Raw genomic sequence first — 57,671 nt, forward strand, 5'->3', positions numbered from 1 at the left:
CCCGAGCAGGAGGCCACTATCAGGCTCCCACCAGGCAACCAGCCGAAGGAGCCGACGTGATCGAGGAAGTCACCGGGATCAAGAAGATCCGCATGCTGTACCTGCAGCTGCTCTACCGCTGCAACTTCACGTGCCTGCACTGCTTCCACGGCAAACGGCTGCAGTACGCCGACGCCTTCACCGTCGACGAAGCCGCGGATCTCCTCACCCTGATGCGGGACCAGTACGGCACCGAAGCCGTGACCCTGCTCGGCGGAGAGCCCTTCGTCCACCGGGACCTCGCGCAGGTCGTCCGCCACGCCAAGGAGGAATTGGGCCTGCGCGTCGAGATCTGCACCAACGGGTACCGGATCGAGCGCCGTCTGACCGAGATCGCCCCCTACCTGGACCTGCTCAGGGTTTCGCTGGAGGGTGTCGGGTCGACCAACGACGGCATCCGAAAGCAGGGCAGCTACAAGAGCGCCCTGGAGGCGCTCGGTCTGGCTCGGGATCTCGGCGTTCCGACCGGTGCGACCATGACCGTCACCTCGCGGAACATCGCCGAAGTCCTGCCCTTCGTAAGCGCCTTGGCGGAACTCGGGGTCCGGCAGCTCAAGCTCCACCACCTGCGGCCGGTCGGCAACGCCGCCGACCATCCCGAGCTGCTGGTCACCTCCCCTTCCGCCTACGGCCGGCTCCGGGAAGAGCTGGCGTCAGCCGATCTGCCCTTGGAGGTGATCGTCGACGAGGACCTCTCCGAGGACGGCGCCCCGCAGGTGTGCGCCCCCTCCGGCGGTCCTCGCGAAATCGACCGTATCGAGGTCGACCCGCGCGGTGCGCTGACCATGTCCTGCAAGGCCGTGGGCAAGGACGCGCACGCCTTCTGGTACGAGAAGGCGGCAGGACGCATCGTCCACAAGCCCTCGTCCGTCGACGAGCTCACCCTCGCGGTGCCGGACGTGGTGTACGGCCGTGCCTGATCGCCCGCGCTTCGAGAGTCTGGAGGGGTTACGCGGCACCGGAAAATCCACCCTGGCCCCCATGCTCGCCGCCGCCCGGCAGGCCGTCCTCGTCGCTACCGTCCCACTGCCCTACCAGCCACTCAGGCAGGCGCTGGACGAGCGGACGAACGTAGAAGCACGGATGTGCTTCTACCTATCGGGCCTGTTCACCGCGGCCGAGGAGATCCAGCACCACCTCGACGCCGGCGTCCCGGTCGTCGTCGAGAGCTACTTCGCCCGGTGCCTCACCACTCACCGGGCCCTGGGGGCACAACTCGGCATCACCCTGCCGAGCTGGCTGCCGACACCCGCTACCTACCACCTCGTCTGCGACGACGACGAGAGACAACGCCGACTCGCTGGACGGAACAAGCCGGTCTCGCGGTGGGACTCACTGATCGAGACCGCTACGGACCGGGTGACGGACGCCTACGCATCGTTCCCGATGCATCGCGTCGACACCACGGGCCGCAGCCCCGACGAGGTCCTCCGAGTGATCATGGATACCGAGATGCAAGGAGCGCACCCCCATGCAGACTCAGAGCCTGTGGGAGCACACCCTCACGTTCTTCCCGCAGTTCCTCGCCACGCTGCGGGAACGTGTCGCCCCTGACGCCACCGTCGCCGTGGTCGGCGCGAGCGACGGCAAGTTCGTCCTGCCCCTCGCCGCCGCCGGCTACCGCGTCGTCGCCATCGAACGTGACGCGGTCGCCCTCCATGGGGGCGACGTCCACCTCCCGGGTGACAGCCAGGCCCACGCGCTGGGACTGATCGATCGACTGAAGCTCGAAGAACTCCACGAACACGTAGAGGTCGTTGAGGACGACTTCCTGGACGGCGAGCCCCTGGACCTGCAGTGCGACGCGGTCTGGACGAGCTGCTCGTGGCACTACAGTGCCAACCACCACCGCCCGCTCGGCGAGTTCGTCGACCGCATGCAGTGCCTGGTCCGCCCGGGCGGCGTGTTCGGCGCGGAGTTCATGATGCCCGTCGAAAGACGCCACCACATGATCGAGCACTACACCTCCCCGGAACGCCTTCACCCCCACTTCATCGGCGACTGGGAAGTCCTGCTCACCCTGCGGACCACCGAGTTCACCGAGCGGGCCCACGTCGGCCAGCTGCACGACCACACCCACCGCATGGGCCTCCTGCTCGCGGCCCGGACGTCCACCCTCACCGACCACTTCTGAGAGAAGGCCCCATGAAGCACGAGTACGAGGCGAAGTTCCTGGCCGTGGACGTCGCCGACCTCCAGACCAAGCTGAGCGCCCTCGGTGCCGTCCAGGCGTTCCCCCGCACGCTCCTCACCCGCAAGATCTTCGAGAACGACTCCCTCGACGGCGGGGCCTGGATTCGGCTGCGGGACGAGGGCACCCGCTCAACGCTCACGCTCAAGCAGGTCACCGACGCCACGACGATCGACGGCACCAAGGAGATCGAGACCGAGGTCACCGACCTGCACGCCATGGCCGACATCCTGCGCCGGGTCGGCCTCACCGAGGTCCGGTACCAGGAGAACTACCGCGAGGAATGGCGCCTGGGCGAGGTCGCCTTCGACTTCGACACCTGGCCCGACCTTCCCACCTTCCTGGAGATCGAAGGACCCGACGAGGCGTCGGTACGCCAGGCCGCCGCGCTGCTGGACCTCGACTACTCCGAGGCCCGGTTCGGCAGCGTCGACGAGATCTACAAGAGCGAAGCCGGCCGCGACATCCTCGCCGAACCCACGCTCCTGTTCTCCGAAGCCGAGAAGCAGAAGGACGCTTCTCCTACGGTCCAGGACCGTTGATCACGGAGGGAGACGAGCGGTGCTGACGGAAGTCGCCCTACAGCACAGGGTGATCCCCGGGATCGCCGAGTTCGCCCGAGGAGGACTGCCCTCACCGGCGGCCACCGACGACGGCAACGAGTGGGTTGACGGACCCTGCTGGCTCTACTGCGGACAGCGGTGGACGCGCGTCCTGTGGATCGGCCCCGCCAGAGTCGCCGGGGCCCAGGCCCCGATGTACGCGTGCGGCGCCTGCATCGGCGCGCTGCAGGAACGGGTCTGGCAATCCTTCTTCAACGAGAACCGCCCGGCCCGCTCCACCCGGCCGAGCGAATCCGCCGAGGTGGGGCAGTCGGCCTCCGGCAGGAGAACCGGCAGGCATCGGGGCCAGAGCAGGCTCTTCCGCCGTAGTTGAGCCCCCGCCCCGGTCACGCTGGCGCCCGCTGTCCCCCGCAGCGAGAGCCCGTGGCCGGGGCGGGTCATTGGCGTGCGCGCCTTCGGCGGAAGCCCCGAGACGAACGGCTGACAACACAGCGACCGTTTCACGTCCACCGATACGGTCTTCCCACCCATCCTGGGCCTCTTGGAGGAGCAGTCGTGAAGCAGCAGACCACGGACGAGCGGCCGGGCATCGCCGCCGCCATCGTCGTTCACGAGGACCGCGTGCTCATGGTCCGCCGCCGGGTGAGCGAGGGGCAGCTCTCCTGGCAGTTCCCCGCCGGGGAGGTCGAGCCCGGCGAGGAACGTGAGGCCGCCGCCGTACGGGAGACCCGGGAAGAGGCAGGGCTGACCGTGGAGGCGGTCAAGCTGCTCGGCGAGCGCGTTCACCCCAAGACGGGCCGCCTCATGTCCTACACCGCCTGCCAGATCCTGGGCGGCACGGCTCACGTCGCCGATACCGAGGAGCTTGCCGAGCTTGCCTGGGTTACCCTCGGCGACATCCCGGAGTACGTGCCGTACGGGCTGTTCGAGCCGGTGCAGGACTACCTCGACGGGACCTTGTCCGCGTAGACCGCTCCAAGCTCCGGCGGGGAACTGCGGGCGAGCACCAAAGCTCCACGACTGACTGGGTCTTGCCTGGATGCGGGGCTCCGTGCCAACGAACACCTCCCCCATTCACAGACGTGGGCGGTGCTTCTGTTCCGCCGGAACCGCCGACCGTGCGGGCTCAGCCACACCGGCCGATAGCGCGGTCGCGGACAGTCGCATGGTCGTAGTCCTGCGGGCGGCTTCGGCTCGGAGGTTGGGTGCGGGGTTGCGGCTGGTGTGCTGGATGCGGGTGATCAGGACGCGGGCGGGCTGGCGAGCGGTGGTGAGTTCGCGCTGAGCGGCGGCTTCCTTGAGGAGCTGGTGGGGTTTGTGGCCGCCTGCTTCGGCGTCGGCGAGGACGGTGGCGAGGGCCGGCCAGGCGGGGTCGGTGAGGATGCGGTCGGCGTGGTGGGGGACGGCGGCCCGGACGTCGTGGGCCAGGGTTCGGCTGGCCTGGTCGCTCGGCTGACGAGCGGCGAGGTTGTCGATGACCGGGGCGAGGGCGTGGTCTGCGGCGTTGTGTAGGTGGTGGAGGGCCTGACGGGCGGCTTTGGCCTGGTGGGCGTGGTTCTTCTCCTCGTGCCAGCGGGCGGCGATGACCGTGGCCCAGATAAGGGCGGCGAGCAGGGCTGCGAAGGCGCTGCCGTCGGGGCCGGTTGCGGTGTGGGCGATGTCGCGGGCCGCACGGCGCAGGGTATGGGCGGCCTGGTGCTCGGCTCGGATCTGGGAGCGCTGGGCGCGGGCGAATGTCCTTGATGCGGCGCGTAGTTCGGCTCGGGAGGGGTCAGGGGCTTTCTGTGCGGTGGCCTCGATGAGTTCGCCGAGCGCCGTGATGTGGGCCTGGGCGTGGGTGTCGTCGGTCATGCCCTGGTGGAGGGTGTCGAGGGCGTCGGTGGCCTGGTGCCAGGGGGTGGTGGGGCGCTGTCGGCGTGCGGTGGGGTGTTCTTGGGGTGCGGTGGTTTCGAGGCGGGCCTTGAGCCTGGGGAGGGTGAGGTCGGGGGCGATCGTTCCGCCGGGGTGGAAGATCTGATTCCCGTCCTTGTTGAGGTCGCCGGGGCGGCCGGCGGCGTAGCCGAGGAGGTCTCCGGAAGGTCCGCGGCGGGGTTTGATCGCGATGCCGTCGGCTTCGAGGTAGGCGAGGAGTTCCTCGGCGTTGCTGGCGTGGGGGATGGCGGCGCGGATGCGGTCCTGGAGCCAGTCACCGCTGGTCTGCCCCCAGCCGAGGCGTTGGGCCTTGTGCATCTCTGCCTGCGTGGGGCGCTTTCCGGCGGTGCGGTCGCCCTTCTTCAGTTGGCGCAGGCCGTAGTCGGTCTCGATCTGGCGGCAGGCGTCGCCGACGCGGATGCCGCTGCCGTGGAGTTTGGGGCGGCGGCCGTCTTCGCGGACGGTGGTGGCGAGGATGTGGATGTGGTCGTCCGCGTGGCGTACGGCGATCCAGCGGCAGCCGAGGTCGTCGCCGGGCGGGGCGATGCCTGCGGCTTCGACGATGCGCTGGGCGATGTCGGCCCACTCGGTATCGGAGAGGTGCCGGTCCTCGGGGGCCGCGCGGACGGGGCAGTGCCAGACGTGGTCGGTGATCTTCTTCCCGAACTCGCTGTTCCGGAGATGCACGGGTTCGTCCAGGTGGTGGGCGAGCTGGGTGAGGGTGGCGTCCGGGTTTCGTCCGGGGTCGGGCATACCGAGCATGGCGAAGCCCGCGACGATGTGCGGGTCGAGGTGTTCGTCGTGGCGGCCGGGGCCGTAGAGGTAGGCGAGCAGACCACGGGTGTTGGACCCGGCCGGTTTGATCGCAGCTATCACGCGGCCTGCTCCTTCCCCGATGTGGTCGGTTCGCGCAGGGCCTGGGCGAGCAGGTCCAGCAGGTGGTGCAGCTCGTCGAGACGGTGACGTACGTCGGGTGGGGTGAGGTCGCTGTTGAGGGCGCGGGCGATCTGGTTGACGTTGACGCCGATCCGGTTGAGTTCGCGCAGTACCTGGGCGCGGAACATGTGGGTGCGGCGGCGGTCCTCGGACAGCGGCAGGTTCGCGGTGAACCGGCCGGTGATGAAGGCGAGGGCGATGTCCGCGGTGAAGCCGGATTCCCCTTTGTAGCCGTGCTCGGCTGCGGCCTCCTGGAGCGCGGCGTGCTCGTCGCCGGTGAAGCGCAGCGGTCCGACACGGACGGACCGCTTCGTGCCGGTGAAGCGGCGGATCGCCGGCTGCACACTCTGCACCGCACGCTCACCGGCTGTCGGTTCGACGGTGGGTGCGGGGCTAAGGATCTGCTGCTGGACGGCATGGAGCTCGTCCTGGTCGGGGCCGCCCTCGGCCCCGACCTCCCGGCCCAGCGCCCCCTGGCGCTGGGCCGACTCCGCCACCCCCGGGGCGGAAATCCCCGAAGACCGGCCTTGAGTCGGACTCGGGGTACTACTGGCTCCGCCCGGGGCCGTCCGCCCAAATGCCCGACGCAGTCGGGACAGCAGCGTACGGGGCTGTCCCGAGGCCGGCGGCTCAGCGGAGGTGTCGTCAGGTAGTTGCTGGCTGCGCTGCATGGAAGATGCTCCAGATGCGGCTCGGCGGACAGGATCACGGCGACCCGGTGGCGCGAGCCATCGCGTTGTCACGGGTGTGGGGATCTACGGGGCGACCGGCGTGTGCTCGGGTGACCGGAAGGGTTCCGGTCACCCGAGCACGCGAGGCGTCAGCCTCCGGAGACCTTGATGCCAGCGGCTTCGAGTTCCGGCCGGAGCGACTCCATGACTTCGGTCTGCCGCGCGCTTCCGATCGTCAAGTTCCGTTCCTTCACGGCAGCTCGCAGCAGGCCACGCGTGAGTTTGCCGTGCTGGCGACCGGCGGCCCGGCCGATGGACTTCAGTTCCGCGATGGTCGCCTTCGGAGGACGGCCGCCAACTGGTTTGGCCTTCGGCACCGGGGACGTGGATTCCGTCCGTTCCTCACCAGAAGCTTGCGGAACCTCGGTGGCAGCGTCCTGCCGTCGACCCTCGCCGTGCTCACTGACCGGCTGGTTCCGCACAGCTACGGAGCCGATACCGGATAGGACATCGGTTGGTGCCACAAGCTGGTGGATCTGTCGCATTAGCACGCCGAACGCCACCATCGCGGCGGCCGGAGGGACGGCAGCGACCACGTAGTCGAGGAGCGGAACGCTGCGCTCGCTGTCTGCGGCGCTGACCCCAGCGACGTTCAGTGCAATAGAGCCGACCGATCCGGCAGCGGTCACGGCGACCGCCCAGAGGTCGGTCGTACGCCGGAGCGCAGCCCGCAGCATGAGCAGTTCACCGGCGACGATGAACGCGTCCAGGGTGGCGGGCCAGGCCCATCGGCGGATGGGGGATGCACCCAGCCCGTGCTGGCCTGCGACATCGGCGAGGTGCGCGTAGGACAGCCAGAACGCTCCGGCTGTCAGAACCACGATGACGGTGCCGGCCGCGCCGAGCACGAGCCGCTCTGCGTCGGCACTCTTCGGGCGCTGCCCTTCGGCTGGGACGTCATCTCGTGTCTGCGGTGATGACGTGGTGAGGTGCGGGGCGGTCAAGCGGGAATCTCCTTGGAGGTAGTGGGTGAGGGGCGTCTTTGCCGTCTTGTGCGTTGCACGTGCAGGTCAGCGCGGTACGGCAGCGCGCCTGACGTGCCGTCTTGGCGGGAAGCTCTGGCGTCTTGTCCCGACTCGGGACAGGGATGAGGCGGATCCGCCCCGGCTCCTGTCCGGGCGCCTGCATCCGCTGGGACGGCCGGTCGCGGCAGCCGTCCCAGCGAGCAGGACTGTGACCTGCTGCGATACGGCGAAGACGCCCGGGACGGGGCAAGACGGATCTGGACGCCGTACCCCTGCTGGCTGCACGTGCTCAGGCGCGTGCGCTGCCGTCTTGCCCTCGGCTGCCGTCTTGCTGATGTGGGCCCTGACCTGCACGATCACGGCAGGGACGGCAAGTACGGCAACCAGGGAGGTGGGGGTCAGCTTTCGCCGCGACGAGCGTCGACCGGGTGGACGGTCGGGCAGTAGCGCCGCCAGGCGTCCAGGAACTTGTTGCGCGTGTAGCCCTTGCGCTGAGTCCGGTCGGCCATGCGCACGTTGCCGGGCCGAATGTCGTAGTCGCGCAGCATCCCGCTGAGCTCCCGGGAGGTCAGGCCGTAGCGTCCACGCTCTCCCCACGGGGCTTCGGCGTCCGCGTTCAGGTGGTGCAGAAGGTCTTCGGTGGAGAGGCTGTCCGCCTCCCGCTGCGCGAAGAAGACCCGTCGGATGTCAGCGAGGATGCGCGCCCCACTCGGGTGGTCCTCCTCGGCCGCCACCTCGGCCGCGACCATCCGTGCGCACGCGATCCGCGCGAGCCGTGGCCAGCGGCCGCCGGCCAGGTCCGCAACGATCACAAGAGGCTCCCAGGTGTCGGCGGCTCGATCCTCGACCGGCATCTCCGGTTCCAGGCTCGCAGCGTCCTCCAGTAGCGGGAGGGCCCAGGCGCGGATACGGTCGCGCAGTTCGTGCAGAGCGGGGATGTCGCGTCGCGAGCGGAAGGGTTTGACCTTCTCGCCCTCGGCCCTGCGGCGCATGCGGATGACGACGGATCGATCCATGACGGTGTCCGGCAGGTCACCGATGCCCGCGATGGCCGCCATGGCGAAGGTGGCGAACTTGTGCGGGGTGTGGTCGTTGCCAACGACCCGGGTGACGTACCGGCCGCGCTGGTGGCCGGCGTTGAGGAGGCCGCGTGTCTCCTCGTTCTTCTCCGCGACCTTGGGGCCGAAGATGGTGTCGGCCTCGTCCACCAGCAGCGTCGGCGGCTCCTCCTCGTTGATCGAGCGGAAGATGGCCGCTGGTGTGGTGTTGATGGTGAGCATCGGCTCGTGGACCGTTTCGGTCAGCACGTCCAGGAGCCGAGACTTCCCGCACCGCTTCGCAGGTCCCACCACTGCCAGCCGCGGGGCGTGCTGCCAGGCGGGCTGGAGCTGCGTCGCCGCCACCCAGAGGGTGGTTGCGTCCAGCGCCTCGGGAGAGGGCGGAATCACGAACTGGGCTACCTGGGAGCGCAGTTCGTCCAGCAGATCCGAACCTGGCGTCGGCTCCGCGTCGGGAATGGTCTCCAGGCTCCTTGCCGGGTCCGCCTCGTTGCCGTCAGCCGGGCCATCGTGCATCTCCGCTGTGGCATAGGCGGCCTGGGCCGGACCCAGATGAGCGCCGGGCCGGCCGGGGATGGCTGTGGTGGGCCAGGCCACTCGGGCGGGGGAGGAATAGGAGTCGGAGTTCTCGGGTTGCACTGGGCGGCTCCTCGTCTGGCGGCTGCGGGCTTGCACGCCCTTGCCGCCGGGTCGGATCTCACGGGATTGCTGGGGAGTCCTGGAGCCTCCGGCGTTGCACCGCCGGAGGCTCTCCCTCTTCTCGCGGGGGTCTCGGTACCGCGAGCGACCACGGACAGTACGTCCACGCCGTGTCACAGTCCAGCGTTTCTGTGTCAGCTCAGCGCAGAAGCGCCTACGGCGCATCAGGCGCCTCATGCGGCCAGCCCCAGCAGGGCCAACAGGTCTGCGGTCACCACCCGGTAGGCGTTCCCGAGCCTGAGCACCTTGCACGGGTACTGGCCGCGCTTGGCCAACTCGTAGCCCTTGCTCCGGCCGAGCCCCAGCGCGCGGTTACCCGTCTCCAGGTCAACGGCCGCCGGGAGCCCCAGAAGCTCCTCGCGACTCATCCACTTCGCCCCTCCGGCGTCTTCGTTCTGGCGCATGCGCACTCCATCCATGATTGAGCCCACGGCGAACGCGACCTCCGCGCCCGTCTCCAGGTCGTGGAATCAACGCTAAGCGAGCTAATGTGTCTGCATGACACAACGCCGGAGTCACCATGGATCGAGCAATGCCGACGACGAGGACGACGTCCCGGAGTGGGTGGACCAGGTCATGGCCACCGTGGCCGCCGAGGTCCGCAGACGACGGAAGGAATTGGGTTGGAGCGCACAGGACTTGGCCGACAGATGCGCGGAGATCGGCCATCCGATCCCGCGCAACGTCATCGCCAACATGGAGTCCGGACGCCGCTCCAACCTGCCCTTGGTCGACGTCATGGTGCTGGCCGAAGCACTCAACACCCCACCCATCTGCCTCCTCTATCCCGTGGGCTACATCGAGGACGTGCAGCGGCTCCCGCTCCAGGACTCCACTTCCACTCTGGATGCGCTGCGCTGGTTCACGGGGGAGGAGACCGATCTCGGCGCGGACGACGACATGCTCCGCTACTTCCGAGCCCATCACGCCGCCCAGGAGCGGCTGCGAAGTGCGCGACGCGACGAGGAGTACGCGCGCTACCACGCCCAGACCGCCCCGAATGCCGACCGGAAGGCCGAGGCCCTCCGCTCCCAGGCCCGCGCCGCCGAGACGGCCGACGACGCCGAAGACCGCCTGCGCAGAGTTCGCGCCTTCATCGAGGAAGAGGGCGTCACGCCCCCGTTCCTGTGGCCCGACCTGGCCGACGTAATCGAGTCATCAGAGAGCCATCCCGAAACCAGCGAGGAGAATGATCTTTGAAGGGCTCCACCTACCGCCGCTGCTCCTGCCGCGACCCGAAGACCGGCAAGGAACTCGGCACCTCCTGCCCCAAGCGCAACAGGAGGAACCACTGCACCTACTCCGTCCGCCAGGAGCTCTCACCCCGCGAGGACGGCAGCCGCCGCTCCTTCGCCCGTGGCGGGTACGCGAGTCTCAAGGCCGCCCAGGCTGACCTCGACCACGTACGCGCCTTGCTCGGGCTCGCCGACTCGGACGACCCCGAGGGCACCGAACTCATCGCCGAGATGCTGGCCGAGGTCAGTCGCGAGCGGTCACCTCTGCCCGAGGTCGAGGAGACGCGGCGGCGCCTCAACTCCGGTCAGGACCTCATAGGCAGCCTGACCGTCGCCGAATGGCTCGACCGGTGGTTGGCCGGCAAGCGCATACGCAAGTCCGGTCTCAACCGCTACGAGACCGATATCCGCGTCCACCTGAAGCCGCGCATCGGCAGCCGGCGCCTGGACCGGCTGCGCGTCAGCCACCTCAGCGAAATGTTCACCGACATTCGCGAGGCGAACGCCCAGATCCTGGAGGACAACGCCCAGCGGCGAGCCGCTCTCGACGAGCTGGCGACGGTGCCGTGGAAGGGCGTCGGGAACCGGGCTCGTCGCAAGGCCATGAAGGCCGCGATCGACGAGATGCCGCCCTTTCGGCGCGTCACCGGCCCTGCCACACGGCTGCACCTCAAGGCCACCCTCCGGGCGGCCCTGAACGACGCGATCGGGCAGCAGATCATCACGTTCAACCCGGCTGCCCATGTCGAGATCGACCCCGTGCGCAAGCCGAAGGCGCTCGTGTGGACGGACGAGCGGGTCGCCAAGTGGGAGCAGACGGGCGAGAAGCCGTCGCCCGTGATGGTCTGGACGCCGGAACAGACCGGTGCCTTCCTCGACTTCGTCGCCGAGGACCGGCTGTACGCGATGTGGCACCTGATCGCGTTCCGCGGCCTGCGCCGAGGCGAGGCGTGCGGCCAGCCGTGGTCGGAGACGAACCTCGACACCCACTTCCTCACCGTCTCCTCTCAACTCGTCCAGGACGGCTGGGAGGTGGAAGCGTCCGACCCCAAGACCGACAGCGGCTCCCGCGTGGTCGCCCTCGACGACGACACCGTCGACGTCCTGAAGCACCACCGCAAACGGCAGGAAACGGCCCGCGAAGAATGGGGTACAGCCTGGGTCGAGACCGGCCACGTCTTCACCCAGGAAGACGGCTCCTGGCTCCACCCCGGCAAGGTGACCGACCTCTTCGAACGCCTCGTCGCCGCCTCCGGCCTCCCACCGATCCGCCTGCACGATCTGCGCCACGGCGCGGCCACCCTCATGCTCGCCGCCGGCATCGACATCAAGATCGTGTCGGACACCCTCGGGCACAGCGACACCCGCATCACGCGGGACATCTACCAGAGCGTCCTCCCCCACGTCGGCAAGAGCGCCGCCGAGGCCACCGCGAAGCTCGTCCCCCTCCAGCGAAAGGCCGAGGCCGAGAAGGCCGCGCGCAAGGCCGCGAAGAAGGAGAAGGCCAGGAAGGCTGCGGCCAAGGCGGCCGACGTCGGCAAGGGCAACAAGGGCGGCGGCAAGCCGAAGCGGGACAAGGCGAAAGCCCAGGCCAAGGCAGCCAAGAAGGCCACACGCCGCAAGCCCGCAAAGTAGGTCCCGAGCGGCTTCGCTCACGCACCGCTCACGCAGGCAACATCACAGCACCTCAGCCGTGTGACCCACCATGCCCGGAGCAACAGAAAACCCCAGGTCACGGGCTATGTGACCTGGGGTTCTTCTGAGCCGCCTTCGGGATTCGAACCCGAGACCTACGCATTACGAGTGCGTTGCTCTGGCCAACTGAGCTAAGGCGGCGCGCCCTGTCACACCATGGTGCGATCAGCGGCGGAGCCAAGTCTACACAGTTTCCGGGAGTGCTCCGCACCGGGCGTCCCTGGAGCCGTTTGGGCGGGTCAGGGCTGGTCAGTGGGTCAGGTGCACTCCTTGCCGTCGGTGGGCGGGGTGCCCTCCAGGAGGTACGTGTTGATCGCCGTGTCGATGCAGTCGCTGCCCCGGCCGTACGCCGTGTGGCCGTCGCCGTCGTAGGTGAGCAGGGTGCCGGAGGAGAGCTGCTCGGCGAGGGACCGGGACCACTTGTACGGGGTGGCCGGGTCGCGGGTGGTGCCGACCACGACGATGGGGTCGGCGCCCTTCGCCTCGGTGGGGTGCGGGGTGCCCGTGGCCTCGGTGGGCCAGTAGGCGCAGTTCAGGGAGGCCCAGGCGAAGCCGCGCCCGAAGACCGGGGACGCCTTTTCGAAGTCCGGGACCGCCTTCCGGACCGCGTCGGGACCGTCGAAGGCGGGCGGCAGGTCGAGGCAGTTCACGGCGGCGTTGGCGAACATCAGGTTCGCGTACTCCCCGTTCGGCTCGCGCTCGTAGTAGCTGTCGGCCAGGGACAGCAGCCCGGAGCCGTCGCTCCGCTGGGCGCCGGTCAGCGCCTCGCGGAGCTGCGGCCAGGCCGCCTCGTCGTACATGGCCGCGATCACCCCGGTGGTGGCCAGGGACTCGCCCAGCTCGCGGTCGTCGCCGGTCGGGATCGGCTTCGCGTCCAGGTCCTTGAGGAGCTGTTTCAGCGCGGTCGCCGCGTCGGCGGTGGACGTGGTGCCGAGCGGGCAGTCCGGCTGCTTGACGCAGTCGGCGGCGAAGGACTGGAAGGCCCCCTCGAAGCCCGCCGTCTGGTCGCGGTTCATGTCGATGGCCTTCAGGGAGGGATTCATCGCCCCGTCCAGGACGAGGCGGCCGGCTCGCTCCGGGAAGAGGTCCGCGTAGGTGGCGCCCAGGAAGGTCCCGTACGAAGCGCCGACGTACGTCAGCTTGTCGTCGCCGAGCAGGGCGCGCAGGACGTCCATGTCGCGGGCGGTGTCCACGGTGGAGACGTACGGGAGGATCTCACCGCTCCGTTTCTCGCAGCCCGCCGCGAACTTCTCGAAGGACGCGCTCAGCTTCCGGACCTCCGCCTCGTCGTCGGGCGTCTGGTCGACCTGGGTGTAGGCGTCCATCTCCTTGCCCGCGAGGCACTCGACGGGCTCGCTGCGGGCGACGCCGCGCGGGTCGATGGCCACCATGTCGTAGCGGGCCCTCACCGGGGCCGGATAGCCGAGCGCCGCGTACCCCTGGAGATAGCCGATCGCGGAGCCGCCGGGGCCGCCCGGATTGACCAGGAGGGAACCGATCCGCTTGCCCGGGCCGGTGGCCTTCTTGCGGGAGACCGCGAGGTCGATGTCCCCGTCATCCGGCCGGTCGTAGTCCTTCGGCGCCTTCATCGTCGTGCACTCGAACCCCTCCACCCCGCAGTCGCGCCAGCTCAGCTTCTGCGCGTAGTACGCCGACAGCCCCTCGGGAGCGGCGGTGCCGGTGGCCGAAGCGTTCGGCGACGAGCCGCTGCTGCTGCAGCCGGAGATGAGGAGGCCGGCAGTGCCGATCCCGAGGGCGAAGGTGCGGAGCAGGCGCCTGGTTTCCATTCAGGGAGCGTATCCGCCGGGTGACGAGTCGCCCGATTCCCTGCTCATTCGGGTGAACAGGGACTCGCCGAGGAGGCCCTCAGCCCGATCGCAGCGCCATCGTCATCGCCTCCACCGCGAGCAGCGGCGCCACATTGCGGTCCATCGCCTCCCGGCAGGCGATCACCGACTCGATCCTGCGCAGGGTCTGCGCGGGTGTGGAGGACTCCGCGATCCGGTCGAGGGAGTCCTGCACGTCGGCGTTGGCTATGGCGATACGGGAACCGAGCTGGAGCGCCAGCACATCGCGGTAGAACCCGGTGAGCTCGGTGAGCGCCAGATCGAGGCTGTCCCGCTGCGTACGCGTCTTGCGGCGCTTCTGCCGGTCCTCCAGCTCCTTCATCGCCCCCGCCGTACCGCGCGGCATCCGGCCTCCGGCCACTCCGCCGAGCGCCGCCTTGAGGTCCTCGGTCTCCTTGACGTCGACCTCCTCCGCCATCTGCTTGGCGTCGTCGGTGGCCGTGTCGATCAGCTCCTGGGCCGCCTTGAGGCAGCCGCCGACGTCGGCGATCCGCAGCGGAACCTTCAGCACCGCCGCCCGCCGCGCCCGCGCCCGCTCGTCCGTGGCGAGCCGGCGGGCCCGGCCGATGTGTCCCTGGGTGGCGCGCGCCGCGGAGTGCGCCCGCTCGGGGTCGACGCCGTCGCGGCGGATCAGGACGTCGGCCACGGCCTCCACCGGCGGGGTGCTCAGGGTCAGGTGCCGGCAGCGGGAACGGATCGTGGGCAGGACGTCTTCGAGCGAGGGGGCGCACAGCATCCAGACCGTACGCGGAGCGGGCTCCTCCACCGCCTTCAGCAGGACGTTGCCCGCGCCCTCGGTGAGGCGGTCGGCGTCCTCCATGACGATGACCTGCCACCGCCCGACGGCCGGGGACAGCTGGGCGCGCCGGACGAGGTCGCGGGTCTCCTTCACGCCGATGGAGAGCAGGTCCGTGCGGATGATCTGGACGTCGGCGTGCGTGCCGATCAGGCTGGTGTGGCAGCCGTCGCAGAATCCGCAGCCCGGTACGCCGCCCCCGCCCAGCGCCCGGTCCGGGCTCGTGCACTGGAGCGCGGCGGCGAAAGCCCGCGCCGCCGTGGACCGGCCCGAGCCGGGCGGCCCGGTGAACAGCCAGGCGTGCGTCATCTTCGAGCCCTGGTCCAGCGGCTCACCGTCGGACACGGCGGTGACCAGCGCATCGGCGTCCTTGGCGGCAGCGGCGAGCTGTTCCTGCACTCGGTCCTGGCCGACCAGGTCGTCCCATACGGTCATGGGTCACCGCCCTTCCGGTGGTGTCGTGCCCTGCTGCGGTGCGGCGGTGGCTTCGGCGTCATGGGGTCGCACGGCGCTGTCCGTCCCGTCGCTCTCCATTGTGGGGGACGCCACTGACAGTCCGGCCCGCCCGCCCCCGGAGGGACGGACGGGCCGGGAGTCCGCCGTCAGCGGTGGGGGCGGGGCGTCAGCCGCGCGGGCGGCGTCCCCGGCCCGCGGGGCCTTCGTCCTCCTGGCCCCCGAGCAGTTCGTCCGCCAGGGTAGGCAGATCGTCCAGCGGGGTCTCCTCCGCCCAGTCCGGGCGGGGGCGGTTGCGGCGGCCCTGCTGCTGCCGGCCGGCAGCCTCCCCGGCCTGCGGGTCCTCGACCTGGGGCAGCTCACGGGTGCGCTCGTTCTCGCTCTCCGCCGGAGCGACCGCGGGGCTCTCGTCCCGGAAGAAGCCCCGGGGGACCCGGTCGGAGGGCTGATCGGCGGGCACCGGCGGCAGCACGGCCGTCTCGTCCCCGTCCCGGATGTCCCTGGCGGGCCGCCGGTCCGCAGACTGCTGATCCGCAGGCCGCCGGTCCGCAGGCCGGTCCGAGAAGCGCGGCAGCATCGCCGTCTCGTCCTCCCCGGGCGCGGACCCCGAACGCGCACCCGTGCCCGTACCCGTACCGGATCCGGAAGGACGGTCGTCCTCCGGCCGGACGGCCGGGACCGGCTGCGTGATCTCGTTCGGGTTCACGATCGGCGTGGGCACCGTGAGCTCGTTCTCCGAAACGGACGGACCCTCCGACCACGAGGACGACGACGGCGCCTGCGAGGACGTCTCCGTACGAGGTGCACGGGACTCCCGTGCCGCCTCCGCCCGATCAGCCTCGGCCCGCGCCGCCTCCGTACGGGCGGCGGCCTCGGCCTCGGCCCGGCGGCGGGCCTCCTCGGCGCGCATCAGGGCCTCTTCGGCCTTGCGCTGCTTCTCCAGGCGCTGTGCCTCGGCCTCCTTGCGGAGCCGGGCCTCCTCCTCGGCCTGCTTGCGCAGCCGTTCCTGCTCGGCCTCGCGGACCCGCTCCTCGGCCTCCAGCCGGAGCCGGTCCTCCTCGGCGCGGCGGCGGGCCTCCTCGGCGCGCTGCCGGGCCTCCTCCGCCTGGCGTTCGGCCTCGCGGCGGCGGGCCTCTTCCAGCTCGCGCTGCTTGCGCTCCTCCTCCTCGGCGCGCAGCCGGGCGAGCTGCTCCTGGCGCTCCTTCTCCAGGCGCTCCTCCTCGGCCTTGCGGGCGGCCTCTTCCTCCGCCTTGCGCCGGGCCTCCTCCTCGGCCTTGCGCCGGGCCTCCTCGATGGCCGCGATCTCGGCCTCGGAGAGCGGAAGGAGCTGGTCGAGCCGGTGGCGTACGACGGCGGTGATCGACTCCGGCTCCTGGCCGGCGTCCACCACCAGATAACGCGTGGGGTCGGCGGCGGCCAGGGTCAGGAACCCGGACCGCACGCGCTCGTGGAACTCCGCCGGCTCCGACTCCAGCCGGTCCGGCGCCTCGGTGAACCTCTCGCGCGCGGTCGTCGGGTCCACGTCCAGCAGCACCGTCAGATGCGGTACGAGGCCGCTCGTCGCCCACCGCGAGATCCGGGCGATCTCGGTCGGGGCCAGGTCCCGGCCCGCGCCCTGGTAGGCCACGGACGAGTCGATGTAACGGTCGGAGATGACGATCGCGCCGCGCTCCAGCGCCGGGCGGACGACGGAGTCGACGTGTTCGGCGCGGTCGGCGGCGTACAGCAGGGCCTCGGCCCGGTTGGACAGGCCGGCGGAGGACACGTCGAGCAGGATCGACCGCAGCCGCTTGCCGACCGGGGTGGCCCCGGGCTCCCGGGTCACGACGACCTCGTGGCCCTTCGACCGGATCCATGCGGCGAGCGCCTCGACCTGGGTGGACTTGCCCGCTCCGTCGCCGCCCTCCAGGGCGAGGAAGAAGCCGGTGGCGGCGGGGGCGACGGCCGGGTCGCCGCCGCGCAGCGCCTCGCTCAGGTCCCGGCGCAGCGGCACGCCCGCCCGGTCGTCCGTCCGGGCGAGGACGAAGGCGGCGACGGGCAGCAGCAGCGCGCCGAGCAGCATCAGGGTGAAGGCCGCCCCGCCGCGCGCGAAGACGAAGTCCCCGGCGAACAGGCGGTGCCGGCCGATCGCGGCGGCCAGCAGGGGGCCCGCGACCGCGCCGAGCGCGCCGAGCACCCGGACGACGGCCTGGAGGTGCTCGGTGGTCCGGGCCTGCCGGAACGCCTCGGTCTCCTGGTCGATCAGGGCGTGGCCGGTGTTGGCGGCGACTCCGGCGGCGTAACCGGCGAGCAGGGCGATGGCGAGTCCGGTGGCCGTGTCCGGGACCAGGCCGAGCGCGAGGAGCGCGAGGCCGGTGACGGCGGTGGCCAGCGCCAGCAGGCGGCGGCGCGACAGGGTGGGCAGGACGTGGCGCGCGGTACGGATGCCCAGCGCGGTGCCGCCGGTCAGTCCTAGGATCAGCAGCGCGAACGTCGCGGGCCCGCCGCCCAGGTCGTAGGCGTGCAGCACGGAGACGGCCGCGGCCGCGCCGACGGCTCCCGCGACGGCCGCGCAGACGGCGACCAGCAGGGGAAGGACGCCGGTGCGCCCCTTGTCGGGGCCGCCGCCGGTCGCGGGGCGGCGCAGGCCCTCCAGCGGGGAACGCGGCCGGGGTGTGGGGGTGGCCGGGAACACCAGGAAGTACAGGATGGAGATGGAGGCGGAGAAGAGTCCGGCTGCGACGTAGGACCCCAGGGCCGCCTGGTGGAAGGAGAACCACTCCAGGCCCGAGCCGAGGAGGTTGCCGACCAGCGTGGCGACCAGCAGGACCACCGCGGCGGCGGGCACGGCGAGGAAGTCGGTACGGAGCGAAAGACGGCGCAGGGCGTCGTGGTGGTCGGGCAGCGGGCGTACGGCCGCGCCTTCGAGGGGCGGGGCGGGCAGTAGCGCCGGGGCGGCACTGTCCTTGGCCACGGCCCACAGGCGCTCGCCGGCGCCGGCGACGAAGACGGTGATGAGGATCATCATGAGCGCCTTGTCGGGCGTCCAGTCGATCCACAGCGGGGCGACGACCAGCAGCGCCAGGCGCAGCCCATCCACCCCGATCATCAGCCATCGCCGTTCCAGCTTCCCGCCGGGCCCCGTGAGGGACGTCAGGGGTCCCAGGAGTACGGCTCCGAAGAGCAGGGTGGAAAGGATTCGGGCACCGAAGACGGCGGCGACGGCGAAGGCCGCCCCGCGGTATCCGGTGCCGAATGAGCCCTCGAGGACCGCCGCTTGCAGCGACAGCAGCACCAGCACGAGAAGGGCGAGTGCATCGCCGATACCACCGACGAGCTGGGCACTCCACAACCGCTTCAGCGGGGGAATGCGCAACAGGGCCCGTACGGCGCGCTCGCGTGAGTCTGCGGCAAGTGTGTCGGAGGTGGGGCTCACGACCGTTGGCTGCTCGGCTCGCGTCATCCGCCCAGCCTATCGGCAGCGGTGCGGTGACTGTCGGCCCGTCCGAACATATGGGCGCAGACGCCTTCCGGCCACGGCTCCCATCCACCCCTGACCGAGCCCGGCCACAGCTCCCGTCCCCCCTGACCGCATCCGGCCACGGCTCCCGTCCCACCCCTGACCGTCCGGCCACGGCTCCCGTGCGGGCCCGCCACATGCCGCCGCCCGGCACCTGAGTGAGGTGCCGGGCGGTGGGTGCGGTCCGCGGTGCGGCGGTCAGTCGTCCGACGCGGCGTTGGAGGCGGCCGAAGCCGTCTTTTTCGCCGTCGTCTTCTTGGCGGCCGTTTTGGCGGTCGTCGCCTTCTTGGCGGTCGTCGTCTTCTTCGCCGCGGTCTTCTTGGCGGCCGTGGTCTTGGTGGCCGTCGTCTTCTTCGCGGCCGTCTTCTTGGCCGTCGCCTTCTTCGCCGGGGCCTTCTTGGCCGTCTTCTTCTTGGCGGGCCCCTTGGCGCGCTTCTCGGCGAGCAGCTCGTAGCCGCGCTCCGGCGTGATGTCCTCGACGCTGTCGTCGGTCCGCAGCGTCGCGTTGGTCTCGCCGTCGGTGACGTAGGCGCCGAAGCGACCGTCCTTCACCACGACCGGCGCACCGCTGACCGGGTCGGTGCCCAGCTCCTTCAGCGGCGGCTTGGCCGCGGCCCGGCCGCGCTGCTTGGGCTGCGCGTAGATCGCGAGGGCCTCTTCGAGGGTGATGTCGAAGAGCTGCTCCTCGGAGGTCAGCGACCGGGAGTCGGTGCCCTTCTTCAGGTACGGGCCGTAGCGGCCGTTCTGCGCGGTGATCTCGACGCCTTCGGCGTCCTCGCCTACGACGCGCGGCAGCGACATCAGCTTGAGGGCGTCGGCGAGGGTGACCGTGTCCAGGGACATGGACTTGAAGAGGGAGGCGGTCCGCGGCTTCACCGCGTTCTTGCCGGTCTTCGGGGTCCCCTCGGGCAGCACCTCGGTGACGTACGGGCCGTAGCGGCCGTCCTTGGCGATGATCTGGTTGCCGCTGACCGGGTCGGCGCCCAGCTCGAAGTCGCCGCTGGGCTTCGCCAGCAGCTCCTCGGCGAGCTCCACGGTCAGCTCGTCGGGGGCCAGGTCCTCGGGGACGTCGGCGCGCTGGTGGCCCTCGGCGTCCTTCTCGCCCCGCTCGATGTAGGGGCCGTAGCGCCCGACGCGGAGCTTGATGTCATTGCCGACGGGGAAGGAGGAGATCTCCCGGGCGTCGATGGCGCCGAGGTCGGTGACCAGTTCCTTCAGGCCGCCGAGGTGGTCGCCGTCGCCGTTGCCCGCGTCGGAGGCCGCTCCGGCTCCGGCGGTGTCGTCACCGGACTGGGCGCCGAAGTAGAAGCGCTTGAGCCACGGCACGGACTTGGCCTCGCCCCGCGCGATGCGGTCGAGGTCGTCCTCCATACGAGCGGTGAAGTCGTAGTCGACGAGCCGGCCGAAGTGCTTCTCCAGCAGGTTGACCACGGCGAAGGACAGGAAGGACGGGACGAGTGCCGTGCCCTTCTTGAAGACGTAGCCGCGGTCCAGGATGGTGCCGATGATCGAGGCGTACGTGGAGGGGCGGCCGATCTCGCGCTCTTCGAGCTCCTTGACCAGCGAGGCTTCGGTGTAGCGGGCCGGGGGCTTGGTGGCGTGCCCGTCGACCGTGACCTCGTCGGCGGACAGCGCGTCGCCCTCGGCCACCTGCGGCAGCCGTCGCTCGCGGTCGTCCAGCTCGGCGTTCGGGTCGTCGGCGCCCTCGACGTACGCCTTCATGAAGCCGTGGAAGGTGATCGTCTTGCCGGAGGCGGAGAACTCGGCGTCGCGGCCGTCGTTCGCCCGGCCGCCGATCTTGACGGTGACGGAGTTGCCGGTCGCGTCCTTCATCTGGGAGGCGACGGTCCGCTTCCAGATCAGCTCGTAGAGCCGGAACTGGTCGCCGGTGAGCCCGGTCTCGGCAGGGGTGCGGAAGCGGTCGCCGGAGGGGCGGATCGCCTCGTGCGCCTCCTGCGCGTTCTTGACCTTCCCGGCGTACGTACGCGGCTTGTCGGGGAGGTAGCTCGCCCCGTACAGCTGCGTGACCTGCGCCCGCGCCGCGGAGACCGCGGTGTCGGACAGGGTCGTGGAGTCCGTACGCATATAGGTGATGAAGCCGTTCTCGTACAGCTTCTGCGCCACCTGCATGGTCGACTTGGCCCCGAAGCCCAGCTTGCGGCTCGCCTCCTGCTGGAGGGTCGTCGTCCGGAAGGGTGCGTACGGGGAGCGGCGGTACGGCTTCGACTCGACGGACCGCACCGCGAAGGAGGAATCGGCGAGTGCGGCGGCCAGCGCGCGGGCGTTCGTCTCGTCCAGGTGCAGGGTCTGGGCGGAGCCGGCCTTCAGCTGCCCGTCGGGGCCGAAGTCGCGGCCCTGGGCGATCCGGCGGCCGTCGACCGCGCTGAGGCGGGCGGTGAGGGTCGAGGGGTCGGAGGCGTCACCGGTGCGGCCGGTGGCGAACTTCCCCGTCAGGTCCCAGTACTCGGCGGAGCGGAAGGCGATGCGCTCGCGCTCCCGCTCGACGACGAGCCGGGTGGCGACGGACTGGACGCGGCCCGCCGAGAGCTTCGGCATGACCTTCTTCCACAGGACCGGCGAGACCTCGTAGCCGTAGAGGCGGTCGAGGATACGGCGGGTCTCCTGGGCGTCGACCATGCGCTGGTTGAGCTCGCGCGGGTTGGCGACGGCGGCCCGGATCGCGTCCTTGGTGATCTCGTGGAAGACCATCCGGTGGACCGGGACCTTGGGCTTGAGGACTTCCTGCAGGTGCCACGCGATGGCTTCGCCTTCGCGGTCCTCATCGGTGGCGAGGAAGAGTTCGTCGGACTCGGCCAGCAGCTGCTTGAGCTTTCTGACCTGGGCCTTCTTGTCGGCGTTGACGACATAGATCGGCTGGAAGTCGTGTTCGACATCCACGCCGAGGCGGCGGACCTCGCCGGTGTACTCGTCCGGGACCTCGGCCGCGCCGTTCGGGAGGTCGCGGATGTGCCCGACGCTCGCCTCGACGACGTATCCGGGGCCGAGATAGCCCTTGATCGTCTTCGCCTTGGCAGGCGACTCGACGATGACGAGTCGGCGGCCGCCCTGTGCGGTCTCGCTGGTCGGGGACAACTTCGCTCTTCTCTCCGGTCGACACTCGATGGGCATCCGGGCAGCGTCGTGACGCTGCCCGCGGTGCTGTCGCTGCGGAGTGTGACGGTACAACCCGCCCCCGTGTCAAACGGCAAAAGCCCGCAACGGCCACTCGAACGGTAACCCGACTTCCGCCATTCCTGCCGCCCGGACTGCCGGGTCCGCGCCGCGCGGAGACTCGCGCCGGGTCTTTTCGGAGGTGGTCACGGTGTCCGCCGGGCGGGCTGTCGGCCCGGGCGCCGCCCCGCCGGAGCGGGGATCAGACGAGCGAGAAGCACCACACGCCGAGGCCGAGGAATACCACGCCGAAGAGCGTCGTGAGCGTGGTGGAGGCGACGGGGCTCACACCGTGAGCCACCGGCGCGCGGTGCAGTGCACGCGCCCCCGTCCAGATCAGGAGGGCGGCGCCGAACAGAGTCAGGGCCGTACCGGCGAAGACTGCTGAGACGCTCTCCATGTCGTACCCCTAGACCGTCGTGGCGAACCGCCCGGGACGGTCTAGCCGGCCCCGGGGCCCGACCTCGACGGTCCGGCACGGGGAGGTTGTCACCCCGGGGCATCAGCCACACGAACCCGGGGTGAACAGCACTCCCCCGCCGACCAGCGGAACACCATCGGCCGCAGCCGAACCGCAGCCCGAGCGCAGCTGGGCCGCGGCCGGGCCGTGTCCGGACCGCCCTCCGGCCCGATTCTCAAGCCGCACGAACGACACCCGGAGTCCGCACGGGAGCCGCGTCCGGGACGCACGGGAGCCGCGTCCGGGACGCACGAAAGCCGCGTCCGGGACGCACGAAAGCCGCATGAAAGCCGCGTCCGAGCCGCATCCGAGCCTCGCGAAAGCCGCATGAGGGCCGCCTCCGGGCCGCTGCTGGCCTCTGCTGGCCGCTTCTGGCTCCGCGACAGCCGCATGAGGGCGGCATCGGGGCCGCATGACGACGGGCATAAGGGCCGCATGGGGGGCCCCGCACGCAGTGGGTTCTGGATGCCTTACGGACGCCGCCCACGTCCTCGGCACACCCGCGGTGCGACGAGCAGAACCGGCTGGACCACCGGTCCGAATGGCCGGGGCGATGGCCGGACGGATGACCGCACCGGTGGTCGGACGGATAGCCGGACGGGTGGTCGGACCGGTGGTCGGACGGATGGCCGGACCGGTCGGCTCAGCCGCCCTCCGGAGGCCCTCCCTACCGATCGCGACCGGAATACGCGGCCCGGGCGCGTCGGACGGGGACACCAAGCGGGAACGCGCTGGTGGCCGGGACGACGACGCCTCACCCGGGGGGCGGACCCGGTCCAAGCGGAAGGCAGCCGCACGCCGCACAGGCAGGCCCTGCCGGCCGCCCGCCGCCGCGCCGCTCAGCCCCGCTCCCCCTACGCGCCCCCGTGTCCCACGCCGGACACCGGCTCCAGGAAGCCCTCCTCGACGAGCAGCCGGATCGCCTGTGGGGTGCGGTCGCGCAGGAGCACCGGGTCCTCCGCCATCAACTGCGCGATGGCGTCCAGGATCCGCCCGGCGGGCAGCGAGCCGTCGCACACGCCCGCGAACCCGGCGGCCACGGCGTCGACCTTGGTCGCCCGCATCATGCCGCGGTGCTGACGCAGCACCACGTGCTCGGGGTCCTCCGCGCCCGGCAGGCCGACCTGCTCCTGCACGACTTCCGCGGCGAGGACGAAGTGCCCGGCGAGCAACGCCGCGTCGTCCTGATCGCGGAGGAAGTCCTGGCGGGCGAAGTGCTCCTGGACGGCCTGGCCGAGTGGCTGCCGCACCGCGTGCGGCCACTCCTCGACGACGATCGAGGGGTTCCCGGCAGCCGCCGCCGCGGATTTGCGCAGGGTGATCCAGCCGAACCCGACGGACGTGGTCCCCCGCGCCTCGAACTCGTCGAGCCACGCCGCGTACCGCTCGTCGTACGCGTCGGGGTCGCTGCGGTGGTCGCCGCTGTCCCGCAGCCACAGCTCGGCGTACTGCGTGACGTCCTGGACCTCGCGCTGGACGATCCAGGCGTCGCAGCCGTACGGCACCCAGGAGCGCAGCCGGTCCTGCCACTCCTCGCCCTCCACGTGCTGCCAGTTGGCGAGGAACTGGGCGTACCCCCCCTCGTTCAGATGGTCGCCGGACTGCTGCACCAACGTGCGGCACAGGTCGTCGCCGCCCATGCCGCCGTCGCGATAGGTGAGGCGGGCGCCGGGCGAGATGACGAAGGGGGGATTGGAGACGATCAGATCGAACGTGTCGGAGCCCACCGGCTCGAAGAGCGAGCCCTCACGCAGGTCGGCGGGGGCGGCGCCGGACAGGGCGAGGGTGAGCCGGGTGAACTCCAGGGCACGGGGGTTGAGGTCGGTGGCGGTGACCCGGGTCGCGTGCTGGGCGGCGTGCAGCGCCTGGATGCCGGACCCCGTACCGAGGTCGAGCGCCGAGGCGACCGGCGTACGGACAGTAATCCCGGCGAGGGTGGTGGAGGCCCCGCCGACGCCGAGGACGACGCCCTCCTCGCGCGAGCCGATCCCGCCAGCACCGCCGACCGCGCACCCGAGGTCGGACACGATGAACCAGTCCTCGCCGTCCGGCCCCCCGTACGGCCGTACGTCGACGCTCGCGCGGACCGTGCCGTCGTCCGCCGCCCGGGTCACCCAGCCGTCCGCCACGCACTCGGCCAGCGGCAGGGCGGCACGGGCCCGCTCCTCGGAGACGGGGCGCTGCAGAAGGAACAGCCGCACCAGCGTGTCGAGCGGGGCCTCGCCCCGGGTGGCCCGCAGGGCGGGGACCGTCTCGCTGCGGGCGAGGGCGGCATAGGCGGGCGCGCCGAGGCGGTCCAGGAGCCCGTCCGCGGTGAAGTCCGCGGCGAGCAGGGCCTCACGGAGGACGGCGGCGTGGTCGGGTGCGGGAAGGCTGCTCTTACTCACCCACCCATTGTGTCCGCTCCCACCGACAACGGCAGCGGCCCGGGCACCCACCGGGTGTCCGGGCCGGGAGAGCGCCGTTCCCGTTCAGTCCTTCTTCTCCGCGGACTCCTTCTCCGCGGACTCCTTCTCCGAGGGCTCCTTCTCGGCGGAGTCCTTCTCGGCGGATTCCGCGTCCTTCTCCGCCGAATCCTTCTTCTCGGAGGCCGGGCCCTCCGACGCGTCGGCGCCGGCCGCACCGGAACCGGAGGGGCCGGTCGAGGCAGTCGGCTTCTGGCAGCCCTTCTGCTTCGCCATCGCGGCGCCCACCTCGCCGGACTGGAGCTTCTTCAGAGCCTGGTCACCGCTGGTGCTGATCTTGTTCAGCTCGTCGGCGATGCCCTTCAGCCCGTCGGCGAACTTCGCCTGGTCCTTGGTGTCGAGCGCGTCGACCTCGGTCTTGAGGTCGGCATACGCCTTCGAGGAGGCGTTGAGCTCCTTCACCGCGTTCTTCTGGGTGGTCTCGCCGTCCTCGACCGGCGGCGGGCCCGCCGAGTCCACGGCGCTGCCCAGCGCCTTGTACGCCTGGGAGATCTGCTGGAAGGCGGCCGAGTCGGTCTTCTGGACGTCGGCGGGCTTGCTGTTGTCCGCGGTCTGCTGCTGGATGGAGGCGTTGGCGTTGGCGATCTTCTGCAGTTGCGGCTGAACCTGGTCGCAGACCTTCTTGGCCCAGTCGTTGACCTTGTTGTCGCTGTCGTCACTGCAGCCCGACAGCGTCAGTACGAGTACCGCACCGCCGGACAGTGCGGCTGCAAGCTTCTTGTTCACCGGATGGGTCCCTTCCAAGGCTCTCGGCCCCGGAACTTACACGCCGAGGGGACGCCAGCCGGGTGCCGGTCATCCGGTGTGCATGCTTTTGAAGCCATTTGCACCAAGGGAAATGAGGGAGATGCCACTCGCTCAAAGAAGCGGACGCCCGAGCGGTCACTCATCCGAATGATTTCTCCCGATCGTCGGCCCACGCGGGCGCGGGCGACACCGGACGAGGGCCGACGAGAGCGGATCGCGACGACGCGAGCGGTGGCCGGGCGGACGAGGGCGACCAGAGGAGCGTCGGACGGACAGGCCGTCAGCCCTGCCCGTGCGAGCGGCCCCTGACGCGCAACCACGTCCCGGGGCCGCCGGCGATCTCACGCGTACGGGTCCAGAGGCCGCCGCTCCCACGCGTACGGGTCCAGAGGCCGCCGCTCCCACGCGTACGGGCCACGGGGCCGCCGCGTCTCCCGTACGTACTCCCGGTCACGGAGACAGGGCCACGGGTACTCCCGTACGCGCTACCGGTCACGGGGCCACCAGTACCCCCTACGCACTACCGGTCACGGGGCCACCGCGGGATCGGGCGCGGCGGCCGGAGGGCCGCCGTCCCCCGAGGCGTCGTCGTCGCCCGCGGAGATGCCCCGTCGCTTGGAGACGTAGACCGCGACGACGATGATCCCGATGGCGATGGCGGCCACCAGCGCCCGTACCCAGGGGTTCGTGTCCGCCCCGTAACTGAACTGCACGATCGCCGGGGCGATGAGCAGGGCGACCAGGTTCATCACTTTGAGGAGCGGGTTGATCGCCGGGCCGGCCGTGTCCTTGAACGGGTCGCCGACCGTGTCGCCGATGACGGTCGCGGCATGGGCCTCACTGCCCTTGCCGCCGTAGTGGCCGTCCTCGACGAGTTTCTTGGCGTTGTCCCAGGCGCCGCCGGAGTTGGCGAGGAACACCGCCATCAGCGTTCCGGTGCCGATCGCGCCGGCGAGGTAGGAGCCGAGCGCGCCGACGCCGAGGCTGAAGCCGACCGCGATCGGCGCCAGCACCGCGAGCAGCCCCGGCGTGGCCAGCTCGCGCAGGGCGTCGCGGGTGCAGATGTCCACGACGCGCCCGTACTCCGGCTTCTCCGAGTAGTCCATGATCCCGGGGCGCTCCCGGAACTGCCGCCTGACCTCGTGGACCACGGCTCCGGCGGACCGGGACACGGCGTTGATGGCGAGCCCGGAGAACAGGAAGACGACCGCGGCGCCCAGGATCAGGCCGACGAGGTTGTTGGGCTGTGAGATGTCCAGGCTCAGTCCCAGGTCGCCCGCCCCGGCCCCGACCTCGTCGACCGCCGTGGCGATGGCGTCGCGGTAGGACCCGAAGAGCGCTGCGGCCGCCAGGACGGCGGTGGCGATGGCGATGCCCTTGGTGATGGCCTTGGTCGTGTTGCCGACCGCGTCGAGGTCGGTGAGCACCTGGGCGCCTGCCCCCGTGACGTCCCCGGACATCTCGGCGATGCCCTGGGCGTTGTCCGAGACCGGCCCGAAGGTGTCCATGGCCACGATGACGCCCACCGTGGTCAGGAGGCCCGTACCGGCGAGCGCGACCGCGAAGAGCGCCAGCATGATCGACGTACCGCCCAGCAGGAACGCCCCGTAGACGCCGAGGCTGATCAGCAGTGCGGTGTAGACCGCCGATTCCAGGCCGATGGAGATGCCCGCGAGGACCACGGTGGCCGGGCCGGTGAGTGAGGACTTCCCGATGTCCTGGACGGGGCGGCGGTTGGTTTCGGTGAAGTAGCCGGTGAGCTGCTGGATGAGCGCGGCCAGGACGATGCCGATGGCCACCGCCACCAGCGCGAAGATCCGCGGGTCGCCGCCGTGCGCGGCGATCGCCCCGTCGGTGACCCCGTCCAGCTCGGCGTACGAGGACGGCAGATAGGCGAAGGCGGCCACGGCCACCAGGGCGAGCGAGATGACCGCGGAGATGAAGAAGCCGCGGTTGATCGCCGTCATGCCGCTGCGGTCCGCTCGGCGCGGGGCGACCGCGAAGATGCCGATCATGGCGGTGACGACGCCGATCGCCGGGACCATCAGGGGGAAGGCGAGACCGGAGTCGCCGAACGCGGCGGTGCCGAGGATGAGCGCGGCGACGAGCGTCACGGCGTACGACTCGAAGAGGTCGGCGGCCATGCCCGCGCAGTCACCGACGTTGTCACCCACGTTGTCGGCGATGGTGGCGGCGTTACGCGGGTCGTCCTCCGGGATGCCCTGCTCGACCTTGCCCACCAGGTCGGCGCCCACGTCCGCGGCCTTCGTGAAGATTCCGCCACCGACCCTCATGAACATGGCGATCAGTGCCGCGCCGAGACCGAACCCCTCCAGCACCTTGGGCGCGTCGGCGGCGTAGACGAGTACGACGCAGGAGGCCCCGAGCAGACCGAGCCCCACCGTGATCATTCCGACGACGCCACCGGTACGGAAAGCGATCTTCATCGCTTTGTGCGAGACAGCAGTGAGATCCTTTTCCGGTTCCCCTTCCGCCGGAGTCGCCTCACGCGCCGCCGCGGCCACCCGCACATTGCTGCGTACGGCGAGCCGCATGCCGATGTATCCGGTCGCCGCCGAGAAAAGCGCACCGACCAGGAAGAAGAGGGAACGCCCGGCGCGCTGCGACCAGTTGTCGGCCGGCAACAGGAACAACAGGAAGAACACGATGACGGAGAAAGCACCGACCGTGCGCAGCTGGCGGGCCAGATAGGCGTTGGCGCCCTCCTGGACCGCCGCGGCGATCTCCTTCATGCGTTCGGTGCCCTCACCGGCCGCCAGGACCTGGCGGACGAGCAACTGGGCGACGATCAGCGCGGCGACGGCGACGACCGCCACCAGGATGACGATCAGCCGGTTGCCGTCGGTGAGTACCGCCGCCGCGAGGGAGGCGGGCCGGTCGGAAAGTGCGGATTCTTGCGTCAGTGCTGCCATTGGGGTGGTGAAGAACTCCGCCATACGTCCTCCTTGACGCTCAGCGCTCAAGTCGTGGACGGATTGTAGGGAGCGGAACCTGATCAAAACAGTGGGCGGGAAGAGAATTGATCGCTCTCCCTCCAACGCCGAAAGATCAACGGAGAGACCCTGTTCGAATGCAGTAACGGGGCAGGCACATTAGTCGGAGAGCCTCAAGAAAAAATGCCCTGCTCAACTGTCTCAGGAAAACGAAACATCACCCGCGCGCCGCGCCTCGGTGCGGCTCGAATGCCATCGCCTCGGTTCCACGAGATCGCGCCGCACGGGCCGCGCGTCGCGGGCACGGGCCGCGTCGCAGGCAGAGGCCGCCCGTCGCAGGCACAGGGCCATCCGGCCACGGGTCGGGGTCGGGGTCGAGGTCGGGGCCACGGGATCACGAGCACGGGATCGCGAGCACGGGGGGCCCAGGGCCAGCCGGGCCGCAAGACCAAGGCTCCGGGCCGCGGAATCCCGAGCATGGGGCTCTGGGCCTCCGGGACCCCGAGGCTTCGGGGCTCTGGGTCTCCGGGGCGCAGAATCGCGAACCCGGCCCAGGGCGGCCGGGCACGGTCACACGAAACGGGTACGTGGCACGGGGCCGGGCGCAGCCACGGGCCTCCCTGGCTCCGGCGACGCGGCCCGGCACGCGCAAAGCCCACGCGCTTCGGGTTTTCGGGGGTTCGAAGCCTCGGGGCTTCGGGGATTCAGGGGACCGAGGCTCCGGGAGTTCAGAGCTTGGAGCTCGTGGGCCAGGCTTCACGCCACCTCGTGAGCACGAGGCTCACACCTTCGGGACCATGAGCACGAAGCAGGCGGCACGAAGCAGGGGCCCGAAGCAGGGGCCCGAAGCAGGGGGCACGACGCAGGGGCACGAACCTCAGTGCCGCACTGCGGCGTCGGCCGTCGGCCAGCTCATGCGGATCACTCCGCCGCCCGCACCTGAACGGACCTCCACGTCGTCGACGAGGCCGCTGATGACCGCGAGGCCCATCTCGTCCTCGCCCTCGCCGTCCATTTCAGGCCCGGGCCGGTCCAGCCCCGCTCCGGAGGCACCGACGCTGCCGTACGCGCCGGACGCGGCCGGATCCCCGCCTGGTCCGGGAACACTGTCCCCGACCTCGATGGAGAACGTCTTCTCCTCCTCGGTCAACGCCACGCTGACCGGCGCGCTGATGCCGTGACTGCGGTGCAGCCCGACCGCGCGACTGCACGCCTCACCGACGGCGAGTCTGACCTCGTCGAGCAACGCCTCGTCGACGCCGGCCCGGCGCGCCACGGCGGCCGCCACCAGGCGGGCCGTCCTGACATGCTCAGGTTGGGCGCTGAAGCGGAGTTCAACGGTGGCCATGCCATCCCCCTCGAACGTTCGGGCGTACGCCTCAGGGGCCCCGGGCGTGTCGCCCGGCACCCCTGCTCTCCTCCTCCGGGAGCCGACAAAGCCGACAGCCGACCCGAGAGTCGACCGCCCGCCCGTCGCGGCCCATGCGCTGCCGCTGCCGGCCTGTTCACCGCCTGCCGACCGGCCCTGGGGCCGGTCCGCTCCGACCTCAGTCGGTGGCGGCGACAGCCTCGTCGACCGTGGTGTGAATCGGGAACACCTTGGTCAGACCTGTGATCCGGAAGATCTTGAGAATGCGCTCCTGGTTGCAGACCAGGCGCAACGAGCCCTCATGGGCCCGGACACGCTTCAAGCCGCCCACGAGCACGCCGAGGCCGGTGGAGTCGAGGAAATCGACGCCTTCCATGTCGACAACCAAGTGGTAGCTGCCGTCATTCACCAACTCGACCAACTGCTCGCGCAGCTTGGGCGCGGTATACACATCAATCTCGCCACCGACCTCGACGACCGTACGGTCGCCACCAGGGCCGGACACATTGCGAGTCGACAGGGACAGGTCCACGGATCCTCCAGCACCTTGCTATCGAGCGGTCGCCCCTCGCTCTCCCCGACGGAGGCCAGGGGACGGATCGCCAGCCGCGATGGCATTCAATCACTTACCAGCAGCCATGCACGACGCCTTGGGACCATTGTCCGTCACGCCAGTGACACACTCGGTGCCGATGGCCAAGAATCACCGTCCCGGACGACCACCCGAGAGTGGGGGCTCGCACCCCTCTCCCGCCATGATCCTCGACCGGCTCGCCGCAGGGGCGGGCCGGGCCGCGCGCATCACTCATACGGAGCACCTGCCCCCGCGATCGGGAACCCATGCCATCTGGCCGGATCGCATCCGGCCAGAAGTGATCTCAGCGATCCAGAACGCCGGAATCGGCCATCCGTGGGCGCACCAGGCGGCCGCGGCCGAGCACGCGCTGGACGGCGAGTCGGTCGTGATCGCCACCGGCACGGCCTCCGGGAAGTCCCTCGCCTACCTCGCGCCGGTCCTCAGCGCCCTCCTGGACGGCTCCGAGGCCCCGAACGGCCGCGGGGCCACCGCCCTGTACCTCGCGCCCACCAAGGCCCTGGCAGCCGACCAGCGGCGCTCGGTGAAGGCGCTCGCGACTCCCCTCGGCAAAGCCGTCAGGCCCGCCGTCTACGACGGCGACACCCCGGTCGAGGAACGCGAATGGGTGCGGCAGTACGCGAACTACGTCCTGACCAACCCCGACATGCTGCACCGCGGGATCCTGCCCTCCCACCCCCGCTGGGCGTCCTTCCTCCGCGCCCTGCGCTTCGTCGTGATCGACGAGTGCCACACCTACCGCGGCGTCTTCGGCTCCCACGTCGCCCAGGTTCTACGCCGTCTGCGCCGCCTGTGCGCCCGGTACGGGGCCGATCCGGTCTTCCTGCTGGCCTCGGCCACAGCGGCGGACCCCGCGGTCGCAGCCGGGCGTCTGACGGGCCTGCCCGTCCAGGAGGTGTCCGACGACGCCTCCCCGCGCGGTGAGCTGGTCTTCGCCCTGTGGGAGCCCCCGCTGACCGATCTGCACGGCGAGAAGGGCGCACCCGTCCGCCGTACCGCGACGGCCGAGACCGCCGACCTGCTCACCGACCTGACCCTCCAGGGCGTCCGCTCGGTCGCCTTCGTACGCTCCCGGCGCGGCGCGGAACTGATCTCGGTGATCGCCAAAGAACGCCTGGCGGAGGTCGACCGCTCGCTGCCGCAGCGGGTCGCCGCCTATCGCGGGGGTTACCTCCCGGAAGAGCGCCGGGCCCTGGAACGGGCGCTGCACTCCGGCGAGCTGCTCGGTCTGGCGGCCACCACCGCCCTGGAACTGGGCATCGACGTTTCCGGCCTCGGCGCGGTCGTCATCTCCGGCTACCCGGGCACGCGGGCGTCCCTCTGGCAACAGGCGGGCCGCGCCGGCCGCTCGGGGCAGGGCGCGCTGGCCGTTCTCGTGGCCCGGGACGACCCGCTGGACACCTACCTGGTGCACCATCCGGAGGCGCTGTTCCAGCAGCCCGTCGAGTCGACGGTGCTGGACCCGGACAACCCCTACGTCCTGGCCCCCCACCTCTGCGCCGCGGCCGCCGAGCTCCCCCTCACCGAGCCGGACATCGCGCTCTTCGGCCCCGCAGTGGCCGACCTGCTGCCCCAACTGGAGGCGGCGAAACTGCTGCGTAAACGCTCGTCCGGCTGGCACTGGACCCGTCGCGAACGGGCCGCCGACCTCGCCGACATCCGAGGCGGGGGCGGCCGTCCCGTCCAGATCGTTGAGGAGGGCACCGGCCGCCTGCTGGGCACCGTCGACACGGCCGCCGCCCACACCGCCGTCCACGAGGGAGCCGTCCATCTCCACCAGGGCCGCACCCACCTGGTCCGGAAACTGGACCTGGAGGACTCCGTGGCCCTGGTCGAACAGGCCGAGCCGCCGTACTCGACGGTCGCCCGCGACACGACGGCCATCACCATCCTGGAGACCGACACCGAGATTCCCTGGGGTCAGGGGCGGCTCTGCTACGGCTCCGTCGAGGTCACCAACCAGGTCGTCTCCTTCCTCCGCCGAAAACTGATCACCGGGGAAGTCCTGGGCGAGACGAAGCTCGACCTGCCGCCCCGCACCCTGCGTACCCGCGCCGTCTGGTGGACGGTCACCGAGGACCAACTCGACGCGGCCCGGATCAACCCGGAAATCCTCGGCGGCGCCCTCCACGCAGCCGAGCACGCGTCGATCGGCCTGCTGCCGCTCTTCGCCACCTGCGACCGCTGGGACATCGGCGGCGTCTCCGTCCCCCTGCACCCGGACACGCTGCTGCCGACGGTCTTCGTGTACGACGGCCACCCAGGTGGAGCCGGATTCGCCGAGCGGGCCTTCCACACCGCCCGTACGTGGCTGACGGCGACCCGGGAGGCCATCGCGTCCTGCGAGTGCGAGGCGGGCTGCCCCTCCTGCGTCCAGTCCCCCAAGTGCGGCAACGGCAACGAGCCCCTGCACAAACGCGGAGCCATACGCCTGCTCACCGAACTTCTCAAGGCCGCACCCCCGGACCCGGACGAAGCGACCACGACGCCGACGGACTGAGCCACCGGAGCCTGAATCGCCTGGCAACCAGCCGCCGACGAGCCGTCGACGATTGCCTCCCGGAAAACCCTGCCGGGAGCTCTGGCGAGAGGGCTGATCGGGGCAGCGTCAGAAGCTTTGGTGGCAGGCGCTGTCAGCACCAAGGCGCTACCAGCAGCAGGACGCGCTGTCGCTGTCAGGACGGCAACATCGGCGACACCAAGCGTTTCAGTTCCGCCTCGCCGATCGCTCCGGTCCGCGCCGCGGCGATCCGTCCCTCCGGGTCGACGATGACCGTGAACGGATATCCGGCAGTGTTCACCACGCCTTTCGGGAGCCGAAGAAGCTGTCGGCCCTGCGGGTCGTGCAGGCTCGGATACACGAGTTCCGCGTCCTTCTCGAAGGCCCGTGCGTCACCGACCGACACATCCGCGTTGACTCCCACCACTCGCAGGCCCTTGCCGTACAGGTCCGCGTGCACTCGGGAGAGTCCCGGGGCCTCGGCCCGACACGGACCGCACCAAGAAGCCCACGCGTTGACCACAACGACCTTGCCGCGCAGTTCGTGCAGGCTGACCCGGCCGTCCCCGTCGACGCGTTCCCCCACCATCTCCGGCATCGCCACCCGGTCCGCGCGGGCGTACGACTTCAGCGGCGCGGGCCCACCGGTGTCGCCCGCAGGCAGGGGCGACACCGAACATCCCGCCATCGCGGCCGACAGAACGGCCACCGCGGTCCAGACCCTCAGCGTCTTCACGATCATCGATGATGCCACCCGGGGCACTGCGGGCAGACGCGCGCCCACCCCGGATCAGGCGGAACGGTCGAGCGGCCAGGCCGGTGATCATTCTCTCGCCGGCCTCCGGACCCGGCCACCCTGTCGACAAGTCCTGCTGAGGAGCCGGCCCGGGCCACGTCAGCCGAGGGGCCACGGCCCAGGGCCCGGCAGGCAGACAGGCAGACAGACCGTGGCCGGATCAGTAGGTCGCCGGTCCGGGGGGGGCGACGGGTGGATCAGTCCCGGGGCGACGGGGGGCTCAGTCCGGGGACAACGGGTGCGTCAGTCCGGGAATCGGTCGGTGAACCGTCCGTGAGTTGGCCGGGGGACCAGCCCGGGTGTCGGTCGGTAAGCCCGCCCGGAAATCGGCCGGTGGGCCGGCGCGAGCCCTGACGGCGGGTTCGTAGGGGCCGAACGCCGAACGGGTGGTCACATCTGCGATCTCCCCCTGCATCGTGCAGCGGACGAGCCCGGCGCCCTGTGCCACGGCCACCTTCCGGGCCGTCTCGCAGGCGACCACCGCTCCCTCCAGCGCCCGGTCCGCAGCCGCGAGGGCCGCCAGGTCCGCGGCCCCGCCCGCGCGGTGACGGGCAGCCACAGCCTGTCCCAGCGCAAGCACTGCCGCGAACACGGTGCACAGCCCGGTCGCGGTGACAGCCACCCACACCGTCGCCACACCCCGATCCCCGCCCCGGCGAGCACGCCGGCCAGCACGCCGGCTGACACCCCGGTCCCCGCCCTGGTCGGCACGCCGATCCGCACCCCGGCCCACTCCCGGGGCCGTGCCTCGCCCCGTGTTCCGGCTCCATCGCCGGAACACGGGGCGGCGGTGCCACCTGTCCGCCCTCGAGCCCTCCTGCCTCCCAGCCCTCATGACTCGGCTCCCCCCACCGTGTCCTCCGCCAGGGCGGCCGCCTCGGCGCTCAACGTCAGGGCCAGCACTCCCGGCCCCGGGGTCGGCGCCTCTACCCGGACGCGCCACAAGCCCCCCGCACGAGCTACCTCGACCCGCGCACCGTCCGGCGCCGCGTCACGCGCGGCTTCCAGCACCGCCGCCGCCGGCTCCGAGCGAGCCGCGGCCCGTGCCCCCGCCCGCGCCGCGTCCACGCACCGGATCTGGTCGGAGGCCGCCATCAGCGCCCACAACAGCGCCACGGCGAAGGCCACCAGGACCGGGATCACCACGGCCGCCTCCGCGGTCACCGCGCCCCGGTCGCCGCCCGCATCACCGCCCGTTGCACAACTCCGGCGACGCCCCCGGGAGAGGTCACGGTCCGACGCCACGGGCGGCTCCCCCGGGCAAGCCCCCGGCGAGGTCTCAGAACTTCGCATCGAGGGCGTCCTCGACCAGTGACTGCAGCGCCGACAGCACCGGCCCGCTGTTCACCACCTTGTAGAGCACCGCGGCGAAGGCACATGCCGCGATGGTTCCCACCGCGTACTCGGAGGTAGTCATCCCTCGGTCGGACCGGTCGAGCCGCCCCGCCCGCCGTGCGGACCACCTCTTCGGCCGGCCCAGCAGTCCGGTGGGCCACCAACCCCCGCGCACAGCATCGCGGGTCCGGCCCCAGAACTTCGTTTCCATGTCATCCCCCGATGAGCATCAATGATGAGCGGGTGTCCGAGCGGAACACCCGTGTGTGAAACCGAACCGAAATGAACGCCCCGGCAGGTCTCTGAGGTCACCGCCGACAGTCACCGCCGACCACGAACCCTCGTAGCTCGCCGACCCGGCAGCCCGTCGGCATCGCACCTGCCGGCCCACGCCAGGCAGATCGCCGAGGTCATGCGCTGCGAACCGGCGTCCGGCCGGTCCGCGTAGCCTTCAGCGGCCTGGACGGCCGGTCGCCAGCAGCTCGCCGGCCAAGCCAATGATCACCGGGGCCACGCCGACCGCCAGGAAGGCGGGGAGGAAGCAGAGGCCGACCGGTGCGGTGATCAGCACTCCGGCCCGCTGTGCCCGTGCCACCGCCGCTCTGGCTCTGTCGGCGCGCATCGACTCGGCCAGCCTGGCGACCGGCTCCGCGGCCGGTGCCCCCGTCGAGCCCGCCCGGTGCAGGCACCGGGCCAGCGGGCCGGCGCCCGGTATCTCCCCGAACCTTCCCCACGCCTCGGCCGGTTCACCACCGAGACGGATCTCGGCCGCAGTTCGCGCGAGCCGATCACCGACCGGGCCGCCGATGGATTCGCCCACCTCTTGGGCTGCCTCCCGAGGGCCTGCCCCGACCGCGATACAAGCCGCCAGTAGATCCGCGGCCAGGGGAAGCTGCCCGGCGATCGCAGCCCGCTCCGGATGGGAACCCCCGGAACAACGCCGGGGCCGGGTTCGCTGCCACCGCCACGCCCCGTACGCCGCAGCCGAACCGACGACGCAGCCCATCACCCCGCCGACCAGAATCCAGCCGGTCAGCCACGCCCCGGCCGGAGCCGCCCACCGTCGAGCGGCCTCGAAGAGACCCGAACCATCGCTCGACCGGGACAGCGCGGCCCTCCGGCTCCACCTGCCGGGACGTGCCCTCGAGGTCGTGCCCGACAACACCGCGACCCGACCGCGAACCGCTCGCTTCCGATACCCGTCGGCAGTCACGGCTGCCAGCTGCACCGCCACGCCAGCCCCCGCGAACAACATCCCCAGGCTGTGGAGAACTTCTCCGCCCATCGCCTTCACGCCGCCTCACCTCGGCGCATGATCCGGCACGCCCAGAACAGTCCCGACGCCTCCAGGGCCACGCCCAGCGCCAGACAGGCCAGACCGCCCGGAGTGTGCAGCAGTACGCGCAAAGGATCGGCCCCGAGTGCCGCCCCCAGCCCCAGACCCGCGACCGGAAGCAACGCCAGCACCACGACGGTCGACCACGCTCCCGCCAGTTGGGCGCGCAACTCCTCCCGCCTGCGCCGGTCCTCCCGCAGGGCGGCCTCCAAGCGCTCCAGCCCGGCCGCCAACCCGGCTCCGCCGTCCACGGCCACTCGCCAGCAGGCGGCCATCCCCGCCAGACCTCCCAGCCCCGGCCCCTCGGCCGCCTGCCGCAGAGCAGCCGGAACATCGCCGCCGAACCGCGCCGCCGCCAGCACCGCGGACTCCGCCTCCCCCAGCAGGCCGCCGGCCGCCGTCGAAGACGCGTCCCCCGCCAGGTCCGCGCGCAAAGCGACCAACAACGCCTGCCCGGGCTCGCGGCCGGCCCGCAACTCCCCGACCACGGCGCCGCACAACGCCGCCACCGCGATCGTGGCCTTCTCCGCGTCCCGCGCTCCGGCCCGTCTCCGCAGCCACCGGCGTATCGAGGGAACCGCCACAGCCGCCGCGAGCAGCGGCAGCACGGAACCCCCCAGCACCGCCAGCAGCAACCCGGCGGGAACACACCACCATTCCCGCCGCTCCCGGGCCGTTTCGGTCACGCGCTCCCGTGCCCGGGCCACCCGGGGCCACGCCCGACGCGGCTGGGGAAGCGAGCCCACGAACAGCACCCGCGCCCGGCGCGCTCCCGGTTCCCGCATCGCGAGCCACACCGCCGAGCCCACGCAGAGGGCCACCGCATGGGCCGCGTACGCCGGCGTTCCCCCCGTCACAGCGCCCCTCCGATCAGCGAGCGCAGCCGTTCCCATCCCCGCTCCGGAACGAATCCACCGACGCCCCAGCTCAGGGCCGGAACCGTGAGGACCAGACCTGCCGCGTCCCGCTCAAGCACGTGCACCTCGGCGACCCGCCGCTGCCCCGTGCGGTCCCGCACGAGATGTACGATCACCGAGAGCGCGGCCGCCAGCTGGCTGTGCAGGGCTACCCGGTCAAGACCGGCCGCGGTGCCCAGCGCCTCCAGCCGGGCGGGAACATGCTCGGCCGCGTTCGCGTGGACGGTGCCGCACCCTCCTTCGTGCCCGGTGTTCAGAGCGGCCAGCAGTTCGGTGACCTCGGCGCCCCGCACCTCTCCGACCACCAGCCGGTCGGGCCGCATGCGCAGCGCCTGCCGCACCAGGTCTCTCAACGTCACCCGGCCCGCGCCCTCCTGATTGGCCGGGCGGGACTCCAGGCGGACCACATGCGGATGGTCCGGCCGCAGTTCGGCGGAGTCCTCGGCGAGCACGATCCGCTCGTTCACGCCGACTGCGCCCAGCAGGCTGGAGAGGAGCGTCGTCTTGCCCGCCCCGGTGCCCCCGCTGATCACGTAGGAGATCCGTGCTTCCACGAGGGCTCGCAGGATCCGGTCGCCGCCCGGCGGCACCGTGCCCGCGGCCACCAGCTCCATGAGCGAGAAGGCCCTCGGCCGCACCACACGCAGGGAGAGACAGGTCGAGCCCATGGATACCGGGGGCAGCACAGCGTGCATCCGTGTTCCATCGGGCAGGCGTGCGTCTACCCATGGCCGTGCGTCGTCCAGCCTTCTTCCGGCCACCGCGGCGAGACGCTGGGCCAGCCTCCGGACCGCCGCCGGGTCCGGGAAAGTGACCCCCGTCAGCTGCAGCCCGCCGCCCCGGTCCACCCATACCCGGTCCGGCGCGGACACCAGCACGTCGGTCACCTCCGGGTCCACGAGCAACGGCTCCAGCACCCCTGTGCCGACGAGTTCGCCGCGCAGCTCCTCCGCGGCCCCGAGCACCTCGGCATCTCCCAGCAGCCGCCCCTGAGCCCGTAGCGCGGCGGCCACTCCGGCCGGGGTGGGAGCGGCACCGCTGCGCGCCAGCCGCTGACGTACGGCGTCGAGCATGTCGTCCGTCATACCGTCCCTCCCTCGGGTGGGCCGGTCACAGAACTCGCGTCGCCGACCGCCATCGCCTGCTCCCAGAAGGCCGAACAGAAGCGCGCCAGCGGGCTCCTGGCGGTGCCGCCGGGCGGGGTCCCGTCGTCCTGGGAGGCCAGAAGACCTGCTTCCCAGGGCAGTTCCCCGAGGAGCGGCAGTCCGACGGCTCCGGCGACCCATCGCCCGTCCAGCCCCGACGCATACGGGGCCCGGGGCACTACGCGAAGGTCGTCCAGCACCATTCCGACCGTGGACGCGACGCGTTTGGCCGCCGCGACCGCGCGCAGTTCGCCCGGAACCACGAGCAGGCCGAGATCGAGTTGGGCCAGGGCTTCCGCGACTCCCTCGTCGACCCGGCGTGGGAGGTCCACGACCACCACCCCGCCGAGTCGGCGCGCGGCGGCCAGCACCGCCCGCATCGCCTGCGGCGGGATCACCACCTCGTGGTCGCGACCCCAGCTCAGCACCCGCAACCCGTGGAGTGCGGGCAGCGAGTCCTCAAGGGCTCCACCGCCGAGACGCCCCTTCGACTGCGCGAAATCCGGCCACCGCATGCCTTCGGCCCGCTCACCACCGAGCAGGACGTCGATCCCTCCGCCCAAAGGATCGCCGTCGATCAGCATCGTCCGCCGACCGGCCCTCGCCGCACTCACGGCTAGAGCGCAGGCCAGCGTCGATGCGCCGGAGCCGCCCCTGCCGCCCATCACGCCCACGGTGAGTGCGGGCCGACCCACCCCTTCGGCGGCGTTGGCGATCTGATCGACGAGCCAGCCCTCGGAATCGGGCAGTCGCAGCACATATTCGGCCCCGATCTCCACCGCCCTACGCCACACGTTCGGGTCGTCCTGGTCCCGGCCGACGAGCATCACGCCCTTCCTGCGGCCGGCGCCCCGACACCGCGCGGCGGCGTCATCTCCCACCAGCACCATCGGAGCCCGCTCCCAGCCGCCGCGACGTCCGGGCGGCCCGTGGTGAACCTCCGGCTCGGCTCCCGCGGCCGCGCACAGCCGCAGCAGGTCGTCAAGCAGCTCCACGTCCTCCGTCACGATCAGTGGGCCTACGCGCTGCCCCTCGGCGACCGCCGGCCCTTCTCCTGCGGATCCAGCCACGATCTCCGCCCCCTTCTCACTGCCACTTCAGTGCGGTTCGCGGCGTTCTCGGAGAGTTTCCGAGATGCGCGATTCCTCCACCCACGTACTTCGCGGTGGAATCAACGTGCAGCAGGACGGAAAAACATGTGGATCTTGGTGAAGAACTGTGGACAACCTCGAGGTTGTGAATAACTTCGTAACCCGAACCAGCGACTTCCGCAGTGCAGCCTCATGGCTACACACTGTGATGAGACGAGTCGCATGATGCCCGGCTCGCACAATCCGGCCCCTGGCGGCCAGATGGGAGGCACAGGTGATTCCCACCCTCAAAACGCGTCCGGACATGCGACGACCCCCGCCGGGGGGGAGAGCGGGGGTCGTCTCCACGGCCGACTCGGGGGGGGGAGGAGTCGGACCGGGTTAGCACGGTCGCGAACGATCCGTGACTTCCATGGTGTACCCGACGGCCTTCTCAGGCAAACCCACGCGCCGGGGTTTACGCCGAATGGCGGGGCCTATGCTCAGCGTTGTGGAAAACTGCTTCTCGCCGCGCACAGCAGCCTTCTTTGACCTGGACAAGACGGTCATTGCGAAGTCTTCGACGCTGACCTTCAGCAAGTCCTTCTACCAAGGCGGACTGATCAACCGCCGTGCCGTACTGCGCACCGCGTACGCACAGTTCGTGTTCCTCGCCGGGGGCGCCGATCACGACCAGATGGAGCGGATGCGTGAATACCTCTCCGCCCTCTGCAAGGGGTGGAACGTCCAGCAGGTCAAGGAAATCGTCGCCGAGACCCTGCACGACCTGATCGACCCGATCATCTACGACGAGGCCGCCACTCTCATCGAGGAACACCACACGGCGGGACGGGACGTAGTCATCGTTTCGACCTCGGGTGCCGAGGTCGTAGAACCCATCGGCGAACTGCTCGGCGCCGACCGCGTCGTCGCCACGCGCATGGTCGTCGGCGACGACGGCTGCTTCACGGGCGAGGTCGAGTACTACGCGTACGGACCGACCAAGGCCGAGGCCGTGAGGGCGCTCGCGGTCTCGGAGGGGTACGACCTTTCGCGCTGCTACGCCTACAGCGATTCGGCTACCGATGTGCCGATGCTGGAGTCGGTCGGCCACCCGCACGCGGTCAACCCCGACCGCGCGCTGCGCCGCGAAGCGACCCTTCGCGAGTGGCCGATTCTCGTCTTCAATCGCCCGGTCCGGCTCAAGCAGCGCCTGCCCGCCTTCTCGATGCCACCCCGCCCCGCGCTCGTAGCGGCGGCAGCGGTCGGCGCGGCAGCCGTCACCGCAGGACTGGTCTGGTACGCCAGTCGTCGACGTGTCGCCGCCGCCACCCAACCACGGTGAAATGGAGTGACACGTGACCATCTCGGTGACGCGCCCGCAGGAACAACCCTCGCCCGATTCGCCACTGTTTGAACCAAAAAGTAAAGAAGGGAGCCCAGGGGTTTCCGTTCTCCCGAACCTGGAGTACAAAGGATTCACGGCCCGCGAGACCAAGGACATCCGGGAGGATGACCCGTAACGCAGAACGGCCCCACGGACCGAACACGAAAGCCGGGCACCCACGCGACGTCGACCCGTCGATTACGGGCCAGCCGCACCAGGTGACGGGCAAAGTACCCGACCTGATGGGCAAACCACGAGGACGCTTGGTAACTCGGCGGACGTGCCAGCGGCGGTACCGCAGTTCGGTACCGCCGCACCCCTTGCCCGGGCGGGGGCCCTCCGGCCGATCAGCCGACCCGAGAGTCTCCTGATCCGCCGCCCGCCACCTCGGGCCCTCAGGCCGCGCCGCGCTGAAGCGCCTCGCACACAGCGGTCGACTCGCGTACACCCAGCTCGATCGAGCGCCCGCAGTGGGTGATCCACGCAGCCATGCCCTCCGGAGTGCCGGCCGTGTAACCCTCGAACGCCGCGACATAGGCCGCCTGGCCCTGCTCCGCGTGCCCCACCTCCGCCGGACAGATCGACTTCGGATCCAGTCCGCTGCCGATCAGCACGATGCGCTCCGCGGTCCGGGCCACCAGACCGTTGTACGAGCCGAACGGGCGCAGCGCCAGCAATTCACCATGAACCACAGCAGCCGTGACCAGGGCGGGGGCGCCACCTCCCGCAATGACCAACCGGGAAAGCCCTTCGAGCCGTCCCGCCACCTCATCGGCCCCGGGAAGCGACGCTTCGATCAACGGCTCGTCGACGGATTCACCCGCCAGTCGAGGACGCCCCACCGCGTCGTCGGGGGCCGCCCCGCCGGCTGCCACCAAGTGCAACCGAGCCAGCACCCGCAGCGGCGACTGCCGCCAGATGGAGAGGAGTTGCCCCGCCTCTGCGGTGAGCCGCAGCGCGGCACCGACCACACGCGCGTCATCCTCGCCACTGAAGTCGGTTCGCCGACGCACCTCTTCGAGGTTCCAGTCGGCGCCGGCCAGCGCGGCCGAGCCGCGGGAGCCGCGCAGGGCGGCTTCGGCCGTGACCTCATTACTGCGGCGCCGCATGACGCGATGACCGTAAACCCGGTCCACGGCCTTGCGCACGGAGTCCACGGCATCGGACACGCCGGGCAGAGAGCCGAGCGCGGCAAGCGGGTCTGAGGCTGTCGTACTCATAAGTAGCGAGGCTACGCGCCCACCGCTCCCGGACCACCCCCAAGTGGCGTTCTTCACGAACGACGACAACACATCGCAATGGAACCGCTACCCTAGGTGAACATGAAGATCGCTTTCGTCGGGAAGGGCGGCAGCGGAAAGACCACGCTGTCCTCGCTCTTCATCCGCCACCTCGCAGCCAACGAAGCCCACGTCATCGCCGTGGACGCCGATATCAACCAGCACCTGGGGGCCGCTCTGGGCCTCGACGAGGCGGAGGCCGCAGCGCTGCCCGCGATGGGCGCGCACCTCCCCCTCATCAAGGACTATCTGCGGGGCACCAACCCCCGTATCGCTTCCGCCGAGACGATGATCAAGACGACTCCGCCCGGCGAGGGCTCCCGGCTGCTGCGGGTCCGCGAGGACAACCCGATCTTCGCCGCCTGCGCGCGCACCGTGCGCCTCGACGACGGGACCGTCCAGCTGATGGCCACGGGCCCCTTCACGGAGTCCGACCTGGGAGTGGCCTGCTACCACTCCAAGGTCGGGGCCGTGGAACTGTGCCTCAACCACCTGGTCGACGGCCCCGACGAGTACGTCGTGGTCGACATGACAGCGGGCTCGGACTCGTTCGCCTCAGGGATGTTCACGCGGTTCGACATGACGTTCCTGGTCGCGGAGCCGACCCGCAAGGGAGTGTCGGTCTACCGCCAGTACAAGGAGTACGCGCGCGACTTCGGTATCGCCCTGAAGGTCGTCGGCAACAAGGTGCAGGGCCCGGACGACCTGGAGTTTCTGCGTGCGGAAGTCGGCGACGACCTGCTGGTCGGGGTCGGCCACTCCGACTGGGTACGGTCGATGGAGAAGGGCAGGCCGTCCAGGTTCGAGCTGCTGGAGGCCGACAACCGGATGGCCCTGCAGTCCCTGCAGGACGCGGCCGAGGACTCCTACGGGCTGCGCGACTGGGAGCGCTACACACGCCAGATGGTGCACTTCCACCTGAAGAATGCCGAGAGCTGGGGCAACGAGAAGACCGGTGCCGACCTGGCCGCCCAGGTCGACCCCGCCTTCGTGCTCGACGAACGGCGCGCCGAAGCGGGCGTGACCGCACCTGCCTGACACCTCGGGCGAGGCCCGCGTACACCGCACCGGGTCGCCGCGTCCGGCCCGGCGTTCACCGCACCACGTTCACCGACCGGTGTTCACCGCGCCCCCCTCCGTCCCCACGTGTGTCGGCCACCGGGGGGGTGACCGACGCACGCTACGGCGGGTCCAGTCGGCGTCACGGCCGACCGTAGCCGCGTCAGTGTTGACGACCGACCGTGGCCACGCTGGTGTTGGCGGCCGACCGTGGGCGCGCTGGTGTTGGCGGCCGACCGTGGGCGCGCTGGTGTTGGCGGCCGACCGTGGGCACGTCGGTGTTTCAGCCAGTCGCTCCTGCGGGGGCCGACCCCGCATCCCTCTGGTGCGGGGCTCGGCCCGAGGTCTGGCCGAGGGCCTCGTCCGGGGCCGAGACCAGGTCATGGGCCTCATCATGGGCCTGGCCGTGGGCGGCATCCGGGCCCTGTTCCCGGGCCTTGCCATCGTCCTTCTCGGGTGCCTTGCCGGCCTCCTTGCCCGAAGGCTTCTCCGTGCCCTTGTCCGCAGGCGGGGCGGCAGCCGACCGGGCGCCGAGGAAGGAGGACCAGCCCGCCTTGGGCGCCTCGCCGACGCCAAGCTTGGTGAGCTTGGCCAGCGTCTTCGGGTCCTGTGCGTCGAGCCAGTCCACGAGCTGCCGGAAGGACACGCAGCGCACACTCTCCTGGGTGCACACCTTCGCGATGGTCTCCTCGATGGCCCGCATGTACGTGCCGCCGTTCCAGGACTCGAAGTGGTTGCCGATGATCAAGGGGGCCCGGTTGCCGTTGTACGAGCGGTCGAATGCCTGAAGGAGCCCGTCCCGCATCTGGTTGCCCCAGAACTCGTGCTGGGAGGGGTCTCCCTGGGTGGCCGTGCCGGACTGGTTGACCATGAAGTTGTAGTCCATCGAGAGGGTCTCGAAGGCGCGGCCGGGCATCGGAACGAGCTGGAGCGGAATGTCCCAGACCCCGCCCTTCTTCTGCGGCCACACCTGGTTGCCGACGCCGCTGGAGTCGTAACGGAAGCCCATGGTCCGGGCGGCGGCGACCATGTTCTTCTGGCCTTCGAGGCACGGGGTACGGGCGCCGACCAGTTCCTTGTCGTAATCGAAGGGGAGCGGTGGCTCGCCCTTCAGCTCCGGAGCGTTGGTCTTCCAGCCCTTGACGAAAGCTTTCGCCTGGCTGATCTCGCTCTTCCACTCCTCGACGGACCAGGTTCCGACACCACCGTCCTTGCCGCAGAAGTGGCCGTTGAAGTGGGTGCCGATCTCGTTGCCTTCCTGCCAGGCGGCACGCAGCTCGGCGAGGGTGTCGCGGATGCCCTCGGTGTCGTTGAAGCCGATGTCGGACCGGCCCGCCGTGTGCTGGGGCGGGTCGTAGAGGTTCTTCTTCTCTTCCGGCAGCAGGTACACGCCACTCAGGAAGTACGTCATGTTGGCGTTGTACTTCTTGGCCACGCCGCGGAAGTGCGAGAAGAGCTTCTGACTGTCCTCTCCGGCGCCGTCCCAGGAGAACACCACGAACTGGGGAGGCTTCTCGCCGGGCGCCAGGCGTTCGACGGCCGGCATCTTCGGCTGGGCCCCGGTGAAGGCGGTGGATCCGTCCCCGATGAGCTTGACCACGTTCTTCGGGGCGGCCTCCGGGGGGTTCTCCTTGGCCCCGTGGGCGCCCTCCTCCGCATCGGCTCCCCCGCCTTCGGACGCGGACCCCCCGGCTCCGGGCCCGGCTCCCGAACAGCCTGCGAGAACGGCGACCAAGGCCGTGGTCACAACGCCCAAGGCGATCCTCTTCGTGGCGGCCATCATCCGCCCACCCTCTTCCTTGCAGGTTATTTGCGTTGAAATGCCGACACGGCGCGGCCAAATTCGCACGCGGCCCTGCGCGGAGAGAGCGACATACCGAATGAAAAGCTGATTGTTCACTTATAAGAGTTGCTGACTAGACCAAACGCTTGGAGCCGTCCGACCGCCCTCCGCCGAGGGCGACCGACGACCCCAACCCAGTGGCCGCCCACCACCCTCGCCCCAGCGCCTTCCGGACTCGGCCCCGGGTCGGCCGCCGTCACCTCAGTGCACCCCGGCCTCCCTGGCCCCAGCTCGCCCCGCCCCCTCACTCCGACACCGGCCACCCTCACTCCAGGGTCACTCGCCCCAGGGCCGCCCCGTCCACCCAACCGCGCGGCTCGGCCGGCATCCTCGCAGCACCTGAACCAGCGCCTGAACCAACACGTAAGCCAGCTCCTCAGCCCAGCACCTCAACGCGGCGCGCCTCCCCGCGTCCCCCAGGACCTGACCCCGGAACCAGGACCTCAGAGGCTCAACGCGGCATGCGAACCCAGCCCCCGACGGGCCCAACCCTCTGGACCCGGGCCCAGCGCCTTCGCCCGGACCCAGCGGCTCCCCCTCGGCCCGCGCGCTTCCCCCAGGCCCCCGGCTCCCCCTCGGCCCGCACGCTTCCCCCAGGCCCCCGCTCCCCCTCGGTCTCCCCGTCGACCCCCGCGCCTCCCCCAGGACCCTGCCCCCACGCCTCCCCCCGGCCCCGGTTGCAGGACCTTGAACCGGACGAGCCCCGGGCCCGTGCAATCGGGTGACTCCGTCCCCACCGCGGCGGCGCACCGCGCGGGGGACAAAACCGCCGCGTGCCACGCGTCCTGCGGCAGCCCTCGGCCACGGGACGGGATCATGGCTCCATACACGAAGACACAGGTCTAAACCAATTCCCGGCAGGCCCTTGTCACCTGGCCCCGCGCCTGATGAGCTATGCCCCGGGACACAACGGACACCCTGGGACTGGGAGAAGTCGTGAGCAACGAGAGCCTGGCCAACCTGCTTCGGGAAGAGCGGAAGTTCGCTCCGCCTGCCGAGCTGGCCGCCAACGCCAACGTCACCGCAGAGGCGTACGAGCAGGCCGAGGCGGACCGGCTGGGCTTCTGGGCCGAGCAGGCCCGCCGCCTGACGTGGGCCACCGAACCGACCGAGACCCTCGACTGGAGCAACCCGCCCTTCGCGAAGTGGTTCGCGGACGGCAAGCTGAACGTCGCGTACAACTGCGTGGACCGCCACGTCGAGGCGGGCAACGGCGACCGGGTCGCCATCCACTTCGAGGGCGAGCCGGGCGACAGCCGCGCCATCACCTACGCGGAGCTGAAGGACGAGGTCTCCCGGGCCGCCAACGCGCTGACCGAGCTGGGCGTCGGCAAGGGCGACCGGGTCGCCGTCTACCTGCCGATGATTCCCGAGGCCGCCATCGCGATGCTGGCCTGCGCCCGCATCGGCGCCGCGCACTCCGTGGTCTTCGGCGGCTTCTCGGCCGACGCCATCGCCGCCCGCATCAAGGACGCGGACGCCAAGGTCGTCATCACGGCCGACGGGGGCTACCGCCGCGGCAAGCCGTCCGCGCTCAAGCCCGCCGTCGACGACGCCGTCTCCCGCTTCGAGAGTGTCGAGCACGTCCTCGTCGTCCGCCGTACCGGCCAGGACACGGCGTGGACCGAGGGCCGCGACGTCTGGTGGCACGAGATCACGGCCCGGCAGTCCGCCGAGCACACCCCCGAGGCTTTCGAGGCGGAGCAGCCGCTCTTCATCCTCTACACCTCGGGCACCACCGGGAAGCCGAAGGGCATCCTGCACACCTCCGGCGGCTATCTCACGCAGACGTCGTACACCCACAGCGCGGTCTTCGACCTCAAGCCGGAGTCCGACGTCTACTGGTGCACCGCCGACATCGGCTGGGTGACCGGGCACTCGTACATCGTCTACGGGCCGCTGGCCAACGGTGCGACGCAGGTCATGTACGAGGGCACGCCCGACACCCCGCACCAGGGCCGCTTCTGGGAGATCGTGCAGAAGTACGGCGTCACGATCCTCTACACGGCGCCGACGGCGATCCGCACGTTCATGAAGTGGGGCGACGACATCCCCGCGAAGTTCGACCTGTCCTCGCTGCGCGTCCTCGGTTCGGTCGGTGAGCCGATCAACCCCGAGGCGTGGATGTGGTACCGGAAGAACATCGGCGCCGACACGTGCCCCATCGTGGACACCTGGTGGCAGACCGAGACCGGCGCGATGATGGTCTCGCCGCTGCCCGGCGTGACGGAGACGAAGCCGGGAAGCGCCCAGCGCGCGCTGCCGGGCATCGCCGCCACCGTCGTGGACGACGAGGCGAACGAGGTGCCGGACGGCGGGGGCGGCTACCTCGTCCTCACCGAGCCGTGGCCCTCCATGCTCCGCACCATCTGGGGCGACGACCAGCGGTTCATCGACACCTACTGGTCGCGTTTCGAGGGCAAGTACTTCGCGGGCGACGGTGCGAAGAAGGACGAGGACGGCGACATCTGGCTGCTCGGCCGGGTCGACGACGTCATGCTCGTGTCGGGCCACAACATCTCGACCACCGAGGTTGAGTCGGCCCTCGTCTCCCACCCGTCGGTCGCCGAAGCCGCCGTGGTCGGGGCCGCGGACGAGACGACCGGCCAGGCCATCGTGGCGTTCGTGATCCTGCGCGGCACGGCCACCACCTCCGACGAGCTGGTCGCGGAGCTGCGCAACCACGTCGGGGCGACGCTCGGCCCGATCGCGAAGCCCAAGCGGGTGCTGCCGGTCGCCGAACTGCCGAAGACCCGTTCCGGCAAGATCATGCGCCGCCTGCTCCGTGACGTCGCCGAGAACCGCGAGCTGGGAGACGTCACGACGCTGACCGACTCCTCGGTGATGGACCTGATCACCACCCAGCTGCCGGCCTCGTCCTCCGAGGACTGACACGGCAGACCGGCACAGCTGTACGGCTCCGATGGGCATCCGGCAACGCGCCGGGTGCCCATCGGGCATTTAGTGTGAAGATCACCTATTAAGATCCCCCTCTTCGTGCCCCCGGTAGAGTGGGCCCCTCACCCACAACTCCAGAGAACATCTCCACAGGGGCGCCGGGAAGTCTGGTCGGCACATCGATCAGCCATGCCCACATGCCGTCCCGACCTGGAGGTCCCTCCCGTGGCACCGCCCAACCCGCCCACTCCCACACCGCCCCCGCGCTCGCTGCTCGGCCGGCTCTCCCTCAGCGAGCGGAACTACGTCGCGGAGGCGCTCCGCACCGAGACGGTCGGCGGGGTGCTTCTGCTGGCCGCGGCGGTCGCCGCACTCGTCTGGGCCAACGCCTTCGGCGGCTCGTACGAAACGGTCAGCAAGTTCCACTTCGGCATAGACGCCATCGGCCTGGACCTCTCCGTCGCGCACTGGGCGGCGGACGGGCTGCTCGCGGTCTTCTTCTTCGTCGCCGGCGTCGAACTCAAGCGCGAGCTGGTGGCGGGAGAACTCCGCGATCCGAAGGCCGCGGCCCTCCCGGTCGTGGCGGCCCTGTGCGGCATGGCGGTGCCCGCCCTCGTCTACTTCCTCACCGTGGTCGTCGGTGGCGGCTCGACGAACGGCTGGGCGGTCCCGACCGCCACGGACATCGCCTTCGCCCTCGCCGTCCTCGCGGTGATCGGCACCTCGCTGCCGTCCGCACTGCGCGCCTTCCTGCTCACTCTGGCCGTGGTCGACGACCTCTTCGCGATTCTGATCATCGCGGTGTTCTTCACCTCGGACCTGAACTTCATGGCGCTCGGCGGGGCCGTCCTCGGCCTGGCCGTCTTCTACCTCCTCCTCCGCTTCGACGTCCGGGGCTGGTACGTCTACGTCCCGCTCGCCCTGGTCATCTGGGGCCTGATGTACAACAGCGGCATCCACGCCACCATCGCCGGTGTCGCGATGGGCCTGATGCTGCGCTGCAGCCGCCGCGAGGGCGAGAAGCACTCGCCCGGCGAGCACATCGAGCACCTGGTCCGCCCGCTGTCGGCCGGGATCGCCGTCCCGCTGTTCGCCCTGTTCTCCGCCGGGGTCGCGCTGAACGGCGAGGCGCTGGCCGGCGTCTTCACCCGCCCCGAAACGCTCGGCGTCGTCCTCGGTCTCGTCGTCGGCAAGACCGTCGGCATCTTCGGCGGCACCTATCTGGCCGCCCGCTTCACCAAGGCGGAGCTGAACAAGGACCTGGCCTGGGCCGATGTCCTGGCGCTCGCCTCACTCGCCGGAATCGGGTTCACCGTCTCCCTGCTCATCGGCGAGCTCGCCTTCGAGGGCGACCCGGAGATGATCAACGAGATCAAGGCCGCCGTACTCATCGGTTCGCTGATGGCGGCCCTGCTCGCCTGCGTACTGCTCAAGCTTCGGGTACGCAGGTACAAGGAGCTGTACGAGGCGGAGGAGCGAGACGAGGACGAATCCGGGGTACCCGACATCTACGAGCAGGATGATCCGGAGTACCACCTGCGGATGGCCGCCATCCTGGAGCGCAAGGCGGCCGAACACCGCCGTCTCGCCGAGGACCGGGCGGTGGCGGCGCGCAACAAGCCGAACAGTCCGGCATGATCTGACATCGGATGTGTCGAAGACGGAGAGGGAGTCAGGGATGAGCGACCCCGGCAACTACGCGGGCAGTGCGGACCGCAGCATCGGGCAGCTGGTCGCCTCGGCGACGGCGGAGATGTCCGCGCTGGTGCACGACGAGATCGCCCTGGCCAAGGCGGAGGTGCGGCAGGACGTCAGGCGTGGGGCGATCGGCAGCCTGGCGTTCGTCATCGCGGGCGTGCTGGCGCTCTTCTCGATCCCGGTGCTGAGCTTCGCCGCCGCGTACGGGATCCACAACCTGGGCCTCGGGCTCGCCTGGTCGTTCCTGATCGTGGGCGTGGCGTTCATCGTGCTGGGCGGGCTGCTGGCGTTCCTGGGCGCCCGGAAGCTCAAGAAGATCAAGCCGCCGGAGAAGTCCATCGCCTCCGCCAAGCAGACCGCCGCCGTCCTGCAGAAGGCCAAGCCGCACCCGCGCGCGTCCGTCGCTGCCGACGCGATCATCGACCGCTCCGGCAGCACGCTGGCGAAGAAGGGGCTCGGGAGTGGCTCCGGCAAGGACGAGGCCACCGCTGTGGCACGCTCGTCCACATGACGGATCCCGATTCCAGCGCGTTCGGCCCGACGGGTCCGGTGGACCCGGAGGGTTCCGCGTTCCCGGCCGCCCCGGCCCCCCCGGCTCGCCCCACCCGTCCGGCCAGGAGCTCCGACGGCCGGACGGCCGCCGGGGGGCCGGTGCGGCTCGACGGCCCCTGGACCCACCGCGACGTGGCGGCCAACGGGGCGCGGTTCCACATCGCGGAGGCGGGCGAGGGGCCACTGGTGCTCCTGCTGCACGGCTTCCCGCAGTTCTGGTGGACCTGGCGTCACCAGCTGACCGCGCTCGCCGACGCGGGCTTCCGGGCGGTCGCGATGGACCTGCGCGGGGTGGGCGGCAGCGACCGCACACCGCGCGGTTACGACCCCGCCAACCTGGCCCTCGACGTCACCGGAGTGATCCGCTCCCTCGGCGAGCCGGACGCGGCGCTGGTCGGTCACGACCTCGGCGGCTACCTCGCCTGGACGGCCGCCGTGATGCGGCCCAAGCTGGTCCGCCGGCTGGCCGTCTCCTCCATGCCGCATCCGCGCCGCTGGCGCTCCTCCATGCTGTCCGACTTCGCCCAGTCACGGGCCGGTTCGTACGTGTGGGGCTTCCAGCGCCCCTGGCTGCCGGAACGCCGGCTCCTGGCGGACGACGCCGCTCTGGTGGGGGGCCTCATCCAGGACTGGGCAGGCCCCCGTACTCCGGACTTCCCCGACGAGGAGACGCTGGACGTCTACCGCCGGGCCATGAGCATCCCCTCCACCGCCCACTGCTCGATCGAGCCGTACCGCTGGATGGTCCGGTCGATGGCGCGTCCGGACGGAATCCAGTTCAACCGGCGGATGAAGCGTCCCGTCCGGGTGCCCACGCTGCACCTGCACGGCTCGCTCGATCCGGCGGTCCGCACCCGCAGTTCGGCCGGGTCCGGCCAGTACGTCGAGGCGCCCTACCGGTGGCGACTTTTCGACGGTGTCGGGCACTTCCCGCACGAGGAGGACCCGATCGGCTTCTCCACCGAACTCATCAACTGGCTCAAGGACCCCGAGCCCGACCGGTAGCCGCCCGCCCGGCGTGGGCACACGCGTCCGACGGACCGCCAATTGCCTGCCGCATAAGCCAATTGGCTGACTCGCGCACGATTACCGACCTTGGGTCACGGGCAGACGTCGGGGTATGGGCTGGACGCACGACTTCACTGACGAAGCACGCAACCGCCGCTCCACCGCGTCAGCCGGTGTGAGCACTCATGAGGGGGGCGGCCCCCGGGGCCGGGTGCACGATGTGCATGAGCTTCACCGTTCCCGGCTCGGGATTCCGCGCATCCTCCGCCGCCGGGCCCGCTGGGTCTCGGCCCGGCTCCGCCACCCCCGTAACTGACCGTTCCCGGGCCCCGCTGACGTACGGGGCGCGGCCGGAGACGCCCTAGAGGGCGCAGCCCTGGCTGTCGACCTGCTGCTCGGCCGCGCGGCCGAGCTCGATGTCCTCGCGGATCTCGTCGGCCGTCAGCGCGTAGCCGGTGTCCAGGTCGTCACGCGACTTGGCGAACACCACGCCGTACACCTCTCCGTCCGGAGTGAGCAGCGGGCCGCCCGAGTTGCCCTGCCGCACCGTCGCGTAGAGGGAGTACACATCGCGGGCCACCTTGCCCCGGTGGTAGATGTCCGGGCCGTCGGCGTCGATGCGGCCGCGGACGCGGGCCGAGCGCACGTCGTACGCGCCGTTCTCGGGGAAGCCCGCGACGATCGCGCTGTCGCCGGTCTTCGCGTCGTCGTCCGGGTCGGCGAACCGCAGCGGCTTGGCCCGCAGACCGGGGACGTCCAGGACCGCGATGTCGCGCTCCCAGTCGTAGAGGACGACCGTCGCGTCGTACAGCCGGCCTTCGCCGCCGATCTGGACGGTGGGCTCCTCCACGCCGCCCACCACGTGGGCGTTGGTCATCACCCGGCGCTCGGAGAAGACGAAGCCGGTCCCTTCGAGAACCTTGCCGCAGCTGGGCGCCGTTCCCACGACCTTGACGATCGACTTCTTGGCGCGGGCGGCGACCGGGCTGCCCACGAGGGCCGGGTCCGGGGCCTTGACCTCGGTGATCGGTTCGTCGGTGAACGGGCTGAAGACCTGGGGAAAGCCGTTCTGCGCGATGACGGAGGAGAAGTCCTGGAACCAGTTGGGCGCCTGCTGGGGCATCACCCGGTCGACCCCGAGCAGCACCGAGGAGCTGCGGACCTCCTTGCCGAGGGTCGGCAGGGAGGTGCCCGCCAGCAGCAGGCCGATCATCCAGGCCACCAGCAGCATGGCCACCACATTGACCAGGGCGCCGCCGGTGGCGTCCAGGGCGCGCGCGGGCGACCACGTGATGTAGCGGCGGAGTTTGTTCCCCAGGTGAGTGGTGAACGCCTGGCCGACCGAGGCGCAGACGATCACGATGACGATTCCGCCGATGGCGACCGCGGTGGAGACCTCGGCGTCCTCGGTCACCCGGCCCCAGACGACGGGCAGCAGGTAGACGGCGACGAGGCCGCCGCCGAGGAAGCCGATCACCGAGAGGATGCCGACGACGAAACCCTGGCGATAGCCGATGACCGCGAACCACACGGCGGCGAGCAGCAGCAGGATGTCCAGCACGTTCACCGTCTATAGCCTCGCAGTTTCGTCACCTGGCCCGTCGGTGGTGACGGGGTCCGGGCCGGCCCCGGAACAGCGCAGCAGGACAGCCAGCGTGTCATGCGCGCCAGTCGAGCGGCACCTGTCTGGCCCTGTCCCAAGGGCGTTCCCAGCCCGCGTAGTGCACAATCCGGTCGATCACTCCGGCCGTGAAGCCCCACACCAGGGCGGATTCGACCAGAAACGCCGGGCCGCTGTGCCCGCTCGGGTGGACGGCCGTGGCCCGGTTGGCGGGGTCCGTGAGATCCGCCACGGGGACCGTGAAGACCCGGGCCGTCTCGGCCGGATCGACCACTCCGACCGGGCTGGGCGCGCGCCACCAGCCGAGCACGGGCGTCACGATGAAGCTGCTGACCGGGATGTACAGCCGGGGCAGCACGCCGAAGACCTGGACGCCCCGGGGGTCGAGCCCGGTCTCCTCCTCGGCCTCGCGCAGCGCCGCCCGCAGAGGCCCGGTGGTGGCCTGGTCGCCGTCCTCGGGATCCAGGGCGCCACCGGGGAAGGACGGCTGCCCGGCATGGGAGCGCAGGGTCCCCGAGCGCTCCATGAGCAGCAGTTCGGGCCCGCGTGCGCCCTCGCCGAACAGGACCAGGACGGCGGACTGCCGGCCCGCCCCGCTCTCGGGCGGCAGGAAGCGGCTGAGCTGCTGCGGCCGGAGTCCGCGCGCGGCGCGGGCGACGGGGTCGAGCCACGCGGGCAGGCCCTCCGTGGTGACGAGGACGGGCTGCTCACGGCCTCGGCCTCCCTGCTCCGGCCCGCGGAACTGGTCCGGCCCACCGGACTGCCCCGGCCCGCCGGGCTGCTCCGGCCCGCCGCGGCTCGTCGGCCCCTGCTCCCGCCCCGGCCCCTGCTTCGGCCTCTGCTCCCCGGCCGGATCGTTCCGGACGTGCGTCGTGCCCTGTGTGTGCGCGTGCGTCATTGGCACCCCCGTCATGTCACAACGCCTGTCGTCGGCCATTTCGTTCCGAGCCGTTCTGTCCTGAGGGGTGAACCGGAGAGGTGTCCCGGAGGGTTGTGCCGAAGGGGATGAAGTGCGGGAGGAAGGCGAAGGGGCGCCGTGCCGCCCAGTGCCGTGCCGCCCAGTGCCGTGCCGCCCAGTGCCGTGCCGTCCAGCGCCATGCCCTCCGGTGCCGTACCGCCCGGCACCGCACCGCCCGGCACCGCGTGCGGAGCCGCCGCCCTCACCTGTTCCCCAGCGCGGGCGCGGGCTTGCCCGGGTAGTCGGCGGGCGGAGAGAGCCGTTGGCCCGGATAGCCGCCCATCTCGTACTTCAGGAGCTTCCTGGCCTTCTCCGGGTCGGTCTCGCCCTCTCCGTACGAGGGGCAGAGCGGAGCGATGGGGCAGGCTCCGCAGGCGGGCTTGCGGGCGTGGCAGATCCGGCGGCCGTGGAACACGACACGGTGCGAGAGCATCGTCCACTCGCTCTTCGGGAAGATCCCCGCGACGACCGCTTCGACCTTCACCGGATCCTCCTCGTCCGTCCACTTCCAGCGCCTCACCAGACGTCCGAAGTGCGTGTCGACCGTGATGCCCGGGACGCCGTAGGCGTTGCCCAGAACGACGTTGGCGGTCTTGCGGCCGACGCCGGGCAGCTTGACGAGGTCTTCGAGGCGTCCCGGCACCTCGCCGCCGAACTCGTCCCGGAGGGCGGCCGAGAGACCGAGCAGCGACTTGGTCTTCGCCCGGAAGAACCCGGTCGGCCGGATGATCTCCTCCATCTCCTCCGGCACGGCCGCCGCCATGTCCTCGGGCGTGGGGTAGGCGGCGAAGAGCGCGGGGGTGGTCTGGTTGACCCTCAGGTCGGTGGTCTGGGCGGAGAGGACCGTGGCGACGAGGAGCTCGAACGGATTGCGGAAGTCCAGTTCGGGATGGGCGTACGGATAGATCTCCGCGAGCTCGCGGTTGATCCGGCGCGCCCGGCGGACCATCGCGAGATGCGACTCCGCCTTGGGCGCCTTGCGCGCCCCGGCCGCCTTGGCCGCGGCGGCCGTCCGCGCCGCGGCTCCCGTGGTCGTGGCCGCCTTGCGCGCCTTGGCCGCACTGGCGGACTTGCCGGTTTTGTCGGTGTTGCCGGACTCGCCGGACTCGCCGGTGTTGCCGGGCGTTGACGATGGCACTGCGGACCTCCTGGCCGACTTCCGGAGCGGCTTCCCCGGCTCTCCGGGCGAGCCGTGCGCCTCTCCCGGGGAGCCATTCGCGGCATTCTTCGGGCGCGGCCCGGGCTGTTCGCCCACAGCGGAATCGCCGTCCTTCCGCACCCCGTCAGCCCCCTTGGCCTGCGCTCTCCCCGGCGTTCTGGACACCCGGCCAGCCTAGAGCCAGGCACCGACAACCACCGCCGTCACGGCGTATCCACGCCCGATCGGCCCCCTGCCGTAGGGTCCGGCACGGCCGTGCGTCAAACTGGTTTGTGATTGATCGCACTGTTTTACCGTCCGGCATGATGGGGACCACGGTTCCCTGAACAGGCCGACAAGGAGAGAACTCGTGGACGACGTTCTGCGGCGCGCCCCGCTTTTCGCGGCGCTCGATGACGAGCAGGCCGCGGAGCTCCGCGCCTCGATGAGTGAGGTGACCCTCGCGCGCGGAGACGCGCTGTTCCATGAGGGCGACCAGGGTGACCGCCTGTACGTGGTCACCGAAGGCAAGGTGAAGCTCCACCGCACCTCGCCCGACGGGCGCGAGAACATGCTGGCCGTGCTCGGCCCCGGCGAGCTGATCGGGGAGCTGTCGCTCTTCGACCCGGGCCCGCGTACGGCGACCGCCTCCGCGCTGACCGAGGTCAAGCTCCTCGGGCTCGGCCACGGCGACCTCCAGCCCTGGCTGAACGTCCGGCCCGAGGTGGCCACCGCCCTGCTGCGGGCGGTCGCCCGACGGCTGCGCAAGACCAACGACCAGATGTCCGACCTGGTCTTCTCCGACGTGCCGGGGCGCGTCGCCCGCGCCCTCCTGGACCTGTCGCGCCGCTTCGGCGTCCAGTCCGAGGAAGGCATCCACGTGGTGCACGACCTCACGCAGGAGGAGCTGGCCCAGCTGGTCGGCGCCTCCCGCGAGACGGTCAACAAGGCGCTCGCGGACTTCGCGGGCCGCGGCTGGCTGCGCCTGGAGGCCCGTGCGGTCATCCTGCTGGACGTGGAGCGGCTGGCGAAGCGTTCGCGCTGACCCGCGCCCCCGTACGCGGCCGATGTGACCGGCGCCGAGGGCCCGCCGGCCGGAGCACGTCCCAGGACGCCCGCCGGCGCGGGCCCTCCGCCGCGTACGGAACCGGCCCGCCCATCCTCCCGCGTACGGAATCGGCCGGCCCTCCGCCGCGTACGGATACACGGCACGCTCGGGATCAGCCGTGGATCAGCCGTGGCTCACCCCTGGATCAGCCCGTGCTCGGTCAGATACTCCAGCTGCGCCCGCACCGACAGCTCGGCGGCCGGCCACAGGGAGCGGTCCACGTCGGCGTACACCTTCGCCACCACCTCCGACGGCGTACGGTGCCCCGCCTCCACCGCCGTCTCCACCTGGGCGAGCCGGTGCGCGCGGTGGGCCAGGTAGAACTCCACCGCTCCGGGCGCGTCCTCCAGCACCGGGCCGTGGCCCGGCAGCACGGTGTGGACGCCGTCGTCGACCGTGAGCGACCGCAGCCGCCTGAGCGAGTCCAGGTAGTCGCCGAGCCGCCCGTCCGGATGCGCGACCATCGTCGTACCGCGGCCGAGGATCGTGTCGCCCGTCAGCACCGCCCGGTCGGCGGGCAGGTGGAACGAGAGCGAGTCCGCGGTGTGCCCCGGCGTCGGCACGACCCGCAGTTCGAGCCCGCCGGTGGTGATCACGTCGCCCGCCGCCAGGCCCTCGTCGCCCAGCCGCAGCGCCGGGTCCAGGGCCCGTACCTTCGTCCCCGTCAGTTCCGCGAACCTGCCCGCGCCCTCCGCGTGGTCGGGGTGCCCGTGGGTGAGCAGCGTGAGGCCCACGCGCCGCCCGGACCGCTCCACCGCCTCGGTCACGGCCCGCAGGTGCACCTCGTCGAGCGGCCCGGGGTCGATGACGACGGCCAGGTCGGAGTCGGGCTCGGCCACGATCCAGGTGTTCGTCCCGTCGAGCGTCATCGCGGACGGGTTGGGCGCGAGGACGTTGACCGTGCGGGCGGTCGCGGGGCCGGAGGCCACGGTTCCGCGCGGCTGTCCGGGCAGGGCGGCTGCGTCGCTCACGCTCCCCCGCCTCCCGGGCCCGCCACGGGCACGTGCTTGGTGAACTCGTCGTGCCCCGGCCAGCTCAGCACCAGCTCTCCACCCTCCAGGCGGGCCTGCGCGAGCACCGGGGCCATGTCCTGCCCGTCGGCCGCCTCAAGCGCCTCCGCGGCCGTCCTGTGCGGCGCGAGGGCCCGCAGCGTGGTCACGGTGGGCGGCATCATCAGCAGCTCGCCCCGGTCGTAGCGGCGGGCCGCCTCGGCGGGGGCGATCCACACCGTACGGTCGGCCTCGGTCGAGACGTCCCGGGTGCGCTGCCCCTCGGGGAGCGCGGCGACGAAGAACCAGGTGTCGTACCGGCGCGCTTCGAATTCCGGGGTGATCCAGCGCGCCCAGGCGGCCAGCAGGTCCGAGCGCAGCACCAGCCCGCGCCGGTCCAGGAACTCCGCGAAGGACAGGTCCCGGGCGACCAGCGCCTCACGGTCGGCCTCCCAGTCCTGACCGGTCGTGTCGCCGACCACGGTCCCGGCGGCCGGCCCGGCGAGGAGGACGCCCGCCTCCTCGAACGTCTCGCGCACCGCCGCGCAGACGATGGCCTGCGCCTCGGTGACCGTCGCCACGCCGAGCCGGGCGGCCCAGTGCTCCAAGGGGGGCCCGGCCCACCCGATCAGCCGGTCGTCGTCGCGCGGATCG

General features: G+C 71.0%; 47 protein-coding genes and 1 tRNA gene (1 of these 48 cut by a window edge). 17 read left to right on the plus strand and 31 right to left on the minus strand.

Going from position 1 to position 57,671, the window contains the following annotated elements; genetic code table 11:
• Positions 1-56: 56 nt before the first annotated feature.
• The 6 genes from ACIQMU_RS11375 (at position 57) to ACIQMU_RS11400 (ending at position 3,762) form a co-directional block, all read left to right on the plus strand.
• On the plus strand, positions 57-959 hold the full coding sequence (locus tag ACIQMU_RS11375) for a radical SAM protein (RefSeq protein WP_402688717.1): 903 nt from the start codon (positions 57-59) through the stop codon (positions 957-959).
• Between the two features lie 61 nt (positions 960-1,020).
• Positions 1,021-1,593 (plus strand): hypothetical protein, encoded by a 573-nt coding sequence (locus tag ACIQMU_RS11380; protein WP_402688718.1) that lies wholly within the window; start codon positions 1,021-1,023, stop codon positions 1,591-1,593.
• Complete coding sequence (locus tag ACIQMU_RS11385; protein WP_402688719.1) at positions 1,511-2,173, plus strand: SAM-dependent methyltransferase; 663 nt, start codon at positions 1,511-1,513, stop codon at positions 2,171-2,173. The genes ACIQMU_RS11380 and ACIQMU_RS11385 overlap by 83 nt, the downstream gene beginning before the upstream one ends.
• 11 nt (positions 2,174-2,184) lie before the next feature.
• Positions 2,185-2,772, plus strand: a complete 588-nt coding sequence (locus ACIQMU_RS11390) for a class IV adenylate cyclase (protein ID WP_402688720.1) — start codon at positions 2,185-2,187, stop codon at positions 2,770-2,772.
• A 19-nt stretch (positions 2,773-2,791) separates the two neighbouring features.
• Positions 2,792-3,166 (plus strand): hypothetical protein, encoded by a 375-nt coding sequence (locus ACIQMU_RS11395; RefSeq protein WP_402688721.1) that lies wholly within the window; start codon positions 2,792-2,794, stop codon positions 3,164-3,166.
• Positions 3,167-3,348: 182 nt separating this feature from the next.
• Positions 3,349-3,762 (plus strand): NUDIX hydrolase, encoded by a 414-nt coding sequence (locus ACIQMU_RS11400; protein WP_402688722.1) that lies wholly within the window; start codon positions 3,349-3,351, stop codon positions 3,760-3,762.
• Between the two features lie 105 nt (positions 3,763-3,867).
• On the opposite strand, the gene ACIQMU_RS11405 is transcribed toward ACIQMU_RS11400, so the two are convergent.
• From ACIQMU_RS11405 to ACIQMU_RS11425, 5 genes are all read right to left on the minus strand, one after another.
• Positions 3,868-5,580 (minus strand): mobilization protein, encoded by a 1,713-nt coding sequence (locus tag ACIQMU_RS11405; RefSeq protein WP_402688723.1) that lies wholly within the window; start codon positions 5,578-5,580, stop codon positions 3,868-3,870.
• Complete coding sequence (locus ACIQMU_RS11410) at positions 5,577-6,137, minus strand: MobC family plasmid mobilization relaxosome protein (RefSeq protein WP_402688724.1); 561 nt, start codon at positions 6,135-6,137, stop codon at positions 5,577-5,579. The genes ACIQMU_RS11405 and ACIQMU_RS11410 overlap by 4 nt, the downstream gene beginning before the upstream one ends.
• Positions 6,138-6,460: 323 nt before the next feature.
• Positions 6,461-7,315: a DUF2637 domain-containing protein gene (locus ACIQMU_RS11415; protein ID WP_402688725.1), complete on the minus strand. Its 855-nt coding sequence runs from the start codon at positions 7,313-7,315 to the stop codon at positions 6,461-6,463.
• Between the two features lie 419 nt (positions 7,316-7,734).
• Positions 7,735-8,910 (minus strand): DUF3631 domain-containing protein, encoded by a 1,176-nt coding sequence (locus tag ACIQMU_RS11420; RefSeq protein WP_402688756.1) that lies wholly within the window; start codon positions 8,908-8,910, stop codon positions 7,735-7,737.
• Between the two features lie 356 nt (positions 8,911-9,266).
• Positions 9,267-9,497, minus strand: coding sequence for a hypothetical protein (locus tag ACIQMU_RS11425; RefSeq protein ID WP_402688726.1), 231 nt, complete (start codon positions 9,495-9,497; stop codon positions 9,267-9,269).
• Positions 9,498-9,591: 94 nt separating this feature from the next.
• Here ACIQMU_RS11425 and ACIQMU_RS11430 point away from each other — a divergent pair, with 94 nt between their 5' ends.
• Both ACIQMU_RS11430 and ACIQMU_RS11435 read left to right on the plus strand, forming a co-directional pair.
• Positions 9,592-10,293, plus strand: a complete 702-nt coding sequence (locus ACIQMU_RS11430; protein WP_402688727.1) for a helix-turn-helix domain-containing protein — start codon at positions 9,592-9,594, stop codon at positions 10,291-10,293.
• Positions 10,290-11,963 carry a tyrosine-type recombinase/integrase gene (locus ACIQMU_RS11435; RefSeq protein WP_402688728.1) on the plus strand — a complete coding sequence of 558 codons (1,674 nt, stop codon included), beginning with the start codon at positions 10,290-10,292 and terminating at the stop codon, positions 11,961-11,963. Before ACIQMU_RS11430 ends, ACIQMU_RS11435 begins: the two co-directional genes overlap by 4 nt.
• A 127-nt stretch (positions 11,964-12,090) precedes the next feature.
• On the opposite strand, the gene ACIQMU_RS11440 is transcribed toward ACIQMU_RS11435, so the two are convergent.
• The 11 genes from ACIQMU_RS11440 to ACIQMU_RS11490 form a co-directional block, all read right to left on the minus strand.
• Positions 12,091-12,164, minus strand: a tRNA-Thr gene (locus tag ACIQMU_RS11440).
• Between the two features lie 116 nt (positions 12,165-12,280).
• On the minus strand, positions 12,281-13,810 hold the full coding sequence (locus ACIQMU_RS11445; RefSeq protein WP_402688729.1) for an alpha/beta hydrolase: 1,530 nt from the start codon (positions 13,808-13,810) through the stop codon (positions 12,281-12,283).
• A 79-nt stretch (positions 13,811-13,889) separates the two neighbouring features.
• Positions 13,890-15,101, minus strand: coding sequence for a DNA polymerase III subunit delta' (locus ACIQMU_RS11450; protein WP_402688730.1), 1,212 nt, complete (start codon positions 15,099-15,101; stop codon positions 13,890-13,892).
• Positions 15,102-15,288: 187 nt separating this feature from the next.
• Positions 15,289-18,561, minus strand: a complete 3,273-nt coding sequence (tmk, locus tag ACIQMU_RS11455) for a dTMP kinase (RefSeq protein ID WP_402688731.1) — start codon at positions 18,559-18,561, stop codon at positions 15,289-15,291.
• Positions 18,562-18,816: 255 nt separating this feature from the next.
• Positions 18,817-21,711 carry a type I DNA topoisomerase gene (gene topA, locus ACIQMU_RS11460; protein ID WP_402688732.1) on the minus strand — a complete coding sequence of 965 codons (2,895 nt, stop codon included), beginning with the start codon at positions 21,709-21,711 and terminating at the stop codon, positions 18,817-18,819.
• Positions 21,712-21,991: 280 nt separating this feature from the next.
• Complete coding sequence (locus ACIQMU_RS11465; RefSeq protein WP_352239631.1) at positions 21,992-22,189, minus strand: hypothetical protein; 198 nt, start codon at positions 22,187-22,189, stop codon at positions 21,992-21,994.
• A gap of 914 nt (positions 22,190-23,103) precedes the next feature.
• On the minus strand, positions 23,104-24,636 hold the full coding sequence (locus ACIQMU_RS11470; protein ID WP_352239632.1) for a methyltransferase: 1,533 nt from the start codon (positions 24,634-24,636) through the stop codon (positions 23,104-23,106).
• 84 nt (positions 24,637-24,720) lie between these two features.
• Positions 24,721-25,440, minus strand: coding sequence for a small secreted protein (locus ACIQMU_RS11475; RefSeq protein WP_402688733.1), 720 nt, complete (start codon positions 25,438-25,440; stop codon positions 24,721-24,723).
• 548 nt (positions 25,441-25,988) lie between these two features.
• Positions 25,989-28,418 carry a sodium-translocating pyrophosphatase gene (locus tag ACIQMU_RS11480; RefSeq protein ID WP_402688734.1) on the minus strand — a complete coding sequence of 810 codons (2,430 nt, stop codon included), beginning with the start codon at positions 28,416-28,418 and terminating at the stop codon, positions 25,989-25,991.
• Between the two features lie 874 nt (positions 28,419-29,292).
• Positions 29,293-29,763, minus strand: coding sequence for an ATP-binding protein (locus ACIQMU_RS11485; protein WP_352239635.1), 471 nt, complete (start codon positions 29,761-29,763; stop codon positions 29,293-29,295).
• 199 nt (positions 29,764-29,962) lie between these two features.
• A complete protein-coding gene (locus ACIQMU_RS11490) occupies positions 29,963-30,316 on the minus strand; it encodes an STAS domain-containing protein (protein WP_003967428.1) in 354 nt (117 codons plus the stop codon).
• Positions 30,317-30,395: 79 nt separating this feature from the next.
• Here ACIQMU_RS11490 and ACIQMU_RS11495 point away from each other — a divergent pair, with 79 nt between their 5' ends.
• Positions 30,396-32,879, plus strand: coding sequence for a DEAD/DEAH box helicase (locus tag ACIQMU_RS11495; protein WP_402688735.1), 2,484 nt, complete (start codon positions 30,396-30,398; stop codon positions 32,877-32,879).
• Positions 32,880-33,054: 175 nt separating this feature from the next.
• Here ACIQMU_RS11495 and ACIQMU_RS11500 read toward each other — a convergent pair whose 3' ends face one another.
• From ACIQMU_RS11500 to ssd, 8 genes are all read right to left on the minus strand, one after another.
• The gene (locus ACIQMU_RS11500) at positions 33,055-33,615 is read right to left on the minus strand and encodes a TlpA disulfide reductase family protein (protein WP_352239637.1); all 561 of its coding nucleotides are present in this window, start codon (positions 33,613-33,615) and stop codon (positions 33,055-33,057) included.
• A gap of 280 nt (positions 33,616-33,895) precedes the next feature.
• On the minus strand, positions 33,896-34,510 hold the full coding sequence (locus tag ACIQMU_RS11505; protein WP_402688736.1) for an Rv3654c family TadE-like protein: 615 nt from the start codon (positions 34,508-34,510) through the stop codon (positions 33,896-33,898).
• The gene (locus tag ACIQMU_RS11510) at positions 34,507-34,968 is read right to left on the minus strand and encodes a TadE family type IV pilus minor pilin (protein WP_402688737.1); all 462 of its coding nucleotides are present in this window, start codon (positions 34,966-34,968) and stop codon (positions 34,507-34,509) included. Before ACIQMU_RS11510 ends, ACIQMU_RS11505 begins: the two co-directional genes overlap by 4 nt.
• A complete protein-coding gene (locus ACIQMU_RS11515; protein ID WP_023607855.1) occupies positions 34,955-35,092 on the minus strand; it encodes a DUF4244 domain-containing protein in 138 nt (45 codons plus the stop codon). Before ACIQMU_RS11515 ends, ACIQMU_RS11510 begins: the two co-directional genes overlap by 14 nt.
• A 369-nt stretch (positions 35,093-35,461) precedes the next feature.
• Entirely contained in the window at positions 35,462-36,304 is an 843-nt protein-coding gene (locus ACIQMU_RS11520) for a type II secretion system F family protein (protein ID WP_402688738.1), read from the minus strand.
• A complete protein-coding gene (locus ACIQMU_RS11525) occupies positions 36,301-37,203 on the minus strand; it encodes a type II secretion system F family protein (protein WP_402688739.1) in 903 nt (300 codons plus the stop codon). The genes ACIQMU_RS11520 and ACIQMU_RS11525 overlap by 4 nt, the downstream gene beginning before the upstream one ends.
• A complete protein-coding gene (locus ACIQMU_RS11530; protein ID WP_352239642.1) occupies positions 37,200-38,348 on the minus strand; it encodes a TadA family conjugal transfer-associated ATPase in 1,149 nt (382 codons plus the stop codon). The genes ACIQMU_RS11525 and ACIQMU_RS11530 overlap by 4 nt, the downstream gene beginning before the upstream one ends.
• The gene (gene ssd / locus ACIQMU_RS11535; protein ID WP_352239643.1) at positions 38,345-39,478 is read right to left on the minus strand and encodes a septum site-determining protein Ssd; all 1,134 of its coding nucleotides are present in this window, start codon (positions 39,476-39,478) and stop codon (positions 38,345-38,347) included. The genes ACIQMU_RS11530 and ssd overlap by 4 nt, the downstream gene beginning before the upstream one ends.
• A gap of 499 nt (positions 39,479-39,977) precedes the next feature.
• Here ssd and ACIQMU_RS11540 point away from each other — a divergent pair, with 499 nt between their 5' ends.
• The gene (locus tag ACIQMU_RS11540) at positions 39,978-40,823 is read left to right on the plus strand and encodes an HAD-IB family hydrolase (RefSeq protein WP_352239644.1); all 846 of its coding nucleotides are present in this window, start codon (positions 39,978-39,980) and stop codon (positions 40,821-40,823) included.
• 437 nt (positions 40,824-41,260) lie between these two features.
• Here ACIQMU_RS11540 and ACIQMU_RS11545 read toward each other — a convergent pair whose 3' ends face one another.
• Positions 41,261-42,085 (minus strand): oxidoreductase, encoded by an 825-nt coding sequence (locus ACIQMU_RS11545; RefSeq protein WP_352239645.1) that lies wholly within the window; start codon positions 42,083-42,085, stop codon positions 41,261-41,263.
• Between the two features lie 102 nt (positions 42,086-42,187).
• Here ACIQMU_RS11545 and ACIQMU_RS11550 point away from each other — a divergent pair, with 102 nt between their 5' ends.
• Positions 42,188-43,183 (plus strand): ATP-binding protein, encoded by a 996-nt coding sequence (locus ACIQMU_RS11550; protein WP_352239646.1) that lies wholly within the window; start codon positions 42,188-42,190, stop codon positions 43,181-43,183.
• A gap of 304 nt (positions 43,184-43,487) precedes the next feature.
• On the opposite strand, the gene ACIQMU_RS11555 is transcribed toward ACIQMU_RS11550, so the two are convergent.
• On the minus strand, positions 43,488-44,987 hold the full coding sequence (locus tag ACIQMU_RS11555; protein ID WP_352239647.1) for a hypothetical protein: 1,500 nt from the start codon (positions 44,985-44,987) through the stop codon (positions 43,488-43,490).
• Positions 44,988-45,941: 954 nt separating this feature from the next.
• Here ACIQMU_RS11555 and acs point away from each other — a divergent pair.
• The 5 genes from acs (at position 45,942) to ACIQMU_RS11580 (ending at position 51,519) form a co-directional block, all read left to right on the plus strand.
• Positions 45,942-47,939 carry an acetate--CoA ligase gene (gene acs, locus ACIQMU_RS11560; RefSeq protein WP_352239648.1) on the plus strand — a complete coding sequence of 666 codons (1,998 nt, stop codon included), beginning with the start codon at positions 45,942-45,944 and terminating at the stop codon, positions 47,937-47,939.
• A gap of 231 nt (positions 47,940-48,170) precedes the next feature.
• On the plus strand, positions 48,171-49,583 hold the full coding sequence (gene nhaA / locus ACIQMU_RS11565) for a Na+/H+ antiporter NhaA (RefSeq protein WP_352239649.1): 1,413 nt from the start codon (positions 48,171-48,173) through the stop codon (positions 49,581-49,583).
• Positions 49,584-49,623: 40 nt separating this feature from the next.
• Entirely contained in the window at positions 49,624-50,154 is a 531-nt protein-coding gene (locus ACIQMU_RS11570; RefSeq protein WP_352239650.1) for a phage holin family protein, read from the plus strand.
• Positions 50,151-51,200: an alpha/beta hydrolase gene (locus ACIQMU_RS11575; protein WP_352239651.1), complete on the plus strand. Its 1,050-nt coding sequence runs from the start codon at positions 50,151-50,153 to the stop codon at positions 51,198-51,200. The genes ACIQMU_RS11570 and ACIQMU_RS11575 overlap by 4 nt, the downstream gene beginning before the upstream one ends.
• 115 nt (positions 51,201-51,315) lie before the next feature.
• A complete protein-coding gene (locus ACIQMU_RS11580) occupies positions 51,316-51,519 on the plus strand; it encodes a hypothetical protein (protein ID WP_352239652.1) in 204 nt (67 codons plus the stop codon).
• A 45-nt stretch (positions 51,520-51,564) separates the two neighbouring features.
• Here ACIQMU_RS11580 and ACIQMU_RS11585 read toward each other — a convergent pair whose 3' ends face one another.
• The 3 genes from ACIQMU_RS11585 to nth all read right to left on the minus strand — a co-directional run bounded on the left by ACIQMU_RS11585 (position 51,565) and on the right by nth (position 54,920).
• Positions 51,565-52,770 carry a MarP family serine protease gene (locus tag ACIQMU_RS11585; protein ID WP_352239653.1) on the minus strand — a complete coding sequence of 402 codons (1,206 nt, stop codon included), beginning with the start codon at positions 52,768-52,770 and terminating at the stop codon, positions 51,565-51,567.
• A 91-nt stretch (positions 52,771-52,861) separates the two neighbouring features.
• Positions 52,862-53,722 carry an NUDIX hydrolase gene (locus ACIQMU_RS11590; RefSeq protein WP_402688740.1) on the minus strand — a complete coding sequence of 287 codons (861 nt, stop codon included), beginning with the start codon at positions 53,720-53,722 and terminating at the stop codon, positions 52,862-52,864.
• A 262-nt stretch (positions 53,723-53,984) separates the two neighbouring features.
• Positions 53,985-54,920 carry an endonuclease III gene (gene nth, locus ACIQMU_RS11595; RefSeq protein WP_402688741.1) on the minus strand — a complete coding sequence of 312 codons (936 nt, stop codon included), beginning with the start codon at positions 54,918-54,920 and terminating at the stop codon, positions 53,985-53,987.
• Between the two features lie 370 nt (positions 54,921-55,290).
• Here nth and ACIQMU_RS11600 point away from each other — a divergent pair, with 370 nt between their 5' ends.
• Positions 55,291-55,965 (plus strand): Crp/Fnr family transcriptional regulator, encoded by a 675-nt coding sequence (locus tag ACIQMU_RS11600; RefSeq protein WP_018958851.1) that lies wholly within the window; start codon positions 55,291-55,293, stop codon positions 55,963-55,965.
• Positions 55,966-56,162: 197 nt separating this feature from the next.
• On the opposite strand, the gene ACIQMU_RS11605 is transcribed toward ACIQMU_RS11600, so the two are convergent.
• A complete protein-coding gene (locus tag ACIQMU_RS11605) occupies positions 56,163-56,999 on the minus strand; it encodes an MBL fold metallo-hydrolase (RefSeq protein ID WP_352239657.1) in 837 nt (278 codons plus the stop codon).
• Positions 56,996-57,671, minus strand: the 3' portion of a protein-coding gene (locus ACIQMU_RS11610) for an NUDIX hydrolase (RefSeq protein ID WP_352239658.1). 266 nt of this gene lie beyond the right edge of the window; the window shows 676 of its 942 coding nt (coding positions 267-942); the start codon falls outside the window, past its right edge; it ends in the stop codon at positions 56,996-56,998. Before ACIQMU_RS11610 ends, ACIQMU_RS11605 begins: the two co-directional genes overlap by 4 nt.

Origin of the sequence: Streptomyces sp. NPDC091649, from assembly GCF_044756785.1 — a bacterium.
Lineage (GTDB): Bacteria > Actinomycetota > Actinomycetes > Streptomycetales > Streptomycetaceae > Streptomyces.

Coding starts and splice junctions, on each gene's coding strand:
- ACIQMU_RS11380 (WP_402688718.1), top strand. CDS start 1,021: ATGCTCGCCGCCGCCCGGCAGGCCGTCCTCGTCGCTACCGTCCCACTG.
- ACIQMU_RS11385 (WP_402688719.1), top strand. CDS start 1,511: ATGCAGACTCAGAGCCTGTGGGAGCACACCCTCACGTTCTTCCCGCAG.
- ACIQMU_RS11390 (WP_402688720.1), top strand. CDS start 2,185: ATGAAGCACGAGTACGAGGCGAAGTTCCTGGCCGTGGACGTCGCCGAC.
- ACIQMU_RS11420 (WP_402688756.1), bottom strand. CDS start 8,910: ATGCACGATGGCCCGGCTGACGGCAACGAGGCGGACCCGGCAAGGAGC.
- ACIQMU_RS11425 (WP_402688726.1), bottom strand. CDS start 9,497: ATGCGCCAGAACGAAGACGCCGGAGGGGCGAAGTGGATGAGTCGCGAG.
- ACIQMU_RS11430 (WP_402688727.1), top strand. CDS start 9,592: ATGACACAACGCCGGAGTCACCATGGATCGAGCAATGCCGACGACGAG.
- ACIQMU_RS11445 (WP_402688729.1), bottom strand. CDS start 13,810: ATGGAAACCAGGCGCCTGCTCCGCACCTTCGCCCTCGGGATCGGCACT.
- ACIQMU_RS11450 (WP_402688730.1), bottom strand. CDS start 15,101: ATGACCGTATGGGACGACCTGGTCGGCCAGGACCGAGTGCAGGAACAG.
- tmk (WP_402688731.1), bottom strand. CDS start 18,561: ATGACGCGAGCCGAGCAGCCAACGGTCGTGAGCCCCACCTCCGACACA.
- ACIQMU_RS11465 (WP_352239631.1), bottom strand. CDS start 22,189: ATGGAGAGCGTCTCAGCAGTCTTCGCCGGTACGGCCCTGACTCTGTTC.
- ACIQMU_RS11480 (WP_402688734.1), bottom strand. CDS start 28,418: ATGGCGGAGTTCTTCACCACCCCAATGGCAGCACTGACGCAAGAATCC.
- ACIQMU_RS11485 (WP_352239635.1), bottom strand. CDS start 29,763: ATGGCCACCGTTGAACTCCGCTTCAGCGCCCAACCTGAGCATGTCAGG.
- ACIQMU_RS11495 (WP_402688735.1), top strand. CDS start 30,396: ATGGCATTCAATCACTTACCAGCAGCCATGCACGACGCCTTGGGACCA.
- ACIQMU_RS11505 (WP_402688736.1), bottom strand. CDS start 34,510: ATGAGGGCTGGGAGGCAGGAGGGCTCGAGGGCGGACAGGTGGCACCGC.
- ACIQMU_RS11510 (WP_402688737.1), bottom strand. CDS start 34,968: ATGCGAAGTTCTGAGACCTCGCCGGGGGCTTGCCCGGGGGAGCCGCCC.
- ACIQMU_RS11515 (WP_023607855.1), bottom strand. CDS start 35,092: ATGACTACCTCCGAGTACGCGGTGGGAACCATCGCGGCATGTGCCTTC.
- ACIQMU_RS11530 (WP_352239642.1), bottom strand. CDS start 38,348: ATGACGGACGACATGCTCGACGCCGTACGTCAGCGGCTGGCGCGCAGC.
- ACIQMU_RS11540 (WP_352239644.1), top strand. CDS start 39,978: ATGCTCAGCGTTGTGGAAAACTGCTTCTCGCCGCGCACAGCAGCCTTC.
- ACIQMU_RS11545 (WP_352239645.1), bottom strand. CDS start 42,085: ATGAGTACGACAGCCTCAGACCCGCTTGCCGCGCTCGGCTCTCTGCCC.
- ACIQMU_RS11550 (WP_352239646.1), top strand. CDS start 42,188: ATGAAGATCGCTTTCGTCGGGAAGGGCGGCAGCGGAAAGACCACGCTG.
- ACIQMU_RS11555 (WP_352239647.1), bottom strand. CDS start 44,987: ATGATGGCCGCCACGAAGAGGATCGCCTTGGGCGTTGTGACCACGGCC.
- acs (WP_352239648.1), top strand. CDS start 45,942: ATGCCCCGGGACACAACGGACACCCTGGGACTGGGAGAAGTCGTGAGC.
- ACIQMU_RS11570 (WP_352239650.1), top strand. CDS start 49,624: ATGAGCGACCCCGGCAACTACGCGGGCAGTGCGGACCGCAGCATCGGG.
- ACIQMU_RS11575 (WP_352239651.1), top strand. CDS start 50,151: ATGACGGATCCCGATTCCAGCGCGTTCGGCCCGACGGGTCCGGTGGAC.
- ACIQMU_RS11580 (WP_352239652.1), top strand. CDS start 51,316: ATGGGCTGGACGCACGACTTCACTGACGAAGCACGCAACCGCCGCTCC.
- ACIQMU_RS11590 (WP_402688740.1), bottom strand. CDS start 53,722: ATGACGCACGCGCACACACAGGGCACGACGCACGTCCGGAACGATCCG.